This is a genomic window from Thermodesulfatator indicus DSM 15286 (assembly GCF_000217795.1).
Taxonomy (GTDB): domain Bacteria; phylum Desulfobacterota; class Thermodesulfobacteria; order Thermodesulfobacteriales; family Thermodesulfatatoraceae; genus Thermodesulfatator; species Thermodesulfatator indicus.
Map to the genome: position 1 here is coordinate 517,301 of NC_015681.1, position 56,648 is coordinate 573,948.

Sequence of the window (56,648 nt, forward strand, 5' to 3'; positions counted from 1 at the left end):
ATCCTGAATCATAAACTGCTGTTTCTCAGGAATGTGTTCCTTTTCCATTTCAGCGTAACCACCAACGGCAATTCTTGTGCCCGCATCCATCTGAGAGACCCCGCATTTTTTAAGTACCTCCTGCCGCAGGGATGCAGGCTCTCTCGCCGTAAGGATAGACCCGGTATAAGGACACATCAGTCTTATAATGGCTACGATTTTCTTAAAATCTTCATCACTCACAAGATATGAAGACTTAGTGGTTATCGGGGTATTAACCGCCGGTTCAAGTCTCGGATAAGAAATGGTGTGTGTGCCCACGCCAAATTCCTTTTCTAAAGAATAAGCATGATAAAGCAGACCCAGGAGCTCAAAGCGCCAGTCATAAAGGCCTAAAAGCACACCGATGGCTACGTCGTCTATATCCGCCTCAAGGGCCCGGTGCAAGGCAAAAAGCCGCCACTTGTATTCTCCCTTTAGCGTTCCTTTAGGATGCATACGACGATAGGTCTCGTGATGATACGTTTCCTGAAATACTTGGTAAGTACCAATACCAACGGTTTTTATTTCTTCATATTCTTCTTTAAAAAGGGGTGGGGCGTTTACATTGACTCGCCTTATCTCACCTTTGCCAAACTTTAAGCTATAAATCTTTTCTATGGTTTCACACATGAATTTGACATCACTTACCGGGTGTTCTCCGTAAACCACGATAAGACGCTTCTGCCCCATGCCAGTGAGCACTCTTATTTCGTCTTCAAGTTCTTCCATGGTGAGAGTCTTTTTCTTAACCGCCTCGTTACTTTGGCGAAAGCCACAATAAGCACAGTTGTTCACGCAAGGACTTGAAATGTAAAGTGGGGAAAAAAGCACTATACGACTTCCATAGACTGTATTTTTAATCCAGGTAGCGGCCTCAAAGATGGCTTCCCAGAGATCAGGGTCTTTGGTGTTGGCCAGAGCGGCTACTTCTTCTGGAGCAAGCATAGCCCCAGTATAAGCATTTTCTTTGGCCTTCTCTATGATTTCAAGAATTTCTTGTCTTTCGGGCTCTTTTTTGGCCTCAATAATGCTCCAGATCTTTTCATCGTCTATAAAGTCTTCGTAAGGGCAGTTTTCTTCCCACTTTAATATTTGGTTAAGCCTAACCTCCCGCCAAGCCTTCTCTTCTTTAGTTAACATGTTGTTTACACCTCCTAGCTATTTGTTATTGGCTTTTTACTAGTAAACTTTTCAAGTTAATAATTGGTGATAAAAACACCGTTAGGTCTTACTTGGTCACTAAAAGTGATTTCACTTCAACCGCAGGTATGGCTCCCAGCTTGCCGGTAAAAGCACCGATTTCATCTGTGGTAGCCTCAACTATTACCGAGATAATGTTAATTCCTCTTTCTTTATACGGCAGTCCTATGCGCCCTATGATAAGATCACCGTATTCACTTAAGATTTCATTTACCTTTTGACTGGCGCTTTTACGGTCTTTAACCAGGATAGCCACCACTCCAATACGCTTTTCCATATCTTTCCTCCCAATAAAAAAGCCCGGCCAAAAGCCGGGCTCTAAGGACTCTAAAATTATAAAAATTTCTAGTTATCCTTAGAGCCCTAAGGTTCAGGCGGCAAACCCTCCCCGCAGGCCCTGTATTTATGATCGGTTAATTATAACCTATTTAGTACGATCAACATAATGCGTATGCAATAAATTGTGAGCCAGGTGACTCATCGGATGCCCTAAAAATTCAGCGTAAAGCTGTTTAATTTCTGGATTCTCGTGAGACTTCCTTATAGGGAGTTCGTGATCATGCTTGTTAAGGGCTGCAAGCCTGGCCTGAAGCGTCTCAATGTTGGTTGGCTCAGGCTGACCACCTCCACCAATACACCCTCCAGGACAGGCCATAAACTCAATAAAAGTATAGCTGGCAAATTCACCACCGTTTTTAACATCTTCACAAATCTTGCGGGCATTACTCAACCCGTGGGCCACTGCCACTTTAATTTCCTTGCCGTTTAAATTAATAGAAGCCACTTTTATTCCTTCAAGAGTGGCCAGATCTTCAAATTCAAGCTTGGGCAAGGTCTTCCCCGTGATGATTTCGTAAGCTGTTCTGAGAGCAGCTTCCATAACACCACCAGTTCTACCAAAGATAGTAGCCGCTCCCGTATATTGGCCGATCAATGGGTCAGGGCCTTCGTCAGGTAGCTCGGCTAGATTGATACCAAACATTTTAAAAAGTTTAGCCGCTTCGCGAGTGGTAATTACGTAGTCAACGTCGTAAAATTTCTCGTTTTCGCTGACTTTACCTTTTTCTTTCCAGTAATTAAAAGCATCACACATTTCTTCACGCTTACTTTCAAACTTCTTGGCTGTACACGGCATGATAGAGACTACTACCATCTTGCGCGGATCAATTCCGAGTTTTTCTGCAGCAAAGGTCTTGGCTATGGCACCAAACATTTGTTGAGGTGATTTAGCTGAAGAAACATAAGGTATAAGCTCAGGGTAGAAAGTTTCAAGATACTTAATCCAGCCAGGGCTACAGGAAGTAAACTGGGGAAGGGCTTTGTTTACCTGTTCAAGGGCGTGTTCGTCAACTTCTAGAGATAAATCTTTTAAGTCAATGACACCGGCCTTCACCAGCCTTAAAACTAACTCTGTTCCCTCTTCCATGATAGTTAAGTCAGCCGCGAAGTTAGTATCCCATATCCGGTCAAAACCGATTTTACGTAAAGCCGCGTAAAGTTTGCCTACGGCAATAGTTCCGTAAGGAAGACCAAACTCTTCACCAATGCTTACCCTTAAAGCCGGAGCAAACTCTACTACTACAAACTTTTCAGGGTCTCTCAGGGCCTCAACAACTTCATTTAAATTGGGAATTTCTGAAAGAGCCCCAATGGGTTTGCTATACGCACACAGCTCACAACCAAAATTTTTCTTGAAAGTGGTAACAAGCCCTGCTTCTTTAGCCATGGGACAGGTGTGAATACACTGGCCGCATCTGGTACACTTGACGTCATCTGCAAGTATTATTCCCTTCTCTTCATCAAAGGTTAAGGCCTCAACCGCCTGAACATCACGACAGGTCTCTATACAGCCTTTACACCTTATACAAATTTTGGGATTATGCCTGATAGAAGGTAAGGACTCCCAGGGTTCGATTTCCCATTTGGCTCGTTCTTCAAGTGTAATAAAACCGGCATTTTCTCCTTCTACCGCTACTATCTCTTGTAGCTCCCGAATCAAATAGCATTCATCGTTTTCTTTAAGCCAGTTAAGCCTTTCGGTAAGTTTTTCTTTTACCAGATCAGACTGAGTATTTATTTTCATGCCTTCTTTTACTGTAAGGCCCTTGAGCATCTTTGCTGGCACTATACGGCCATCCACTTCAACGATCTTTAGCGCAGGACATTCTGGATGATGGATAAACTCAAGTTGAGGAATTTCAAAAGGGAGCCAAAAATCTTTTCCTTCTTTTTTGATAAGCTCATAAACTGTGGTGCCTTCTTCTACCGATAAAGAAGCTCCGTCAAGGTTTACCTGAATCATAAGTTAAATCCTCCTACAAAATTATTACCCATATGTGAAGCATTAGTCTTCTTTGGGCTCTACCTTCATTAAGTCCTTTTCGTACCACTTTGGATTATGATGTTTAGCCCATTCAACAGATACAGTTCCGCTTCCAGGACGCCACATAGCCAGAAGATCTTCAGTGTTGACTATGGAAAGAGGGATATGCCCACAGGTGGCCACCGCTGTAGCCAAAATAGAACCCCACACATGTACATAAAACATGAGTTCAAAAAGAGTTTTGCCCATGGAGTGTTTGGCGTAGTAAAGAGACCAACCCGTTACTATCAAAGCAATAATCACAAAAACAAAGAAAAGATAAGTAAGCTTTTGCCCGGCATTGACTTTTCCCTGAGGTGCTACTTCTTCAGGACCAAATGGAATCTTGAAAAAACGCCTGGGATAACCACCAAAGTTCTTAAACCAGGCCAAAGAATCTTTATCCCATTCAAGAAAGTTTTTCATCATTATGTAAAAGCGATGGGGGGAAAGAAAAACAAACGCCAGGAAATTAAAAGTAAAAATTACCGCTACCCAAATATGAATCTGCATTAAAAAGGCTTTGGTCTCTGGGGACGCCCAATCAAAATAAACAATTACACCTGTCAAAGCTAATATGTACCAAGTTACAGCGTTTACATTGTGAAAAATCTTTTCTGAAAATGAAAATTTAAGCACTCTATCCATGACGGACCTCCTGGGCTCCTAATTGCCACCTTACGTAATAGTGATGAGTGTGTAGCAATTGATGGGCAGTTTCACTTAAAGGATGACCAGCAAATTCTTCGTAAAACTTTTTAACCCCAGGATTCATATATGAGGCAGGAAGTTTATGCTGCTGACGTCTTTTATCGTCAAAATAAAGGCCCTTCTGCCTCATGGTTATGTACTTGTTGCGCTTTTTAACAAGATTAGTGATAGCAAAGCCGCCTATAGCTATGTAAGCAGTGATAACACCTGTAACCTTAAAAAAGGTTCTCCTGGTAATCAAAATAGAGGCTGGCTTTTCCTCGTATTGGTAAGGCAAATTTTCTTTACTCATAATTACCTCCTAAAAAGCTAAGCCTTAAGCGGTAATGGTAATAACGGATCTATCCATGAAGTGCCCATAGGATTTACCGGTTGCCCACCTCCGTTTATACAACCACCTGGACAATTCATTACCTCTATAAAGTGATACGGACAGTTACCAGCCACCACCTGCTTGAGAACTTTGTCCAAATGATTAATAGCCCCGTTTACCACACATATTTTCAGATGGAATTCTTTACCCCCTAAAGCTTTTAGCGGTATAGGAATCACTGCTTCCCTTATACCAGTGGTATAACCGCGCACCGCAAAAAAATCCCAGGCAGGAGGCTCCTTTCCAGAAAGTACGTAATAGGCTGTTCGAAGGGCTGCTTCGGTCACTCCACCACTGGTTCCAAAAATAGTGGCACCGCCACTGTAAATCTCAGTAATTTCAATATTTTCTTCTTTTTCCGAAAGCTTCAAAGGATTGACTCCAAATCTTTTCAGTAGAGTAGCAGCATCTCTGGTAGTGAGTACCGCATCAACATCCGGAAATGGAGGTGTATCTTCAGGCAAATATCCATTTTCTTTAAGCCACTGCCAGGCTGACTTAAATTCTGGCCGACTGGCTTCAAAAATTTTGCCAGTGCAAGGCATAATGCCCACAGTGTAAACCTTACGAGGATCAACATTCCAGACATCTAAGGCTGCCCAAGTCTTGGCTGAAGCCCCGGCCATCTGTTGGGGGGATTTGGCTCCCGATATGTGAGGTAAAACTTTAGCGTAATAAAGCTCAGCGTAGCGAATCCAAGCCGGACAACAGCTGGTAAAGTGCGGAAGAGGATGGTGAGCAAATTTCTCAAGCTCAGGGCCTCTTTCTCCAAGTACCCAATATCTCACCTTGGCAATGAACTCGTAAGCCTCTTCCATGATGGTCTGATCAGCGGCAAAGTTATTTTCGTATATTTTGAAACCTATTTTTTTAAAGGCATTGTGCATACGCCCTACCGTGAGCGTCCCCGAAGGCGAGCCAAATTCTTCCGCTAAGGCGACCCTTACTGCAGGAGCAATAATGGCCACCACCGTCCATTCAGGATCTCTCAGTTTTTCCTCTACCTCATCGACAAAAGACATTTGCTCGATAGCCCCAAAAGGGCAGTTCACCAGACATTGACCACAATTAATACAACGGTCAGTATCAATAGAATGGGCTACTCCAATAGAACCACGAATAGCATGGGCCACGCAAAATTGCTTACAGGTATCACAGCCTACACATTTGTTTTGATTAATACGAATAATGCCTCTAAGTTCCCCGGGAAGATAAGTCCCTCCACCGGTACGGGCCTCTGGCGTAGGCCTAAATGTAGAAACTTTTTCAGTAGCACTCATAAGCACTCTCCCCTTAGACAGTTTGTTAATAATAACACAAGTCAATAGTAAAAAATCAAAATTTATGCAATATGAATTTATCTTTTTTGAATTGTTGTTAATTTTATTTAAATATTTAAGCAGTTTCAATAACAAATAAAATTTTTTTGTTTTTAAAGAAGGAGCAAATTATTGGTAGAAATCTTGGCAAGATTCAAAAAGTATAGATTGATCGCCACGGCGACTACGTCGCCTCACGAAAGAGTTGCTTCGGTTGCTTGGTGTAGCCGAAGCAATAACTCTCTCCTGTTGTCACTGTGAACATCTAAGATTCCCGCTTAAGCGGGAAGTTTCATTAGTTATCCTCTAGTATCATTTTGGCATAAGGGAAAGGCTCAATGGTACGATGCAATACTCCCTGCAGGAAAGAAATGGCTACACCGTAGTTAGTTATGGGTACTCCTTGGCGAGTGGCCTTATAAAGCCGGCTTAACATCTCGCGCCGATTAAGCATACATCCACCACAATGAATAACCAGCTTGTAATCAGCTAGATTTTCAGGAAAGGCCCGCCCGGGACATACGTCTATTTCTAGCTTTCCGCCTACATATTGTCTAAGCCAGCGAGGAATCTTTACCCGGCCAATGTCGTCAGCAATGGGATGATGAGTACAGGCCTCAGCAATAAGAACTTTGTCTCCAGGCTCGAGTTTCTCAATAGCCTTAACTCCTTTCACCAAGGTAGGCAGATCTCCTTTAAATCTCGCCATAATTATAGAAAATGTAGTTACCTGAATATTGGGTGGCGTGTCAGCCACTACTTTTAAAACGCACTGGGAATCACATATTACAAGTTTAGGCGGACGTTTCAGGCGTTCTAAAGCATCTCTTAGCTCTCTTTCTTTCACCACCATGCAGTAGGCATCGCTATCAAGGATATCTCTTATAGTTTGCACCTGAGGAAGGATAAGTCTGCCCTTGGGTGCCTCAAGGTCAATGGGTACTACAAGGACGGCCAACTCTCCAGCAGGCAAAAGGTCTCCCACCAGAGTAGGCGGGTTAAACCACTCAGCTGGTGCTATTTTAAGAAGTAATTCTTTAAGTTCTTCAATATTTTGTCGCTTTTCCGCTGAAACAGCAATATAAGGAATTTTCTCTTCCTCAAGGCGCTTAATTATCTCTTCGTCAGGAGAGATGATATCTATTTTGTTCAGCACCACTACAAAGGGAATTTTTTGCTCTTTAAGAATATTTTTGAGGCGCTCTTCGAACTCTCCCCATTGATTGGCCTCAGTCACAATGAGGCCTAAATCTGTGCGCTCAAAAACCTCCATGGTCTTTTTTATGCGCATCTCTCCTAAAGCGCCGATATCGTCAATACCCGCCGTATCAATAAAAACCACCGGGCCTAAAGGCAAAAGCTCCATGGTCTTTTCCACCGGGTCAGTGGTAGTACCTGGCGTATCAGAAACAATAGCTATAGGCTGTTCTGTTAAAGCGTTTAGAAGAGATGATTTACCTACATTTCGGCGGCCAAAAATTCCAATGTGAAGCCTTAAAGCTTTGGGTGTGTTCTGCATCTTAAGGAGCCTCCTATATCCTGGCCGATTTTACGGCCAGCTTTTTTTATCAATTCTTTCGCCCGCGAAAAAGTTACCTTGGTTTTGCCATCATAAATTTTATAATTTCTGGAGAACTCTTCCGGCGTAAAATTAGGCATAATTACGTTTGCTCCACCTCTTAGAGCCTTTAGCTGGGCATCTTCTCCACCCAAAGTAGCAAGCGCCGTGGTAGCAGGAAGATGAGGCGTTTTGGCCACTATCCTAACCAAGGCCAAAACCCGCAGAGTTAGCTCTACACTGCCAGACGGCTTATCGGCAAGGGGCGTATTTTCCTGGGGAATAAACGGCCCAATGCCCGCCATATCTGCTTCTATTTCTTTGATAAAAAGGATGTCGCCTGCCAGGTCTTCAAAACTCTGGCCAGGTAGCCCCACAATATTTCCAACTCCTATCTCATAACCCAGTTCTTTGAGAAATACTATGTGCCTTAGTCTCCCTTCAAAGGTTTTACCAGGATGTAGCTGGGCATACAGCTCGGGATTTACAGTCTCATGTTTCATCAAGTATCTGTCAGCCCCGGCTTGGCGCCAGGTTTCGTAATCAGAAAAAGGCCTCTCTCCCAGAGAAAGGGTAATAGCCACTTCTCCTTCTTGTTTAATAGCCTTTACTATCTCAGTGATATCATCTCTTTTATAAGCCAGATCATCTCCAGATTGAAGAACTATAGTCTTTACCCCTTGTTTTATCAGGTTTCGGGCAAGATTTATTATTTCTTGCGGCTTCATGCGGTAGCGCTTAAGACGATGATTGTCTCTCCTTAAACCACAATACAAGCAGTTGTTGACGCAGTAGTTAGAAAACTCAATAATCCCGCGCAGGTGGACTTCCTCGCCTACATACTCTCGCCTGATTTTGTCTGCCCTCTTTAGAAGCTCTTCTAAAGGATCTTCTTTTAAAGATTTTATAATTTCATCGTAAGTCATACGCACTTTAAGATTCTCAATAAAAAATAATTTTGCAACTCGAGGATAAAAAACTTATCTCAATTTTTTCGTTGACAAGTAGCACAAAATAAAATAAAGTGCTATTATGCTTTTAGTTGATTTAGAGCTAAAAGTCATCGCTGAAAAGCACGGTCATTTGTGCCCTTATCTGGCTTTAGGCTGGCGAGTGGGCTTATTTTTCAAAAATTTTCTCCTCAAAAAAGAATTTACCAGCTTTGAAAATTTTTTTGTATTGGCCTATGCTCATAGTTGTGCCCTAAGTGCTTTAGAATTAATGAATTTTAAGATAAGCTGTGAAAACATTGGTGAACACGTATATGTTTTACAAACTATTACAGGAGATGCTCTTTCTATGATAGCGGTAAACGCGGAAATTATTATACCTCCCCGTGAGCTAGAAGAGTTAACCTGGAAAATAAAATCAGATACCGCTCTTTACTACGAAAAGGCCCACTACAGTTATCTTTTTGACAACTGGATAGTAGATATCCTTAACGCCAGTGAAGAAGAACTTTTCGTCTTTCCCCACGAAAGAGTATGAAAAAATTCCTGCTCTGTCTGCTAATCTTCTTTTTCTTCCCTTTAAATAGCTTTTCAAAAACACTTACTATAAAAGACGCCCTAAATCGCACCGTAAAAATAAATGCTCCGGTTAAGAAAGCAATTTTTCTGGTAGGTTACGAAATTATCCCTTTTCTTGACCTCTGGCACCAAACGGTGGGTATTAGCCTTTGGGCCAAATATGAAAACGACCTATTAGGGAAAAAGGCCAAAGATTTCGTAAATGTGGGCACGGCTTCCAATCCCAACATAGAAACTATTGTTTCTTTAAAGCCAGACCTGGTGATTACCTGGCCTTACAATCAAAGGGTAATTCAAACCTTTGAAAGCCTTGGTATTCCAACTTACACCATATCTCCCAATAGTCTTTATGATTTGTTTAACTTAATAAACGACTTCGCTCTCATTTTTGGCAAAGAAGAAAGGGGAAATAGGCTTATTAACTTAATGAGAGGAACTCTAAATGAGTTGAACAGCCTGGTAGCTAATGCTTATAAGCCGGGAGTTGTTTTTACCTGGGGAAGACCTACCCGTATTTCCGGAAAACAGGGAGTTGTTCCTGATCTTATCCGTATTGCTGGCGGAAAAAACCTTGGCGATAAATTTGATCGCCCTTATATTGATATCCCTCTTGAAAGACTCGTTATCTTAAATCCTGAAGTTATTTTCATCTGGGGAAACGCACGCTACAATGCTTCTGACTTATTAAAAGACGAAAGGCTCTCTTCCGTGAGTGCGGTAAAAAACAAAAAGGTTTATAAAACTCCTGAATGGTCCACCTGGTCCCCAAGGGCAGTTTTAATCGCCCTATGGATGGGCACCAAACTCCATCCTGAACTGGTAACTCCTGCCTTTTTTAAACAAAAGAAGGCCCAGCTCGAAAGTTTTATAACTAATCCATGAAACAACTTTTGCTTTTTCTCTTTTGTTTATTTGTGTGCTTAGGAGCCCTTTTAATTGGCCCTACGGGCTTTTTGTGGCCTTCTAAATTCAGCCACCTAATAATCTGGGAAATAAGGGCGCCGCGAATTCTTCTTGCGGCTATTTGCGGAGCGGCTCTGGCCAGCTCAGGTACAGCTTTACAAGCTATATGTAAAAATCCACTAGTTGACCCTTATCTCATAGGCCTTTCTGCTGGAGGCGCTCTAGGTTGTGCTCTGGCCGTGGCCTTTTTTCCGTTTTTGCCTGTCCCTTTAGCTGCTTTTCTGGGTGCTCTGCTGGCGGCCTTCTTGACTTATACCCTGGCTTATGTTCAGGGTGGAGAAAGCCGTCTTAAACTCATTCTTGCCGGAGTGGTAGTCTCGGCCTTTCTTATGGCCATTGTGTCTCTAATCAAGTTTTTACTAGATCCCCATCGTCTGAGTGAAATAGTCTTCTGGATGATGGGAACCTTCGCCTTAACCCGATGGGAAACCGTAAAACAAACCGTACCTTTTATGTTATCTGGAATAATCATCCTTTTTCTCCTGCGGCATCGGCTAAATGTTCTTTCTCTTCCTGAAGAAGAAGTGCGCACCCTTGGGGTTTCGGTGGCTAAGGAAAGAGGACTCATTATCTTGGCCGTAGCTTTAACCGTAGGGGCCACTGTAGCGGCAGCCGGCATAATCGGCTGGGTAGGGCTAATGGTGCCGCATATTGTGCGCATGCTCCTTGGGCCAGAAAACGAAAAAGTCCTTCCAGGTAGCCTCTGGCTGGGAGCAGCCATAATGGTCTCTGCTGATACGCTGGCTCGCAGCATAACCACTATGGACCTTCCTGTAGGAATACTTACGGCCCTAGTTGGGGCACCCTTTTTTGTTTACCTATTGGGGAAAACTTCAAGGGATTGGTCTTGATGCTCGAAGTAAAAAATCTTTATTACAAACACATTCTTAAGGATATAAGCTTTGCCGTTAAAAAGGGAGAGATCCTTGTAGTTCTCGGCCCAAACGGAGCCGGGAAAACCACACTTTTTCGCTGTCTAGCAAGGTTAATTAAACCAGACAAAGGTGAAATTTTACTTTTGGGGAAACCATTAGAAGATTATTGCACGAAAAAACTATATCGTTTGATAGCCCTTTGCCCCCAGCATTTCAGGCCGGAATTTAGTTATCGGGTCCGCACTTTTGTGCTCATGGGGCGCACACCTTATCTTTCTCCTCTGGCTCAACCCCGCAAAAAAGATTTTGAAGCTGCCCAAAAAGCTTTAAAAATCCTGGGATTAACAGACCTAGCCGAGCGTCCTTTTTCAGAACTTTCTGGAGGGCAGCAGCGTTTAGTATCAGTGGCCCGAGCCCTTACTCAGGAAGCACAGCTTATTTTCCTTGACGAACCTACGGCTTTTCTTGATCTTCGCCATCAATTTTTGGTAATGGAAAAAATTTGTCAGCTTGCCCGTAAAAATAATCTTTCTTTAGTATTAAATTTACACGACCCCAATCTTGCCCTTCTCTTTGCTGACCGCATACTAACCATTAAAAACGGCCAATTAATGGGGGAACTCCCCAAAAACCCAGACCAGGCCAAAATAGCCCTTAAAGAATTATACGAAATCCCCTTTGTAAGTTTCTCTTATCAGGAAAGAATATTTGTTTTTCCCGTAGGGAACTTTACAGACTAATAAGGGAAGTCACATCAGGGGGTACCCCTAAGCTCTGATACCCCGTCCTTTAACCCAATGGGTAAAAATATATTACGCTTTCAAGCTCATAGAAAATCGCTTTAAAGTACCTTAAATCTCGCTTAAACGTAATAATAAACTTAGAAATGCCCTAAAAACAAAAAAGGCCTGGTTGAGAATTACTCAACCAGGCCTTCTATCTATCTAAAATTTAACCCGGGCGCCGACCTACTCTCCCACCGGGGTAACCCAGCAGTACCATCGGCCCTGGAGGGCTTAACGACCGTGTTCGGAATGGGAACGGGTGTGGCCCCTCCGGTATGGGCACCCGGGAATTTTCTCTATTTGTCTTCTTCTAATAAAGATTTTAACTCTTCCAAAGAATAAATTTCTTCTCTCTCTCTTTTCTCTTCTGCTTCTAACAATAACTGTAGATCTTCCCAGTCTTCAAGAAAAATTTGAATATTTTCTATATCTTTCTTAATTTTTTCTATCTTCTGAATTTCAAACATTGTCATAATATCTATCGGCTCCTTGCCGATGAACTATTTTATATACAACTAATAAATCATCTTCCTCTTTAAATAAAATACGATAACATCCAACTCGCAAGCGGTATCTCTTGGGTGCTAACTTCTTTATATCACCTTTTCCTTTTTCTAACTTCCTTAATGCATCTAATATTTTAACTTGATATTTCTTCGGAATATCTAGCAGTTCTTTATAAACGCCCTTCTTTATTGCTACCTTCTTTTTCAAAGATCAGCCTTCTTTTTCCTACATTATCACTAATTTATAACAAAAATTGCTGACAAGTGATATAGGGTACCGCTCCGGTATCCACGAGCCACCCACAGTATTCACTATCTAAGCCAATACTGTGGCCAAGCCGCTCGGGCGATTAGTACCGGTCAGCTCCACCCATTGCTGGGCTTCCACCTCCGGCCTATCTACCAGGTAGTCTCCCTGGGCCCTTCTGGGACAGGGTCTCCCCTGTCTCGGGAGGCCTCATCTTGAGGAGGGCTTCCCGCTTAGATGCTTTCAGCGGTTATCCCTTCCGCACATGGCTACCCGGCTGTGCGGCAGGCCAGCCACAACCGGTCCACCAGCGGTGCGTCCACCCCGGTCCTCTCGTACTAGGGGCAGCTCCTCTCAAGCCTCCTACGCCCACGGTGGATAGGGACCGAACTGTCTCACGACGTTCTGAACCCAGCTCACGTACCCCTTTAACGGGCGAACAGCCCGACCCTTGGGACCTTCTCCAGCCCCAGGATGGGATGAGCCGACATCGAGGTGCCAAACCGCTCCGTCGATGTGAACTCTTGGGAGCGATCAGCCTGTTATCCCCGGAGTAACTTTTATCCGTTGAGCGACGGCCCTTCCACTCGGCACCGCCGGATCACTAGGCCCGACTTTCGTCCCTGCTCGGCCCGTCGGCCTCGCAGTCAAGCACCCTTCTGCCCTTGCACTCAACGGCGGGTTTCCAATCCGCCTGAGGGTACCTTTGGACGCCTCCGTTACCTTTCAGGAGGCGACCGCCCCAGTCAAACTGCCCACCAGGCACTGTCCCTGAGGAGGCTTACCCCTCCAGGTTAGCACCCCGATGCAGGAAGGGTGGTATCTCAAGGACGGCTCCACCCGAGCTGGCGCCCGGGCTTCTCAGCCTCCCACCTATCCTGCACATCCTGCACCGAAGTGCAATGCCAAGCTGCAGTAAAGCTTCACGGGGTCTTTCCGTCCCACCGCGGGTACCCGGCATCTTCACCGAGACTACAGTTTCGCTGGGACCCTGGCCGAGACAGTGCGGCAGTCGTTACGCCATTCATGCAGGTCGGAACTTACCCGACAAGGAATTTCGCTACCTTAGGACCGTTATAGTTACGGCCGCCGTTTACCGGGGCTTCAAGTCCGAGCTTCGGAGGCCTACGCCCCCTAACCCGGACCCTTCACCTTCCGGCACCGGGCAGGCGTCAGACCCTATACGTCGTCTTACGACTTCGCAGAGTCCTGTGTTTTTGGTAAACAGTCGCCACCGCCGATTCCCTGCAACCCACGCCAGCTCCAGCCGCTAAGGGCCTTCACCAGCGTGGGCACCCCTTCTCCCGAAGTTACGGGGCCATTTTGCCGAGTTCCTTAGCCAGGGTTACCCCACGCGCCTGAGCATTCTCTGCCCGCCCACCTGTGTCGGTTTGCGGTACGGTCACCTGAGCTTCTTCAGCCACGAGGCTATTTCTCGGCAGTGTGGTCCGAGCGCCTTCCCGGGAACTCTCGCTCCCGGTTACTTACTCCCCCTCACCCTCGGGGGCGGGATTTGCCTCGCCCCGTCACCGGGCTACAGGTTTGGAGGGCCTGCCATTCACGGCCCCGGCGCCCTTCCCTCCTGCGTCACCCCTTGGCCTCCACTCAGGTGGCGGGGGATTGTTGACCCCTCTTCCCATCGGCTACGCCTTCCGGCCTCGCCTTAGGGTCCGGCTAACCCTGGGCGGACGACCCTTCCCCAGGAAACCTTGGGCTTACGGCGAGAGGGATTCTCACCCTCTTTATCGCTACTCGTGCCCGGATTCTCTCCTCCGACCACTCCAGGTGCCCTCACGGATCACCCTTCTACGCAGTCAGAGTGCTCCCCTACCACTCATGCCTCTCAGCATGAGTCCGCAGCTTCGGCGACTGGCTTAAGCCCCGTGGTATTTTCGGCGCAGCCCCGCTCGACCAGTGAGCTGTTACGCACTCTTTAAATGATGGCTGCTTCTAAGCCAACATCCTGGTTGTCTAAGCAGGGCCACCTCCTTTACCACTTAGCCAGTACTTCGGGACCTTAGCTGGCGGTCTGGGTTGTTCCCCTCTCGTCGCTGGACTTTATCACCCAGCGGCTCACTCCCAGGGTCCTTCTGACGGTATTCGGAGTTTGCCGGGGTTCGGTAGGCCGGTAAGCCCCCTAGCCCCAACAGTGCTCTACCCCCGTCAGATATCCCCTGAGGCTGTACCTCAATACATTTCGGGGAGAACCAGCTATCACGGGACTCGATTAGCTTTTCACTCCTACCCACAGCTCATCCGAGGAGTTTTCACCCTCCACCGGTTCGGGCCTCCAGCGGGTGTTACCCCGCCTTCACCCTGGCCATGGGTAGCTCGTCCCGCTTCGGGTCTGCCGCCAGCGACTTAACGCCCTTTCAGACTCGCTTTCGCTTCGGCTCCGCCTATCCGGCTTAGCCTCGCCACTGACGACAACTCCCGGGCTCATTATGCAAAAGGCACGCCGTCACCCACGCTCCCGCGCAGGCTCCGACTGCTTGTAGGCCAGCGGTTTCAGGCTCTATTTCACTCCCCTCCCGGGGTTCTTTTCACCTTTCCCTCACGGTACTTATGCTCTATCGGTGCGCAGGGAGTATTTAGCCTTGGAGGGTGGTCCCCCCTGATTCACACGGGATTCCTCGTGCCCCGTGCTACTTGGGTAGCACACCCAGGGAGTCCACTCAGCTTTCGCCTACGGGGCTCTCACCCTCTACGGCGGACCATTCCAGGTGCCTTCGGCTAGCCAAGCGGTTTTCTTACTCCCCGAGGAGTCCCTAGCCTCCTCCAGTGTGCCCCCTCTACCCCGGATGAGCAACGCCTAGGGGCTTCTACACTCATCCGGTTTGGGCTCCTCCCCTTTCGCTCGCCGCTACTCAGGGAATCTCGTTTGATTTCTTCTCCTCCGGGTACTGAGATGTTTCACTTCCCCGGGTTCGCCTCCGCCAGGCTCTTAACCTAGCGGATGACCAGGTATTACCCTGGCCGGGTTCCCCCATTCGGGCATCCACGGATCAACGCCTGCTTGCGGCTCCCCGTGGCTTTTCGCAGCTTGCCACGCCCTTCCTCGCCTCCTGCGCCCGAGGCATCCACCGCTGGCCCTTAGTAGCTTGGCCACTAAACTCTTCTTTATAAAAATTCCACAAAAAATACTCGTATCCTTGCTCTCGGCTCGTGGATACCGGGCGATACCCTATTCACTTGTCAAAGATCTGTGCCTACTAAGTGGCTTTGCTGAACTACCCCCCCTACCTTCTCCAACAGGGCAGCTCCCCAAAACCACCTACTCTGGTGGAGGTGAACGGACTCGAACCGTTGACCCCCGGCTTGCAAAGCCGGTGCTCTCCCAACTGAGCTACACCCCCATATATCTATATGGTGGGCCTAGGTGGACTCGAACCACCGACCTCACGCTTATCAGGCGTGCGCTCTGACCTAAACTGAGCTATAGGCCCAACCCTATTAGGCCTATCTACCCTTCACCTTCCACCTTCTATCTCTCTCTTTAAAAGAACAAATCAGCCTCTCAGCCAATCCCTCAAAACTGAATAGCGGCTAGCGGACAAGCACCTGTCTCTTTACCTACTCTCCATAACTCTTCCAAAACTAGAAAAGCTAGTTACTTGAGTCCGTACACTCAGACTCCTTAGAAAGGAGGTGATCCATCCCCACCTTCCGGTAGGGATACCTTGTTACGACTTCACCCCAGTCACCAGCCCTGCCGTCGGCGCCTCCCTCCCCCTTCCGGGGGTTGGGATAGCGACTTCGGGCAGAGCCAGCTCCCGTGGTGTGACGGGCGGTGTGTACAAGGCCCGGGAACGTATTCACGGCGGCATGCTGATCCGCCGTTACTAGCGATTCCGGCTTCACGGGGTCGAGTTGCAGACCCCGATCCGTACTGAGAGCGGCTTTCTGGGATTTGCTCCCCCTTACGGGTTCGCTTCCCTCTGTACCGCCCATTGTAGCACGTGTGTAGCCCTGGGCATAAGGGCCATGATGACTTGACGTCATCCCCCCCTTCCTCCGGGTTGTCCCCGGCAGTCCCCCTAGAGTGCCCGGCTCTACCCGCTGGCAACTAAGGGCAAGGGTTGCGCTCGTTGCGGGACTTAACCCAACATCTCACGACACGAGCTGACGACAGCCATGCAGCACCTGTGCTAGGGCTCCCAGGCAAAGCCCGGGCACCCCCTCATCTCTGAGGGGTCCCCTAGCATGTCAAACCCAGGTAAGGTTCTTCGCTTTGCATCGAATTAAACCACGTGCTCCACCGCTTGTGCGGGCCCCCGTCAATTCCTTTGAGTTTCAGCCTTGCGGCCGTACTCCCCAGGCGGGGTGCTTATTGCGTTAGCTTCGGCACGGAAGGTTTAACCCCCCACACCTAGCACCCATCGTTTACGGCGTGGACTACCCGGGTATCTAATCCGGTTTGCTCCCCACGCTTTCGGGCCTCAGCGTCAGGTGCCGTCCAGCCGGCCGCCTTCGCCACCGGTGTTCCTCCCGATATCTACGGATTTCACCCCTACACCGGGAATTCCGCCGGCCTCTCCGGACCTCAAGCCAGACAGTATCGAACGCAATTCCGGGGTTGAGCCCCGGGCTTTCACGTCCGACTCGTCCGGCCGCCTACGCCCCCTTTACGCCCAGTGATTCCGGGCAACGCTCGCCACCTCCGTATTACCGCGGCTGCTGGCACGGAGTTAGCCGTGGCTTCCTCCAGGAGTACCGTCAACCCCTACCAGCTCTTAACCAGTAAGGGCTTCTTCCTCCTTGACAGGGGTTTACGACCCGAAGGCCTTCTTCCCCCACGCGGCGTCGCTGGGTCAGCCTTTCGGCCATTGCCCAAGATTCCCCACTGCTGCCTCCCGTAGGAGTCTGGCCCGTGTCTCAGTGCCAGTGTGGCCGACCACCCTCTCAGGCCGGCTACCCGTCGTTGCCTTGGTGAGCCGTTACCTCACCAACTAGCTGATGGGACGCGGGCCCCTCTTAGGGCAGGTGCTTGCTATGCAGTGGCACCCTTTCTTCCCTCGGCTCGCGCCTCAGGAACGTATCCGGTATTAGCCACCCTTTCGGGTGGTTATCCCAGACCCCAAGGTAGGTTACCCACGCGTTACTCACCCGTCTGCCGGTGTACTCGGGTAGCCGAAGCTACCCTTTCCCCCTCGACTTGCATGTGTTAGGCGCGCCGCCAGCGTTCGCCCTGAGCCAGGATCAAACCCTCACGTTAAACCATAACGCAAAGGCTCTTTGGCTCCCTTAAAACTCAAAAGCCGACAAGCCTCTCAAAGGCGCTTGCCCGCTACCGCTATTCAGTTTCAAAGATCAGCCTCAATCAGGCAAACCTAAATTTAAACACACATAAAACCACTTGTCAAGCTCACCCCGACAAGTGGCTTAACTTAAACTCAAAGATCAAATATCCTCGGCAACTCTATATGTTATACATCCGACATATTTCTGTCAAGATCTCGTAACTTACTTCCTCGCTTCCAAAGATCAACGCTCTCTCACTAAGGCCCTGCTAATTTAACCACCTAACTAAAACTGTCAATACCTAATCTGAAAAAATTTCAAATCCCTAAATCCACTTAAGTGGAAATCTAGGTCCAATTAATAACCCCTATCGGTGGATTAGCTTTTTCGTAAATAAAAGAGATTTGTTTCACCCTTCTCAAGGGCCTTTTCCCCTCGTTTTAAGGCCCCAAAAAGACTTTTAGAAGTGACGTTTAGTTTAAAAATCTCTAAATAGGGCGATTCTTTTTCCTCTATCTTCTTTCCAGATAAAATGGATCTTATTTTTTCTTTAGTGCTTTCTATATTTTTTGTTTCAAGATCAAGTTCCACCGCAGGGAGACTTACTGTCCCCAATTTTTGGTAGTCTGGACAGAAGTCAATAAATGTTTCTACCAAGTCCGGCTGGTCAGATACTATATTAACTGTAGGCAGTTCATCAAACATGCTAATAAGGTGGGCAAAGGCAAGCATTCGTTCTTGAATGTTAGGAAGTTCTAGCGAAATTTCTTTACCTTCAATAACCCAGTCTGGGAAACGACGAAGGGTGGGGTCCTGTCCAACAATAAATTCAGAGAGTTTTTCGGCATGGGCTTTTAGGTCTTGATATTCAAAGTCAAGTTCTTCAAGACGCCTGTCTAAATTTTGAGCCAATTGCAAGAGAATGCGTGCTTGGAGATCGGGGTCAACCTTAGGTTTATCTTCACCAAGGATTTGGGCCTTGATCTCTGAAACCGTTTCCTCCAGAACTTCTGGCCGTGACTTGAACATGGCTACATTTTCTGGCCAGCGCATCATCTGACCCCATTCTTCGTAAGAGGCAATTAGTCGTTTAAACCATACAAGTTTTTCTTCACCTAAAGGCTTAGGCGTTATCGTCTCTACCAAGCCTTTGGCCACAAGCTCGGTAAAAGGCCCCTCAGGAACAGCCTCAGTTGGCTGAAGTAAAATAATTTTGTCAAAAGCAGCCAGTAAAAGGGCCGCTAGATCTAGCCTTAAATGAGTTTGGGGCGCTAAAAGGGCCTTTAGTTCAGCCTTTTCTTCCATGGGTTCTCCTTCTATTTTTAGCTCTTCCAATTTAACCTGATTGTGTAAAAATACTCTTTTGATGAGAAAGCTTATTTTAATTGTCATATTTTGTCTATGGGGAGCTTTAGCGCAAGCCCAGGATTATGGAGACGCCCTGGTCATAGGTTCCATCGGGGACGCAAGCATTCTCATTCCTATGCTGGCCACTGATGCCGCCAGCCACGAAGTGGCCGGCCTTATTTTTAACGGTCTGGTCAAGTATGACAAAAATTTAAATCTGGTAGGGGATCTGGCCGAAAGATACGAAATCTCTGATGACGGTAAAACAATAACCTTTTATTTAAGAAAAGGGGTCAAATGGCAAGATGGCGTAGAGTTTACCGCTGAAGATGTTCTCTTTGGCTTTAAACTCATCACCAACCCTAAAATCCCTTCAGCGTATGCCGGAGATTTTCTGGAAGTAGACAAGGCCGAAGTTCTTGATAAATATACTTTTCGCGTACATTATAAAAAGCCTTTTGCCCCGGCCCTTGGCTCTTGGGGAAATCTTGTAGTCCTACCCAAACACCTGCTTGAAGGTAAAGACATAACTAAAATAGACTTTGGAAGACATCCCATAGGGACCGGTCCCTTTAAATTCAAAGAATGGAAAACCCAGGAAAAAATAGTCCTAAAAGCCTATAATGATTACTTCAAAGGCCGCCCGTATCTCAACTACATTATTTTCAGAGTAATTCCTGACCCTACCACTATGTTCATGGAGTTAAAGGCTGAAGGAATAGACTGGATGGGACTAACCCCCTTACAATACGCCAGAAAAACTAATTCACCCTCTTTTTTGGCCAAATTTCGCAAGTACAAATATCTCTCTTTTTCTTATACTTATCTTGGCTACAATCTGCGTTGTCCCCTTTTTAAAGACAAACGCGTAAGGCAAGCTATTTCTTACGCCATTGACAAAAAAGAAATAATAAAGGGCGTACTTTACGGCCTGGGAGTAGTAGCTACAGGGCCATATAAGCCAGACACCTGGTTTTACAATCCCCATGTTAAACGTTATCCATACAACCCCAAGAAAGCCCTTGAGCTGTTACACGAAGCGGGGTGGTATGACACCGATGGTGATGGCATTCTTGATAAAGATGGCCGCCCCTTTGAATTTACCGTGTTAACCAATCAAGGTAATACTTCGCGTCTTTTAACCGCCGAGATTATACAGTATCGCTTGGCTCAAATCGGCATAAAAATGCATATAAGAACCGTAGAATGGACGGCCTTTATCAAAGAATTTATAGACAAGCGTCGCTTTGAAGCGGTAATTCTTGGCTGGACTACTTCTCCTGAGCCGGACCTTTACGATATCTGGCACTCAAGCAAAATAAAACCGCCTGGACTAAATTTTATCGGCTACAAAAATCCAGAGGTTGACCGTCTGCTAGAAGAAGGCCGCCGTACTTTTGATAAAGAAAAACGCAAGAAAATCTATTATCGCTTTCAGGAAATCCTGGCGGAAGACCAGCCCTATACTTTTCTCTATATTCCTATGGCTCTACCCTGCATTCACAAACGTTTTCATGGTATAAAACCCGCGCCGATTGGCATTTCTTATAACCTTGAACGCTGGTGGGTGCCCAAAAGCCAACAAAAATATCTTATGCCTTAGCTTCAGCCTTGAGTTTGCAGACAAAACAGGGAGAAGAAACCGCTGGCTCACCACAGAATTCACATTGGGTCAAAGGCCGGTCTAAAAAGTCCTCAACCTGTTTATTAAAAATAGGATAAACTTTACGCAGATAATCCATATAAAATCTTATCTTAGTGCCAGGCATCTTTTCTTCTAGTTCGTCCATCAGTTCAGCGTAAACAAGACGCGTAGCCTCAGGAGAAAGGGGACAGCGTTCCGTTAAATATTCAATTTTTTGTAAGCGAGCATATTCTTTGATTTCAAAGGCCGTAAAACGGCAAAGAGGCTTGGCCTTGCGTACAAAACCGTTTCCTTCAGGAAGCACTGGATATTTGCGAGCCAGATACTTTAACTGCCAGTTAATAGTATTACTTAAAAGAGAAGAGGCTTCGTCATCAAGATTATGCCCGGTAACCAACACGTCGAAGTTGTTTTGCCTGGCAAAACGATTGAAAAAGTATCTCTTTATACTACCACACAGGGAACAATACTTTTTCGTACGAGACTTAAGATCAGGAATGGTTAGACCTATTTCTTTAGCGATAGAAACTACGTGGAGTGGGCGGTCTAGTTCTTCGGCAAAATTTTCAGCAACCCGCCGCGAAATAAGAGAAAAATCTTCTATGCCTAAATCTACAAAGAGGCCTTCGGTATGATAACCAAGATTATTCAAAGCCTTCCAGAGGACCAAACTGTCTTTGCCTCCAGATATGGCTACAAGGATTTTGGCTTTGGGCGAAAACATTTTAAATTTTTTGACGGTACGAGCCAGGTATTCTTCAAACCACTCTAAAAAATGCTCTTCACAAAGAGGTAGGCGATGGTGAGGGATAAAGACATCAGCTTTTTTCCGCCGGCACTTGCGACAACGAGCCATTAATTTCCTCCTTAGCTTGGAAGTAGAGTTCTTTTAAGGTTTTACTTTGCCAGAGTGCTTTTTCTTCAAGCAGAAATTCATAAGCTACTTTAAGCAAGGAATCTTCAGGTGGTATATCAGGGAGATTACCTTCTACGGCACTTTGTATTTCGCTCAGAAAAATCTTTTCAGCATCTCTAGATAAGAGATAGCCCCCATTTAGTTTATATACTAAGCCGTGTTTTTTTAAAAGAAGAATAATTTTTTCTAGCCTGAATGGTGAGGCCTTAAGAGCATAAGAAAGATTTATTAGCCCAGGAGCTTTATATCCGTGATAAGCGTGATGAAAAATATTTAGCAAAACACCTAAGGCTAACAACAAAGAAGAGTAACTATTATGATAACGATAATGAGCCAATATTTTTTCTCGGTAATGGAAGACCGAAGCTATTTCTGCCCCTAACAAGACTACCGTCCAGTTAAGCCATAACCATAGTAAAAACAAGGGAATAGCTGCCAAAGAACCGTAAAGCTTTGAATACGCTACCGCCTTAGTTGTATAAACAGCATATATTGAAGCTACCAGGATCCACAATACAGCGGCTACTGTAGCTCCTAAAAAAGCGGCCTTAACGCTTATTTTTTTTACTGGGAGATACATATAAACTCCGACAAAAAGCAATACAAGCGTGGGAATTATCCAGAATTTACTAAAAAAAGAAACAAGCCCTAAACCTTTAAAACCTAGATGAGTTAAATAAATGGTAGCTCCTAAAGGAAGGGTGACTAAAATGGGTCCAAGTGTTAGGCCCATCCAATAAATAGCCAATTTCTGGAAAAAAGTCCTTTTGGCCTTTACTCTAAAGATATGATTTATCACCTCTTCAAATTGCATTAAAAGCCCGATTACCATAGTCAAGAAAATAATCATACTAGCAGCCCCTAACGGAGCGTGCTGAGCCTCTTGAACTAAGTTCAAAATAGTTTCTTGAGCCTTACTCAAAGCTCCTGGATTTAAAAACTGAGAAAGGGCCTGATTAATGCGGAAAATGATCTCTTCCTTTCCGATAAAAACTTGGACCATAGAGAGAGCAAACGCAAGGAGAGGTACAAAAGCAAAGACTGTGTTATAAGTGAGGGCCTGAGCACTCATCAGGCAATTATCTTTCCAGAAACGACGGAAGACCTCTTTACTTAAAATAATAAAAGCGGACATGCCCTAATGTTAAAGGTATGTCCGCTCTTTGGCAATTAAATTTGATTAATAGTCTACATCTGCAACTGCCGAGCTCACTACTTTGGCCGTTATAAAAATGAGAAGCTCTTGGTCTTCCTGGGTCTTTTGACTATTTTTAAAAAGATTCCCTGCCCCTGGAATTTTGGAGAGCCCAGGAACACGGTCATAGGCTTCTTGTTTTTTAGATATTTTAAGCCCTCCTATAACTACGGTCCCGTTGTTGGGAACCCTCACATAAGTTTGTACTTGACGGGTCATAATAGCCGGTACGCTGTTGACCTGGCGGGCCCAATCAGGCTCACTCTTATCAATATTGATTTCGAGTCTTATTTCGTTATTAGGTAATATGTGCGGAGTAACTTTTAAAGTCAAATCAGCATTTATAAACTTAGTGGTAGCGGTACCGTCACTAGTAAGTTCCAAATAAGGAATCTGATAGCCTTGCTTAATGACAGCTTCGCCATTGTCCCTAGTAATTACCACCGGAGCCGAAACTATTTTCCCCAATCCTTGTTGCTCCAGAGCAGATAACCTGAGGTCCAACAAAGTAGCAGAAGTTTTGGTAATATGGCCTAATAAAATACCGAGATTCCCCAAAGATCCGCCTACAAAACCAGGATCTACAATCGGACCTAATAAATCGACATCAGGACCAGCAGGAGAGGTTTCTACATTGGTTGTTGATGGTGAAAGATTAAAAGAAGTTTCTTGATTAGTGCTATAAAACCCTCCATACCACCGAACACCAAGATTTCTTGCAAAGTTACTAGATACTTCTACTATTCTAGCTTCAATCAATACTTGTTTTGTTGGTACGTCTATTTTCTTTATCAATGACTTCAGAGATTTAATAGCTTCTTCCGTATCTTTAACAATTAAAATATTGGTCCTGCTATCACAAGTTATAGTTCCTCTTTGAGTTAGAAGAGATTTAATAGATACAGCTTGTTGTGAATTTAAAAGATCACACGCATTAACATAATTAACATTAATATATTCTGTTTTTACAGGCCCAAGCTCCTGAGTTTCAGCCAAAGAACTTTTTAGACTTTTAATTTCTTGGACTTGTTTTTGAAGCTTATTAATAGGTGCAATATATAAAATACCATTTATTTCTGCCTTACCTAATCCAAACTTAGCCAAAACTATATCAAGAACCTGATCCCAGGGAACATCTTTTAATTTCAAAGTAATAGTTCCCTTAATATCTTCACCCAAAACAATGTTAACACCGCCTATTTCACTTAACATTCTAAAAACAGTCCTGACATCTGCATCTTGTAGATCAAGAGAAATTTTTTTACCAGTATACTGTTTCTTTTCAAAAGGAATTTCTATATTTTTGGGTTCTGGAGGAAGGCTATAAGCAAAATTGTCACTATTTTTCTTAGACGAGTTAGTCAACTTAAGAACAAAATAGTGACCAGAAATATAACTATTAATGACTTTTAAATCTGTCTCTAAAACGACATAAAGATCATTGTTATCAATTTCAAAAGACATTTTCTTAATCTCATTAGGCAATTTATATTGAGATTCCAATAATTTTACATTAGAAAATTTTAAGATGATTTTATTGTCTTGAGAATCAATGTCAGCTTTAACAACATTTTTATCAAACTCAAATAAAATATTCAAATTATCGTTTTTTTTATCAAAAACAATATCAACAATTTTGCCAGAATAAGCGTATAAAGATTGTGAAAAAAACAAACATATAGCGATTATACATAAAAAGACTCTTTTTATTCTAAACATCGTCCATCCTCCGATGATAATTTCATGATATAAGGCTTAGGAGATTCAATGATATTGCCTTGCTGATCTATAAACTTTTGAGATATATAGACGGCACATTTAGTTATTCTGATAATTTTACCAGCTTGACTACCTATGTAATCCCCTATCTTCAAAAAGAAACCTTTACCACTAGGATCTTCAATAATAGCAATTTTTTGGTCTCCAGTATCTATTATCCCCACTAATTTTAAATCACTCAAATCATAATTCTTTAAAAAGATTGTAATATTTTGAGGAACTGGTAAAGATTTCAATTGAACAATTATAGACCTAAATGGATCAAAGGAAACAGGACTATATTTGTATGACTGTCTCAGCTTCATTGCTTTTTGCCATTTTAAAAAGATATCTGTCTCTTTTTCTTTAGTTTTTGCTGAGCAGACATTGAAGTTAAGAAAAAGCGAGAAACAAATAACTAAAATTATCATCTTGAATAGTTCTTTTATTTTCTCCAAAAATATGATCTGAATACCACTTTTATCAATAAACATTAAATTTTTCGTCATTATTACCTTCTCTTCTTTTTCTTATTTTGATTTAATTTTTTTATTTCTTCCTCAGTTAATGTTCTAAAAGTCAGTAAAGTACAATCAGCTCTAAGGTAACCTTTATCTTTAGTTAATCTGATTTGAGTAGGAGTAATGATTTTATCTTTTAGCCTCAAACTATCAATAAAAAGCATAATATTATTAAAATTTCCTTCTAGTTTGAGGGCCAAAGGTATCTTTTTATATATCTCTTTATTTTCTTCTTTAAGTACTTTAATCTCAGAAACAGAAACATTAAACTTTTCACTTTCTCTATCAATATTTTCTAAAAAAGAAGCAATTTCTGCTTTTGTTGGCAAAAGCTTCTCTGCTTCTTTAGAAAGAATTTTTACTTTATTATATTCTTCTCTGATTTTTTTAATTTTTATAGCAGCAATTTGTAATCTTTTAAGTTCTTGTTCTTTTTGGACTTTTTCTTTAAATAAATGATCGATATTCTCTTTTAAAGGTAGAGCTATAAGCTTAGCATATAAAGCCAGGGGAACAATTATCAATAAGCACAAAACAATAATTCTATCCCTCTGGCTAAGAGCATCCCATTGTGACTTTATTTTTTCAAGTTCTGCTTTTATTTTAGGATTCATTTTTAAACTTTACCCTAAGATTAAAGTTTATTAACTTATTATTCTTATCTCGTTTGGTATTTGCCAAGTAAACTTTATTTATATACTCTTGCTGTTCAAGCCGTTGAATAAAACTGGCAATATCCTTCAACGTCATTCCTTGGCCTACAATATTAATATTATCTTTTTTGACTTCAACTTTAATTAATGATACTTTACCAACAGGTATTTGGTGGACAATTAAATCAATATTTTTGATAACTTTTGGATTATCTTTTATTAACGAAATAATGATATCTATTCGCTTTTCTATTTTTTTCGTTTCTTTTTTAATTTTATTTAATTCTTTTTCTATTTTTTTATACTTTTTCACTTTTTGATTAATTTGAGCAACCTGTGCATGAGCCCTAGCTTCTTTCTTTTTTAAATAAAAATAGCTTGCGCCTATCAACACATAAGAAAATATCATTAAAACAACTAAGACAGCGATCTTATAATCTTTTGCGGCTTTCTTTTCTTTTTTAGGAATTAAGTTAATTTTTATCATTTTGATATCTCTGTTATAGCAAGTCCTATAGCTGTTTTTCCAGTTAAATTAATATAATTTTCTGCTTTTAAACTTACTTTATTAATATCAAACTTTCCCAAATATGACAAAAAGTTCACCTCTTTTTGGGTCACATCTTTTATTTTTTTCACCAGGCTTTTACTTAAACATCCTCCCCCGCACAGATAAATATCTTTTACTGAAATATTATATTCACCTTCAAAAAAGGTTAATGTTTCATTAATATATGTTACAATTCTATCTTCATTAATTGACTTATTATCGCTTGACTGCTGAACTCCTATACTTAAATCTCTATAAAACCACAAACCACCTTCTTTCCAAAGCATTACAGACGTTTTAGAAAAGCCCAGATCTACCAAAACAAAATCTTTTTCTGGGCTATAAACAAACTCAAACAAATTAGAAAGAGCTACAATATCTATTGTTAAAGCTATAGGATCAAGCTTTAGACTAGCCAAAAAATCAACAATATTATCAACTAAATCTTTTCTAGCTGCCGCTATAACACAATCTATTTGATTAGCTTCGGAATTTAAAATGTCGTAATTAAAATAAACTTCTTCTAAATCAAAAGGAATATGGGCTTCGGCTTCTTCCCTAATAACTTCGTCAAGATCATCTTCATTAGATAATTCTAACGATAATCTTTTTAGAATAGACGTATAACTAGAAATAGAAACAACGCATTTTTTATGTTTAACTTTTAAATTTTTCAACAAAGAACTTATTTTTTGAGCAAGATCACTCAGTTTTTCTTCATCAGCTGACCAAAGCCCTCCTTCAGGCAATTTTACCTGACCATAAGAACGCAAAACCGGAGGAGAGCCGCTTTCCACTTCCGCTACTTTGATAGAATAGCTCCCGAGATCAATCCCGAGAATACCTTTCTTGCCAAAAGAAAATTTACCTAAATTAATAGCCATTAGCTTTTAAAACCCCTCAAGTGCTAAACTTGTCAACTAAAATATTAGTTATTAATCTTTAGCAGATATTTTATCCAGCTTTAATCTTTTTCGGCATTTTTTTGAAAAGCATTAAATTTTTTCGCTGCAAAATTTTAAAAGAAAAAAAGGACGTATGAAAAAGTTTCCGCAAGAAAAAATAAGGAATTTTAGCATAATCGCCCATGTGGACCACGGAAAGTCCACTTTGGCCGATCGTCTGCTTGAAAAAACCGGTATGGTCTCTGAGCGCGAAATGCGCGAACAATTTTTAGATAGGCTTGACCTTGAACGTGAAAGAGGAATAACCATAAAAGCCCAAGCTGTAAGACTCCTTTATAAGGCCAAAGACGGCGAAACTTACCAGTTAAACCTGATAGATACTCCAGGCCACGTAGATTTTTCTTACGAAGTTTCTCGTAGCTTAGCCGCCTGTGAAGGGGCTTTATTGGTAGTAGATGCCTCGCAGGGCGTTGAAGCCCAAACTTTGGCCAACGTTTATCTGGCTCTAGAAAATAATCTGGAAATTATTCCGGTGCTAAACAAAATAGACTTACCCCAGGCTGACCCGGAAAGGGTAAAAAAAGAAATAGAAGAAATTATTGGCCTTGATGCCTCAGATGCCATTTTAGCCAGCGCTAAAAAAGGCATAGGCACTGAAGAAATTCTTGAAGCCATTGTAAATCGTATTCCCCCACCAAAAGGAGACCGTAATGCCCCCCTTAAAGCTCTAATTTTTGACTCGTGGTATGACCCTTATCTAGGGGTAGTAGTCTTAATTCGTATGGTTGATGGTTGCCTTTACCCTGGCCAAAAAATAAAACTCATGTCCACGGGAAAGGAGTTTGAAATAACTAAGGTAGGCGTATTTTCTCCCAATCCTACTTCGGTAGATATGCTGGTAGCTGGTGAAGTGGGCTTCTTTGCTGCAGGGATTAAAGAAGTGCGTGATACTAAAATAGGTGATACGGTGACTGAAGCCGAAAACCCCGCTCGCGAGCCACTACCTGGATTTCGAGAAGTAAAACCTATGGTGTTCTGTGGTTTATTCCCTATAGAAAGCGAACAATATGATGAGTTGCGTGAGGCCGTAGAAAAGCTATGGCTAAATGATCCGGCTTTCTCTTACGAACCTGAAAACTCAGCCGCCCTGGGCTTTGGTTTCCGTTGTGGCTTTCAGGGGCTTCTTCACATGGAAATAGTCCAGGAACGCCTGGAACGTGAATTTGGCTTAAAACTAATAAGTACTGCCCCTTCCGTACGCTATCGTGTAGAGTTAGTGGATGGGGAAATCGTAGAAGTAGAAAACCCAGCCCACTGGCCACCTAGGGAAAAGATTGCCCGTGTCCTTGAACCCTACATTCGGGCCGAAATTTACACCCCTAAAGAATACGTTGGCGCTATTATGCGTCTTTGCGAAGAGAAGAGGGGGGTCCAGAAAGATTTGCGTTATCTTACTCCTCAGCGAGTACAGCTAATATATGATTTGCCCTTTAGCGAGGTAGTTCTTGACTTCTTTGATAAGCTTAAATCTTATTCCCGCGGCTACGCCTCCATGGATTACAGTTTTCTTGATTACCGTCCTTCAGAACTCGTAAAATTAGACATTTATATAAACAAACAGCCTGTTGATGCCCTTTCCCTCATCGTCCATAAAGACAAGGCCTATTATCGTGGACGGGAACTGGTATCTAAATTAAGAGAAGTTATTCCCCGGCAACTATTTGAAGTAGTAATTCAGGCCGCTATCGGCTCAAAGGTAATCGCCCGAGAGCGCATCCCTCCCATGCGCAAAGACGTTCTGGCCAAGTGTTATGGCGGCGACGTCACACGTAAGAGAAAGCTTCTCGAAAAACAAAAAGAAGGCAAAAAACGCATGAAAAGCCTTGGTCAAGTAGAAATTCCCCAAGAAGCCTTCCTTGCCATTTTGCGCATTTAGCAATTTTCTACCTTGCTTTTTTTTTAAATCGTAATAAAGCTCTAGACATTATGGTTGAAAGAGACTCTTTTGCAGATAAAGAAACTTTAGCAGCCAAAGTCTGGGATTGGGTTAAAACTATAGTTTTAGCCTTACTCTTAGCCCTCTTCATCCGCACTTTTTTTGTACAGGCCTTTAAAATCCCCTCTGGTTCTATGATTCCTACTTTACTCATAGGAGACCATATTTTGGTTAATAAGTTTGTATATGGAGTACGAAATCCTATTACTAGAAAAGTCTGGATTAAAGGCCGTATGCCTAAAAGAAAAGAAGTAATAGTTTTTATTTTTCCAGAAAACCGCAAACTCGACTTTATAAAAAGAGTTATAGGGCTACCTGGAGACATTGTAGAAATACGCAATAAGGTAGTATATATAAACGGAAAACCTTTAGATGAACCTTACGTTCAACATACTGATCCTAGAATATTACCTAGAGAAGTAAGCCCTCGAGACAACTTTGGACCGGTGAAAGTCCCCCCTGGGCATCTTTTTATGATGGGAGATAATCGTGACGAAAGTTACGATAGCCGCTTCTGGGGATTTGTACCTATAAAAGACGTAAAAGGTAAGGCCTTCATCATATATTTTTCTTGGGATAGTAAACATTTCCGTATCCGCTGGAACCGTATCGGTAAACTAATCCATTGATACCTTTACGAAAAACAGAACACATAGGTTAAGATTGCCTCGGCTGCTAGGGCAATCGAGAGCTTCGCTCGCAATAACAGGCGAGAAGTTAAAAGTAAGAAGTGATTAGCTATTTGCCATCTGCCATTAATTAGCTATATGCTATTCTGTCACTGCGAGCGGAGCGTCGCAGCGTCTTAAACATTTTGTTTTTCCTGCCGAAAATAATTAGTAAGACCGCGGCTTTACGGGAGAAAATATGACCTCTCTCTTTTCTGTTGGTAGTGAAGATTGGTGGAGGCTCAGGCGCTTAAAATTAAGCGGAGTTTCAGATTTATTAGTTAATCCTAACGGCTTTAAAGTTATAGAAACTTCTGAACCTCTTGAAAGCAAACCTCTCTTGCAATTTATTAAAGAGAGATACCTAGAATTAGGGATAATTGATAAAAACTGGCAACTTCCTCCTTTAAAAGGTCGTTTTTTTGCTGTATATCATCCAGAAAGTCCCTATCCTGGAGCCGTAGCTCTATTAGTTGAAAAAGATTTACCAGCTAAAAAAATTTACTCCAAGGAACTAAAAAAAATTCAAGGATGGAGAAAACGCTTAGCGGAAATAACATTGCTCGCCACTCATCCCAAACTGAAGGCCAAAAATGCTATTTTTATAGTATTTAAAAACATCTATCGTTACAGTCTGCGTAAAGGAATAACTGACCTGATAGTTTGTATTAACCCTAAGCATACAGATTTTTACGAAAAAATTTTACTTTTTGAACGTAAAGGAGCAAGAAAACCCCATTCCTTTATTCCAGGCTTACCGGTTATTTTAGAACACTTAGACCTTAAAAAGGCCAAAGAAAAATATTTGAAAATTTACTCGTCTTTTCCCGAGGAACTAAATCTATACCATTTTTTTGAAGGCTAATTTCCGCGGCGGTCAATAAAGTAATTGCTCCCCTCGCGGGCCTTAACAATCTTTTTTATCTCGGAAGCAATGGCCGAAACCTCTCCGTAGTGTTTAAAGCGACTTTCTCGCAAAGGCACAACGGCTATAGACAAGGACGGGAAAGGGATCTTTTCTATCTTCCCCTGGCGATTTTTGGCTACAAAATAACCTCGCTCTAAATCTTCTGGATCGATAAAATTGGGTAAAATTTTTTCGTATTCTTTGATTATTTCTTGACAAACTTCTTCGGCTATATTTTCTGGGCAAATAAAAACAAAGTCATCTCCACCAATATGACCTACAAAACCTTCTTCACGGCACTTAATCTCCAAAACATTTGATAAAATACGCGCTAATACCCGTAAAATTTCGTCACCTCTCGCAAAGCCATAGCGATCGTTGAAAGGCTTAAATTGGTCAATATCCACATAGGCTACCGCTACCCTTTCTCCTCTATCTATCTTCTCCTGAATGGTGCGCAAAATTGAAGTATTTCCTGGAAGACCTGTGAGAGGATTAGCATCTGCTGAACATTTAACTCTGACTAAGGCCAACTTCAAACGACTTTTGACTTCTTGAGGGTTTGCCTCATCAAGGACAAAATCGTCAACAGGTAAGCTTTCCCAGTTTTTATCTAAGGACTCCTCAGAAACAATGAGCAAAATAGGCAAAAAAGTTAAGTGCAAATCCTTTTTAAAAGCCCGCACCAAATTTTTAGTCATTTCAGGAGCCAGAGCCTCTTCAATCAACAGAAGCTCAGGAGGGCTGTTAAAAACTTTTTCTATAGCCCTTTCTGGAACATCAGTAAATTCAATAAGAAAATCCTCTTCCAAAAAAGAAGCAAGCTTTTGAAGCAACTTACTCTGAGCCAGAACAAAAAGCTTATTTCGCCATTTCATTTTGCATTTCTAAAGTAAAAAGCCTAAGTTCAATCAACTTTTCGTCAAAAATAGGAATTAACTCGGCAAGATCATTGTCAGTTAAGCGTAAAAGTTTCCAGGCCTTATCATTTAAAGGAGGAACCCACGGATCTCCACCTGAACCGTAACCCACAGCCCTGACCATAATGTCAGCAAAGTGGACAATAGCTGTTTCTTTTTTAAATTTACGAGCCTTTTCCACCTCGTGATGATAGGCAATAGGCTCAACTAATCTTTCAGGTAAATTCCATTGGTTGGCCAAAAGACGCCCAATTTCTCCGTGATCTATGCCAATCACTTCCTGCTCGGCTTCTCTAAAATAAATTCCTTTTTCCTGAACAGTCTTTTCTATCTGATTAAGAATCTCAGGGAACTCGGTACGCAAAACCACTTTACCTATGTCGTGTAATAGGCCAGCAGTGGTAACCTCTTCTGGATTTTTAAGCTCAAGTTTCCCGGCCAGAAGCCCAGCAGCGGCCGCGGTGCCAAGAGAGTGCTCCCAGAGGCTTAAGTCCTGGGCCTGCATAGTCTCAAAAATAGAAGCTGTAATAACAAGGGTTCTAACTACGTTAAACCCAAGGAGCACAATGGCGTTTGAAACCGTAGAGATACGCCTTGGGAAACCATAAAAGGCCGAGTTTACCATTTTAAGTACTTTGCTAGTAAGAACCTGATCTCTTTCAATGAGAGCGGCCACCTGTTGAGCGGTGCTTCGCTCATCAGCAATAAGTCTAGTAAGCTGGCCCACAATCGGCGGAAGGGTAGGAAGGGACTGGAGATTTTTAATTCTCTTTTTTATTTGCTTTTTGAGATCACTCATTAGCTCTCTTTGTTTTTGAGATAGTCTGCTATCAACGCCTTTAGGGCCATAAGCCGTTTGTCATCAACCACTTTGCCAAACCGCTCTTCAAGTTCTTTAAGTTCTTCTTCAAGGGGCTTTTCCCAGGGAAGATCAACCGGATGACCTTTCACCGTGACAAACTTGATGCCCATAGAAGAAAATTTCTCTATCAACCCCTGGGAAAGCTCTGTTTCCGGGCCACAAAGGACACGACCTTTGTCGTCCGCTACCTCTTCGGCCAGGACCATACCGGGCTTAGCATATGAAAGGGGTATTTTTTGTTTCATGACTCAGGATACTTTTCGGTAAATCCTGTCTTTTCCTCAAATTTGTGGCCAAGAGCCAGCACTTTACTTTCACTAAAATGTGGCCCCATTATCTGGAGCCCTACAGGTAGCCCTTTATCGGTAAAACCACAAGGGATAGTAAGACCTACGATACCGGCCAGATTAACAGAAATGGTATAAATATCAGAAAGATACATGGCCAGCGGGTCACTAACTCTTTCTCCAATCTTAAAAGCAGGGGTAGGACTGGCCGGGCCTATAATAAAATCAACTTCTTTAAAGGCCTCGGCAAAATCTCTGGCAATCAGAGTACGCACCTGAGAGGCCTTTTTGTAGTATGCATCATAGTAACCGGCTGAAAGGGCATAGGTGCCAATCATGATACGCCTTTTTACTTCTGGGCCAAAGCCCTGAGAGCGTGTCTTTTTGTACATGTCTATCAGGTCCTTCCCTTCTACACGCAGGCCGTATTTAACACCGTCATAACGGGCCAAGTTTGAACTAGCTTCCGCGGGAGCAATTATGTAATAAGCCGCCACCGCGTAAGGCGTATGCGGAAGTCTTATTTTTTTCACCTTTAGGCCCATTTCTTCAAATATTTTTACCGCTTCTTCTATTCTGGTTTTCACTTCTTCTGATAGACCTTCGCTAAAATATTCTTCAGGAAGGCCGATAGTAGCCCCTGAAATATCCATATCCAGGTCTTTTAAGTAGTCAGGCACCTCTTCGGGGACTGAAGTTGAGTCTTTTTCGTCTTTTCCGGCTATTACCTGCAAAATAAGGGCAGCGTCTTTTACCGAACGAGTAAGCGGGCCGATCTGGTCAAGCGAAGAGGCAAAAGCTACCAACCCGTAACGGGAAACGCGACCATAAGTGGGTTTTAGCCCTACTACCCCGCAAAAAGAAGCTGGCTGCCTAATAGAGCCGCCGGTATCTGAGCCAAGGGCCGCCGCGCAAAAACCAGCTGCCACTGCGGCCGCCGAGCCTCCCGAAGAACCGCCTGGCACCCGCTCAAGATCCCACGGGTTGTGGGTGGGGAAAAAGGCCGAGTTTTCCGTAGAAGAACCCATAGCAAATTCATCAAGGTTAGTCTTTCCCAGGATTACCGCCCCGGCTTCCTTAAGCTTGGTTATTACCGTAGCGTCAAAGGGTGGCACAAAATTTTCAAGCATCTTTGAGGCACAGGTGGTAGTAATACCGCGGGTACAAATGTTGTCTTTAATGGCGATAGGCACGCCTAAAAGAGGTTTATCCTCTCCCTTTTGGCGGAGCTTGTCCGCCTCTTGGGCCTGAGAAAGCGCTTCTTCCCGGGTGATTTTTAAAAAGGCCTTAACCTGCGGGTCCTTCTTTTCAATATAATCAAGCAAGGCCTTGGTTAACTCTACACTTGAGACCTTGCCCTGGCGCAAATTCTCTAGCTGCTCATTAAGAGAAAGTTTATGCCATTCCATTTTCAAACCTCCTATTTGATAACCTTTGGCACCACAAAAAAGCCGTTTTCACGCTCAGGGGCGTTTTTCAAAATCTCATCCGTAGGAAATGACTCTTTGACTTCGTCTTCCCTAAAGACGTTGGTCAGCTTCAAAGCATGATAAGTAGGTTCAACGTCTTTGGTATCAAGCTCGTTTAATTTAGCTACGTAATTAAGAATATCAGCCAGCTGCTCAGAAAAGGTTTCAAGTTCTTCTTCAGAAAACTCAAGTCTAGCCAGATGGGCCACGTGTTTTACTTCTTCTTTGGTAATGGCCATTTTGCCGCCTCCTTACAAAAGTTTTAACGCCTTATTTACTACTTCTAGAGGGGTTTTGCCGAGGATTCTTATCATGGGTTCTTTACCAACCTCGCCACGATCAGCAATAAAGTCTGGCACAAAACCCAAATCTTTACAAACTTTAGTTACCCCCCAGGCAAGAGTAGAGCCTTCTTTGGCTTTTACATCTTGTGGCTCTTCTGCCCGCGAAAATTCTCCCAAGGAAAAACCAAGCTCTTTCGCCTTTCTTAAAAGCTCTTCACTAAAGCGAATATTCATGGCGGCGCGCCTTTGAGGGTCAAACTGCATAGCCGCAAGAACCACGTTGGCAATATGCCGTGAAGCCCCAAACTTAGGACAACCCACCGGCCTTGCCCCGGCACCCAAACCCACAATACGGCCTGGGAAGGCAGCCACTTCCTCGTGAGTCTTAGCTAGAGGTAAAGCAAAGGCCAGATTTGACTGGACCTCCGGGATCAAAGGCCTGACTTCATGGCTACAAAAAAACTCGGCCGCTTCTTCTAATTCTCTTAAAATTTTTGGAGCTTCAACCAAGCGGTCATAATGAACTAGATGATCAAGCGGTGAGATCCCTTTACCTAAAGGAGCAAGGCGGGCGGCCTCTAATCCGAGAGTTACAAAGTCTTTGGCTATCTTGGTGGCCTCAGGCAAAGATAAGTCTTTAGCCAGACCTACGGTTATAGCCGCTGAAAAAGTACAGCCAGTTCCGTGGCCTATTTTTCCTTCTATTCGCCTAGCTGAAAAAGTGAAAATATCCCGGCCATCATAAAGGTAGTCAGTGGCTTTTTCATCTTTTCGGTGACCGCCTTTTATGATAACGGCCTTTGGGCCAAGTTTTTTAAGCTTCTCCAGGGCTTCTCGAACATCAGTAATTTTTTCTTTGAGAATAAACTCGGCCTCAGGCAAATTGGGGGTAATTACCGTGGCCAGAGGAAAAAGTTCCGAGATTAGGGCTGAAACTGCTTCTTCTTCAAGCAAGGGGTCACCGCTTTTGGCCAACATCACCGGGTCAATCACCAAGGGCACTAAGTGATCGCGTAGGACTTCAGCTATGGCCTTGATGATAGACGCATTGGCCAGCATCCCAGTTTTAATGGCCATAGGCGGCAAATCTTCAAATAGGGCTTCAAGCTGGGCTTTGACCATGTCAGCAGGCACGGCCATCCAGTCTTTTACACCGAGAGAGTTTTGCACGGTAAGGGCCGTGATAACTGTTTGGCCAAAGGCTCCCAGTAAAGTAAAAACTCGCAGGTCTGTTTGAAGGCCCGCTCCACCGCTCGGGTCTGAACCGGCTATAGTGGCACAAATTACGCGTCTCATGCTGAGAAAAATTAATCCCATTTGCGCAAAAAACAAAGACTTTTATTCAACTTTGGGGAGTTAAAAGAGAATAGCTTTGACAGCTAGAGCCTTGCAGGCGTTTTAATTTTTACATTTAAGACTTGCTCTTACAAAAACTCTAATGCGAAAATTAAATAAAAATCCTAGGAGGCTTATATGCCCGGTTATCGCGATTCGTTGGGCTTTAAATTTTTACAAGCCACTAAACACGACCGTTTAGAACTTTTTCGGAGAGAAAGAGAGAATATAGCTCCAGCCCCCTGGTTCAAGGTTTATCCTGAAGCCCCTAAAGTGCCTTTGCCTAAGCCCTCGTTCGGTGCCGAGAATTTCTGGAAGGCTTTAATAGAACGTCGCTCTATAAGAAAATACACGCGCCAGGCCCTAAGCCTTGATGAAATATCACTCCTTTGCTTTGCGGCCCAGGGGATTACCGCGCAGGCTGAACGGTACCTCTTGCGTACGGCCCCCTCGGCAGGTGCCCTTTATCCCGTAGAAACTTATCTTTTTGTCAATCGAGCACTGGATCTTACCCCTGGTATTTATCACCTTGAAGTCCAGGATTTCGTTTTAGAAGAGCTAGCCCAGGGTGAGTTTGGTCAAGCTTTAGCTGAGGCCTCTCTTTCGCAATACATGTGCGCCAAAGCCCCTTTGGTTTTCGTCTGGTCGGTAATTCCTCGCCGTACCATGAGCAAGTACGGTTCAAGAGGGGTTCGCTACATTTTTATGGACGTGGCCCATATTTGCCAAAACGTGCTTCTAGCGGCCACAGCCATGGGCCTTGGTGCCTGTCCTATTGGGGCCTTTTTTGATGACGAAGTTAATCAGATCCTGGAACTAGACGGAGAAGAAGAAACCGTAGTTTATATGGCCTCAGTCGGCTATCCAGCGGAATAATGATTGCCTTATGGCATGAAGGCGCCTTAGGCGATTTACTAATAGCGCGACTGGCCATAAAAGCCCTAAAAAAGAAATATACCGGTCAAAAGCTGGTATTGTTCGCACGGCATGAGGTACGCCTACTTTTCAAGGAAGCTGGCCTGGTAGATGAAGCCTGGCCAACAAGCCTTTCTCTTCTTGAAAAAACCAAAAGACAACTAAGTAAAGCTTACGTTTTCACCCACCAAAAAGAATTGGGAAAGCTTTTGACAAGCTTAACAGGTATTTCCTGGCAGGAAATCCCAACGCGGCCACCAGGGCCAGAAATTCACCTGGCCTTGGCCCAATGGCAAAAGGTAAGTTCTTCTCGTTTTTCGGAAAAAGACTTATTTCTTGAAGATAGGCCCCCTAAAGACCGCTTCGTTTTTATCCATCCAGGCAGTGGTGGTTATTTCAAGTGTGCTCCACTTGGATTTTGGCAAGATGTATATGCTTTTTTGAAAGGCCTTGGTTTGAAACCTATTTTCCTTTTGGGACCAGTAGAAACCAGTCTAAAACAAACTCTACCGAAAGAATCTTATTTCGTTTTAGAAAATATAAAAGCAGCTAGAGAAAAATTAAAAGAAGGGTTTGCCTTTCTAGGGCATGACTCCGGGCTTTCTCATCTGGCCGGAGCTTTGGGGCTTTACACCTTGGCTCTTTTTGGCCCTACCAGGTGGCAAAATTGGGCGCCTTTTGGCCGGGTATTGGTAGCCAAAGCTAATTGTGAATGCCTAAAAAATAACAGAGACCCCCGAGATTGCGGAGGCCTCTGTTTAAAAAATATTTCTTTTGAAGCCTTTAGGCCAATAGTTCAAAAGTTTTTTAATACCATTCCCAGGTCTTCCCCTGCTCACCGGAAGGTTGAGGCTTTACCGTCTCACCTTCTTTGCCAGGAGGTGAAGAAGGGGATTGTGGAGCTTGGGATTGCGGTGGAGGCGGTGGCGGAAGAGAAACACTACCCTTAGGTGGAGCAGCTACTTCTTCTTTGTCCTTACCAAACCAGTTCCAGGGCAAAAGCTTTGACCAAAAACTCTTTTTCTTTTCCGGCTGTGGTGGCGGAGCGACTGGAGGGTTAAGAATTTCTGGTGGAAAAGTCTCGTTACTAGGAACCTCAGATATCTGTGCTTTTTCTCGAGGGCTCGCTTCTTGGATGTTGTTTTTATAGATTCTTTCGGGATGGACCTTTGAAGGTTCTTGTAAAAAAGCCTGACCTTCATTTTTTTGAGAAAGTGCAGGCGCAGACGAATTCGTAGTAGGCGTACCCAACTGCCTTAAACTAGCTAGCGGTTCTCCCTCTACGTAAGCTAGACCTTTACGGGCGAATTCATCTAATTTGGGAATAATGTCGTCAAGAGCGGTGACATAAGTCGAAAGAACTAAAGGGGGTTTATTTTCTTTTACAGAGATTATTTCGGCATCAATACTGACTTTTTGGCCAAAAAAAGAAACACTTCCCAGTACTACATAATCAACTTTCAATTTCTCCCCTATTTTTTTGGCTACTTCCGTATTAAACGGCTCTTTTTCCTTGGCAAGAACTTTATCAACTTCATTCTCATCAATCACCATCACCTTGGGGGGATCACATAAGCGTGTGCTTAACATATCTTTAATGCCTTCTCGCACGTAGGAAAGGTCTTCTTTAGCATTTATTTTGAATGGCAAAATGGCAATTTTTATCTGCTCCGCTAAAACGGGGTTTACTAACAAAAATAGCCAAATAAAAAAGCACAAAATTCGTTTCATCTTTAAATGCCCCCTTTTCAATTCTTCATCTAGTCAACCAAACATTTCCGAACTTATCTACCCAAGCTCGCCAGAAAGGCTCTATCCAAACCGTAGCATAAGCGCCTACAATTAGGGCAGGGCCTTTTATTTCACTCTCAGGAGGGAGATTGTCCCATCTAAAAATAGAAACATCTACCTTTTTGCCGTGAGAAAGTATAACCTTGCCCTTCCCCTCACTCATTAGTTTTTTCCCTGAAATCAAAGGTAATTCAAACTCAGGAGGATCAGCTGAAAGGTTCAGGCGAATAGCAGTAACTTCTAAAGGAGCAAAGGGCATACTATAACCATAAAGCTGCTGATGAAGGACATGAAACCTGTCTTTAAAATCGTAGGTAAAGGGTACGGTAAGCTCATAAGACTGCCCCTGATAACGTATGTCTATTTCGGCCTCGGCTCGCAGGTCTTCTTTGCGGTAGCCGTAACGAGCTAGTTCTTTTAAGGCTTTGGCCGCAAGCTCTTCCATAAGAGGCAATAAATATTCAAAGGCCACTTCTTCGTTTCTTAAAAATATCGATCTGGAAAAATCAAAGGCAGGCCGTGCCAGAAGTAACCCAAGTGCCGAAAGAACTCCTGAAAACCGTGGCACTAAAACTTCTTTTATGCGCAGTCTCTCTGCCAAAGAAATGGCGTGAAGCCCGCCAGCACCACCAAAACAAACAAGCGTAAAATCTTGAGGATCAAGCCCCTTTTCTACAGAAACCTTTTTTATGGCCTGCTCCATATTGGTATTTACAATTTCTAAGGCTCCCAAAGCTAATTCTTCAGAATCAAACCCATATTTTTTAGCTACTTTGGCAAAGGCCTTTTGGGCGAGATCTTTGGAAAGCCTAAGACGCCCGCCAAGAAAGTGTTCTGTAGGAAGTCTTCCGAGCAAAAGATTAGCATCAGTGACTGTAGGCTCTGTGCCTCCGCGCTGGTAACAAGCAGGCCCAGGGTTTGCTCCTGCACTTTCAGGACCAACTTTTAAAGCCCCGGCCTTATCAAAGTAGATTAAAGAACCACCTCCAGCACCAATAGTATGTATGTCTATCTTTTTAAGGTGGACGGGATAACCTTCTAGAGCATATTGGCGGGTAAAGGTAGGGCTACTATTACACAAAGAAACGTCTGTTGATGTACCACCCATATCAAAAGTAATTATTTTCTCCCGCCCTAACCTCCTGGCCAAAGAAAACGCGCCGTAAACCCCCGCTGCTGGCCCAGAGAGCAAAGTAGCCGCTGCCCGCTTACCCACAGCCTCTGCGGGCATAAGGCCACCGCTTGATTGCATCAAAAACACCTGGGTATTTGGTAATTCCCGGGTTAATTTGCCTACATAGGCCGCCATAACCGGAGCTAAATAAGCATTGATAAGCGTAGTTGAAGTCCGCTCAAACTCCCGAAATTCGGGTAGTATTTCCGAAGAAAGCGAAATCGGGAGCCCGGTAAACTGTAAAGCTTCTTTTACCTTTTGTTCATGCACGGGATTTATATAAGAGTGCAAAAAACTTACGGCTATTGATTGAAATTTTCTCTTTTCCACAAAGCGCTTTAAAAGCTCAAGTTCCTCACTGGAAAGGCCTTTTATGATTTCGCCCCTAGCATCTATGCGCTCGGCAATCCCTAAAACTTGGGAAGATCGCAAAAGTGGCTCAGGTTTATCCACAAAAAAATCATAAAGGCTAGGCCGATTTTGCCTGCCTATAAAAATAATATCCTCAAAACCTTTAGTAGTTATGAGAAGAACTTTGGCACCACGGCGGGTAAGGAAAGCATTAGTCCCTACCGTGGTACCGTGAAGTAAAACCTGCGGGTTATCTAAGCCAAGCTCAGATAATCCTTTTAAAACCGCTTGTGAAGGGTCTTGAGGTGTAGAAGACACCTTGTGGGTCAGAAGTTTACCATCAACCTCAGCCACAAAATCTGTAAAGGTGCCTCCTGTATCAACAGCTACCCTCATCAAAGGTCACCTTTTCTACTTTCTTGCTAACGGTATCAAAAAGAATCATAGTCGGAGGGCCATCTTTTCCTAAAATTTCGCCAGGATTTAAAAGTAAAGTTTCGCCTACTTTTTGCTCTTCATATTCATGAGAGTGCCCGTAAAACACTACGTCATATTTCCCTGTAGCCGCAAGCCCTTCTGCCGTAGCAGGAAAATGTACCACCGCTATATTGAGCCCATCTATATTCAAAAAAGCATGTTGACCGTGACAATTGATTTTAGGAAAGTCTTTTAATCTATTCATAAGTAGCCAGACATCCCCGGGATTATTACCCAGGATAAAATGCACCTCTCCTTTAAACTTGGACAGTTCCAGAAGCATAAAGGGCGAAATTAAATCGCCACAATGGATAAGAACTTCAGCCTCTTTCTCATTAGCCAGGGAGACAGCCTTCCTAAGATTGGGAATAGCGTCATGACTATCACTCACCACCGCCAGTAACATGATCCCCTCCTTTGAAAATTTAAGCCCATAATAAAATAACTAAGCTTTGACGCAAAGCCTAAAAGTCAACCCCTTGCCTGGGTTAAAGCCGTGTTTATTTTCTTTGATAGCTAGAGAAAAATCTAAAAAGGAGGTGGCAAACGATGCCTATCGGTTGGGGTTTAGATTTTTTCGATCCTTTCAGGGAATTTGAAAGGTTACAGGAAGAAGTTGACCGTTTGCTGGAATTAACCAGCCCCTTTGTGCCTATGCGCACAGTGGCCAGAGGTACCTTCCCGGTAATTAATATCGGCGAAACCAATGACGCGGTCTATGTTTATCTCTTTGCCCCTGGTATTGAAATTGACAAAATAGATCTCTCTATCGAAGGGAACATACTTTCCATAAGTGGTGAACGTGATGCCTCTAAGGCTCTAAAAGTGGAAAAAGTTGACCCGGCGCGTTATTACCGGCAGGAACGATTCAGTGGCCGTTTTACCAGGGCGGTTTCCTTACCCGAATCTATTGATCCATCTCAAGTAGAGGCCACTTATCAGAATGGCATTATCAAGGTGCGTATTGGTAAACGGGAAGAAAAGAAGGCCAAAAAAATAGAAGTAAAAACCAGCTAAAATTCAACAGAAAGGAGGGATAGCTATGAATGAAAAGGAAACCAAAGAATTGGCTACCCGTGAAGAACAGGCCCCGGCGGTACGCCGCGAAAGGCCGATGATTCCGCCGGTTGATATATATGAAACTGAAGACGGGCTTATTTTGGTAGCAGATATGCCCGGAGTAACCAAAGAAAGTGTGGAAGTAAAAATTGAAGAAAATGTGTTGCAAATGAAGGGAGAAATTGTCGATTTGCCCGCTGAAGACGTCCAACCTCTTTATGCCGAGTTACGTGGCAACGAGTATTTCAGAGCCTTTACCATTGGCCCTGAGTTTGACCTTGACAAAGTAGAAGCGTCTATGGATGCCGGTGTGTTGCGCATATTCCTCCCTAAAGTAGAAACCCAGAAACCCAAAAAGATTGAAATCAAAGTAGCCTAAAGAATCTTTATAGAGGGTACCTAGTTTGTTAGGTGCCCTCTTTTGCTAAGTTTGCCTGTCCCCACTTTATTTCCTACTAAGTTACTTCCTTTTTTCTGACCACCCGGTAAACTTAGAAAAAACACCGCCTTGAGTTTATTGTAAGGGTAAAAGGTGTATAATAAGGCCACTTTTGGGAGGAAATATTCATGAAGCGTAAGTTTTTAGCCCCTTCGCCTAAAATGGTAGCCGATAAAACCACTCCACCTGAAGAAACTATATCTCGGGTAGAAAAAACCCTTAGGGCATTTGGTACGGGAATATTTTCTGAGCTAAAGCGTATAGATAAAGGTCGTTTAGGAATTCCTGTTTACCTGAGTCTTTACGGCACCACGGGAATTAACATCACTGGAAACATAAAACAAATGGGCAAGGGCTCTACAGAGGCCCTGGCCAAGGCCAGTGCTCTTATGGAGCTCGTAGAACGTTTTTCACTTTTTTCCACCATAAAGAGTGAAGCCTTTCCTGTGAAAACTTTGAGTGAAGAAAATACTATTTCTCTAGAAGTTTTACTTTCTTCGGTTATTGACCCAGATGAAGACGTAAAAGCCCAGGAAATATGCCGCAAGTTTTTACCCATAGTTCCCTTTCACTTAGCCGAAGCCTTTGAAGTATCAAATGAAAAAAACGTCAAGCTTCCTATTTATTGGTTCTGGTTACTTTACGAGTACAACGGCTCTGCCGCTGGTAACACCTACGCTGAAGCCGCCGTACAGGCTACCTGTGAACTTATAGAACGTCACACTTCAGCCCTTGCCAGTGAGCCTGAAGCGCCTTTTCCCGAGGTAATTCCTGAAAAAATCGGCGAAGAGGCTCAATATCTGCTAGCGTGTTTTGAACGCTTAGGGGTTAAACTTTTTCTGCGAGATATTACTTTTGATATGCCAGCTCCCACAGTGGCCGCCCTTGCTTATGACCCGCAGACATTCCCTCACCGTTCAGAAATTGTTTATACCGCGGGCACAGCCACCAGCCCTGAAAGGGCCTTAATTAGGGCCTTAACCGAGGTAGCTCAGCTTGCGGGTGATTTTGACACCGACGGGAAATACCTAGAAAGTGGGCTTCCCAAATATCAGACCCTTGAAGAAGCCTCTTTAATACTTACCTCAAGTGGCCGTATTCCCCTATCGGAGCTGCCTGATATATCTTCCCATGACCATGCCGAAGAATTAAAAGCCCTGGCCAAAGGTCTAGAAGAGAAAGGATTTAAACTCTATCTGGTGGACATAACTAAGAAAGAATTAGACATTCCAGCGGTTTACGCCATTATCCCTGGAATCCATTTTCGTAAGAGGATCTTTCTCAATCCTCTTTATCAGCTGGTAAGAACCATAGCCCTTTTCTCTCTCCCTGAAGAAGCCCTTTTCCTCTTAAAAGCCATTGACCAGGAGATAGAAAGATACTACGTAGCCGCCCATCTCGGTCAAGTCCTGGCTAATCTGGGCTACTATCAAGAAGCCTCTCTTGCCTTTGAAAAGGCCTTAAAGCTTAACCCCAAATTTGACGACCTGGCAGCTATATACTGCCACTTGGCCTATGCTTATTTACAAAGCGGCGATTTTGTTAAAGCCGAAAATACCGCAGAAAAAGGGCTTTCCTACGCCAGACTCCCTGAGCTCTTAAACATCCTGGGAACAGCTCGCTTCAAACAGAAAAGGCCAAGTGAAGCCCTTGAGGCCTTCTGGCAGGCCGTGGCCTTAAACCCACAGGTAGCCGTTGACTACGCTAACATTGGCGCCTGTCTAGCTTCTATGGGACTAAAGGAAGAAGCCCTCAATTATTTCGAAAAGGCTCAAACTCTTGACCCATCTTTTGATATAACCCCTTACAGGGCTTATCTCGAAGGAGGAAAGACTAATGTATAAACGAATTCTAGTCTTACGTTTTCCAACAAACGTGGTGGATCAACCTATTGTTTGTCGTTTAGCCAAAGAATTTGATTTGTCCTTCAATATTCTTAAGGCTACTATTTTGCCAGGCAAAGAAGGATTGATGGTTATTGAATTAGAGGGGCATCCCAGCCAGTTTGATAAAGGGCTTGCTTTTTTGCGTGAACTCGGCGTTGAGATAAAGACTATTAGCCAGGAAATCCGCAAAAACGAGGAAAAATGTATTCACTGTGGTTTTTGCACGGCGGTCTGTCCTACCAATGCCCTTTATGTGGACCGTGATACCATGGAAGTAAAGTTTGACCCTGAACGCTGCACCGGTTGTGAGTTGTGTATGCCAGCCTGCATTGTGCGTGCTATGGAAGCCCATTTTCACAAGGAGCTTGCCGAAGTAGGATAAATGATAGCCGTAGCCATGAGCGGCGGGGTGGATAGCACCTTTGCCGCTCATCTTTTAAAAAAACAAGGAAAAAATATATTTGGTCTCTTTGCCCTCTTCTCTCCCAAAGACCCGGAAAAAGAAATTGTCAGGGTCAAACGCCTAACTGACGCCCTAAAAATAGACCTAAAGATAGTGGATTTAACCGGCCCTTTTAAAGAAAAAATCATCAGCTATTTCTTAAAAAGCTATCGCCAGGGCCTAACTCCGAACCCTTGCGTAGTATGTAATAGAAAAATCAAATTCGGCCTGCTTTTAGAAGAAGCCCAAAAATTGGGGGCCCAAAAAATAGCCACCGGCCATTATGCCCGTGTAATTTTTAATGAAGAAAACCAGTGTTTTGAACTTTTTAAAGGTAAAGACCCTGGCAAAGAACAATCTTATTTTCTGGCCTTACTTAATCAAAAACAGCTTTCAAGAGCCTTATTCCCTCTTGGAGAATGGAAAAAAGAAGACGTTATAAAAGAAATAGTAAAACTTGGTCTTTTTAATCTTACTTCACCAGAAAGCCAGGAAGTTTGCTTTATAAGAGGCGATTATCGCGAACTTTTCTCTGAAGAAGATTTTCCTCCAGGAGAAATGATAACCGTTGACGGACGGGTGGTAGGAAAGCACCAGGGTATTTACGCCTATACCATAGGTCAGCGCCGCGGGCTTGGCGTACGCCTGGGAAGGCCTTACTACGTAGTGGCTATTAATGCTCAAAAAAATCAGGTAATCATTGGCCCTAAAAAATATCTCCGCTGTGAGCGTTTTCTAGTAAAAAATTTTCATCTAATATGTGATGCCTATCGCCAGGAAGAAATAAAAGCCAACGTAAGGATTCGCTATCGCCATAAAGAAGCTCCGGCCACTATCAAGTTTTTCTCTGAAAAAGACGCTGAAGTTGTTTTTGAAAAACCTCAGCAGGCAGTTACCCCTGGACAATTTGCCGTAGCTTACCAGGAAGATAAGGTGTTAGGCGGGGGCGAAATCCATCTAAAAGAAAATTTTATTTTTGCCGATTAGCAAGACATGGTTAAATGGAATCGCGAAAAATTGCTACAAGAACTTGACCAGGAAGAACTTAAAGAACTACTTGAAGTATTTCTGTTTTCATCTAAACAATTGCTAGACGAAATGGAAAAAGCCCTCTCATCGGGAGAGATAAACACCGTTAGAGAAAAGGCCCACTCTTTAAAAGGGGCGTGTGCGACGATTTTCCTTGAAGAAGCGCGTGATTTGGCTTTTAATTTAGAGAAGGCCATTAACATAGACGAGGCCCAAAATTTATTTGAAAAGCTTAAAAAAGAATTAACGGCCTTTTGGCAAATGATTGAAAAACAGGAGTATAGATAATGATAAACAAAGAAGGTCTTCCCTGGGTAGTAACGCCTGGACTTTTAGGTGCTGTTTTAGGACATCTCACCAAAAGGAAGGATTTGCTTTATGGAGGAGCGCTAGCTTCTTTAGCTTTGGCCTGGTTCTTTCGCGATCCAGACCGCTATCCACCTTTTGACAGAGAAATCATTGTTTCTCCAGCAGACGGCCGCATTGTGGCCATCAAAAAAGTAAAAGAAGATAAGTTTTTAAACACCGAGGCCTACCAGATAGGCATCTTTATGAACGTCTGTGACGTTCACGTTAATCGGGCCCCGGCCACCTGCCGGGTAGTGGATATCTGGCATGAGCCGGGCGAGTATCTACCGGCCGATAAAGAAGAAGCCTTTGAAAAAAACGAAAAACGTTATTATGCTCTAGAGCGTTTAGACGGCGTGCCTCTTTTGCTGGTACAGGTAGCCGGGCTCCTTGCCAGGCGCACAGTACCTTTTGTCAAGAAAGGAGACGAACTGCTGGCCAGTGAAAGAATTGGCATGATAAAATTCGGGTCAAGAGTGGAACTTTTTGTCCCGGTAGACAAAGCTAAAATACTGGTAAACATGGGGCATAAAGTTAGAGCCGGAGAATCACCATTGATATTTTATCCATGGGAAGCTAATGGGCAAGAAAAAACGGAAGAATAAAAACCGTATTTATCTTTTGCCAAATCTTTTTACTACGGGCAATTTGTTCTGTGGTTTTTACGGCCTGGTGTCCGCCATTCAGGGAGACTTTTTTAAAGCCGCAGTGGCTATTCTGGTGGCCATGATTTTTGACATTTTAGACGGTCGCGTGGCCCGTTATACCGGAAGCACCAGTCGGTTTGGCATTGAGTATGACTCTCTTTGTGACCTGGTCTCTTTTGGCGTAGCACCGGCTATTTTGGTTTACACCTTTGCCCTTCAGACCTATGGCCGCTACGGTTGGCTGGCGGCTTTTCTTTACGTGGCCTGTGCCGCTTTGCGCCTGGCCAAATTCAATGTCCAGGCTGTTAAAGAAAGCAGCTATTTTACCGGGCTCCCTAGCCCTGGAGCAGCCGGCCTTATGGCTTCAACCGTACTTTTTTCCCTCTGGTTTGGCCTTGAACAACCGGTAAAACATATCGCCATCTTAATAATGGTGTATATCATTTCTTATCTAATGGTTAGCAACGCTCCTTATTTTTCCTTCAAAAAATTTAGTTTTGCGGAAAAGCATCCCTTTTACGCCCTAGTATTTTTTGTCTTAATTTTAACAGTCATGGCGGCCGAACCACCGCTAACCTTATTTATAGGTTTTTTGCTCTACACTCTCTCCGGCCCTCTACTTCTTGCCCTCCGCGCCAGGCGGGGGGAAAGTGTCCAGGTCTCATCTGAAATCCAATAAATTTTTACTTGACTAATTGCCCTTGGTTAATTCCGTCGTTAATCTTGCAAACAAAAAAGGAGGCATTTATGACTTCACGTGTATATATTTTCGACACTACTTTAAGGGACGGAGAACAATCTCCAGGCGTGTCTCTCACTGTTGAAGAGAAAAAAGAAATAGCCAGAGCCCTTGAAAGGCTTAAGGTTGATATAATTGAAGCCGGGTTTCCGGTAGCTTCTCCCGGGGACTTTGAAGGGGTAAAAGCTATTGCGGAAACAGTGAAAGATGTACAGGTAGCCGCTCTTGCCCGGGCCAACCAAAAAGATATAGACACGGCCTGGGAGGCGATAAAAACGGCCACAGCCCCTCGTATCCATACTTTTATCGCCACCTCTGACATTCACCTGCAATACAAGTTACGTAAAAGCCGCGAAGAAGTTCTGGAACTGGCGGTAGAAGCCGTCAAATACGCCAAGAAATATACTCCTCTGGTAGAGTTTTCCGCTGAAGACGCCACCCGGAGTGACTGGGATTACCTGGCTCAAGTAGTAGTTGAAGTAATTAAGGCCGGAGCGGTTACCGTAAATATCCCTGATACCGTAGGTTATACCGTTCCCCAAGAATACTACGAATTGATTAGCCACCTGGTAGAGGCTTTAAAAAAGGCGGATCTTTACGATCTTTTTGCCGAGGGCAAGGTATGTTTTAGCGTGCATTGCCATAACGACCTAGGGCTAGCTGTAGCTAATTCTCTTTCGGCTCTTTTGGCTGGAGCAAGACAGGTAGAATGCACTGTAAACGGCATTGGCGAGAGGGCCGGAAACGCCGCCTTAGAAGAAATTGTCATGGCCCTTAAAACCAGACAGGACTATTTTGAAAAGACCCTGGGTTATCCTCTTGAAACCCGTATTGACACCACCCAGATTGTGCCTACCAGCCAGCTCGTCTCAAAGCTAACGGGCATGATGATTCAACCCAACAAAGCCATCGTAGGGGCCAACGCCTTTGCCCATGAATCAGGTATTCATCAGCACGGAGTCATCATGCATCGCGGCACCTACGAAATTATGGACCCTCAAGAAATAGGCTGGACAGGAAGCGCCATTGTTCTTGGCAAGCACTCTGGGCGACACGCGGTAAAATTCAAACTGGAAAGCCGGGGCTGGAAACTTTCACCTGAGGACCTGGCCAAAGTCTTTGAACGTTTCCGTCAGGAAGTAAAAGATGTTTTACGCACCGTTCACGATGAGTATCTGGAAGGGGTCTTACTGGACGAGTTTTTAGAAGATGAATACCGCTATCAGGTACAGGCTGCTTATGTGTCCAGTCTTTACGGGGCACCTTTGAAACCTTTGGCCCAGGTAGAGATCTTAGATAACAAGAAGGACAAACGCGTAGCCTTTGATGTAGGCGTAGGTTCCATAGACGCGGCTTTTAAGGCCGTGGCTAAAGCCTTGGGTTATAATTTCATGGGAACAGCGGAAAAGGATTTCTCTTCCGAAAAAGATTTGCGTTTGGTTGACTTTCATATAGACGCCGTAGGAAAAGGCACCGAGTCCCTAGGAGTATGCGGAGTAGTAATTGAAGATTTCCATGGCAAAAGAGTAGCTGGGCTTGGAAAAGACTACGACATTGTAGCCGCGGGTTTAAAGGCGCTGGTTAACGCTTTAAATAGGCTTGAGGCCTATCGCAGCAAAGGCGAAGAATTAAAAAGAACGCTTGCGCAAAAAACAAATGGGTAAAAAAAACATTTTAATAATCGAAGACGAAGAACCAATAGCCGAAATACTTAAAGAATACTTTGAGATTATGGCTCCAGATTATCGACTTACTTTTGCCAGAACTCTAAAAGAGGCTGAAGAGATATTAGCTCAAAAAAACTTTGACTTTCACGTGGTAGATTACCGGCTACCTGATGGAACGGCTTATGATCTATTTTCTAAAAAACTTATTCAAGGGCCAGCTATTATAGCTACCGGTTATGCTGACAAAGAGGAACTAGCTGAGGTCCTAGAGGAAAATAACTTTGAAATTTTACACAAGCCTTATTTACCTCAAGACCTGTTAAGAAAGATAAAGGAGCTTCTTAAATAAATGCCGCGCTACGTAGTAGGCATAGACCTTGGTACTACTAATTGCGCCCTGGCTTACGCTGACCTGAAAGAAACCGGGCCTGAACTCAACGTAAAGGTTTTCCAAATTCCCCAGCTAGTAGGGGCTGGGCGTCTTGGCAAAAGGGAAACGCTTCCTTCATTTCTTTATTTGCCCGGGGAGCTTGAGGCTCAGGAAGACCTTGGGCTTCCCTGGGATAACTCACGCCGCTTTGCCGTGGGCACGTACGCCAGGGATCATGGAGCTCTTGTTCCGTCGCGCCTAGTGTCTTCAGCCAAAAGCTGGCTTTGCCACGGAGGAGTTGACCGTACGGCTAAAATTCTTCCCTGGGGATCGGGAGATGACGTAGAAAAAGTTTCTCCTGTTGAGGCCTCAGCGCGCTATCTAGAACATTTAAAAGAGGCCTGGAACTACGAAATAGCCAGCGATGACCCTGAAAAGCGTCTGGAAAACCAGCTTGTAATTCTTACGGTGCCGGCCTCATTTGATGAGGTTGCCCGGGAGCTTACCCTTCAAGCCGCCCAAATGGCAGGCCTGGAAGTGATTTTATTAGAAGAACCAACAGCCGCGCTCTACGCCTGGCTATCTCAGAATGAGAAAAACTGGTACGAAAAGCTAAATCCAGGAGAACACGTGCTCATTTGCGATATAGGTGGTGGTACCAGTGACTTCACCGTCGTAGAGGTGCGCGAAGGGCAAGAAGGCCCTTACCTTGAACGCATTGCCGTGGGAGACCACATACTGCTTGGTGGAGACAACATTGACCTGGCTCTGGCTAAGTTAGCCGAAAAGAAACTCCCTACCAAACGGCTTGATTTTGCAAGATTCCAGACCCTTACTTTTCTCTGTCGCGAACTGAAAGAACGGCTTCTTTCTCCTGACGGCCCTGAAGAAGACGCGGTAAGGCTTACCGGCCGCGGCCGAGCCCTCATCGCCGACACCTTAGTGGCCAGGATCACCCGAGACGAAGTGCTTTCTTTGATACTCAAAGACTTTTTCCCTGAAGTCACCTTCAATCAAGCTCTGGCTAGAGTGGAATCTGTGCCAAGGGGTATGCGTGACTGGGGGCTTCCTTACGCTCGCGAGCAAGCCATTACCAGGCATCTTGGAGCCTTTCTCTATAAAAATAAAATAGAAAAGGTTGAAGTAATCCTTTTTAACGGCGGAGCTTTAAAACCACCAATTTTTAGAGAGCGCCTTAAAGAAGAAGTTGCTCGCTGGTTTAATCTCAACTCTTTAAAAGTCTTAGAGACCACGTCCTTAGACCTGGCCGTGGCCATAGGCGCAGCCTACTACGGCCTGGTCAAACAAGGGCTTGGCATAAGGGTAGGAGGAGGACTACCCAGAGCCTATTATCTGGGAGTTGAAGAAGGAGATAAAGCCAAAGCCGTTTGCCTGGCCCCGAAAGGCTTAAAAGAAGGAGAAAAGCTTTCCCTGCCTAAAACTTTTAAGGTTTTAACCAATCGCCCGGTAAAATTTCCACTTTACACGTCTTCTACCAGAAACGACTCTCTGGGAGACGTGGTTGAACTTGACGAAAACTTTGCCGAACTCCCCCCTCTTTCCACCACCCTTAAGTTCGGACGCAAAAGTGGTCTCAAAGAAATCCCCGTACGCATTGAGGTTTTGCTCTCAGAAGTGGGCGTCCTTGAAACCTATTGTTGCTCACTTGAAACACCACACCGCTGGCGGCTCCAGTTCAACCTGAGAATACAGGAGAAAAAAATCGCTGATGAACCAGAAGGCGTAATTGTGGCTAAAGATAAGACGGAAAGCGAGCCTTCACCCATAGAAAAAGAAAAAATTGAACAAGCCCGAAACACCATAAAAACAGCCTTTGAGAAAAACGTCCAAAAACTCCCTCAAATAACGAATCTCTTAGAAAAGACCTTTGAAATGGAGCGTGACCGCTGGCCAACCGCTCTGATAAGAGAACTAGCTGATCTTCTGATTGAAAATAAAGGCTGGCGCACTAAATCAGCAGCGCATGAGGCCCGCTGGTTTAATCTTTTAGGCTTCTTTTTAAGGCCGGGCTACGGTGATATTTCTGATCCTTTCCGCGTGGGAAAAATCTGGGGGCTTTATTTTGAAGGGGTAACTCACAAAAGAGATAAGGCGGTTCAACTTGAATGGTGGATTTTTTGGCGCAGAGTGGCTGGAGGCTTAAGCCGTGGCAAGCAAGAACAACTATTTGCCAAAATCAAACCATACGTATTACCCGGCCAGGGGAAAAAAGTCCCTAAGGTTTCTCCTCAAGAAAGGCGAGAAATCTGGCTATGCGTGGCCAACCTTGAAAGGCTTTCCCCAGAAGTAAAGTATGAGCTAGCGCGAAAAGTGCTACCTCAGGCCTTAAAAAAGAACGACAGACTTTTCATATTTGTCCTTTCAAGGCTTCTTGCGCGGGTCCTCCTTTACGGCCCAGCCGATGCCGTTGTTCCACCTAAAAAAGTTAAGCCTCTGATAGAAGAAATGATATCTCATCTTAAAAAGCAAAAAATTCCAGAAAAAATTGCCCGCCTTTGGGCAGAGGCCTTAATCAACATTGGACGCTTAAGCGGAGATAGGGCCCTTGACTTACCTGAAGAAATAAGACTGGCCATCAAAGAACTGCTTGTGTCCTGGAATATACCTGCAGAAAATTATCAACCTTTAGAAAAAGTAGTAGAGCTGGAAGAGGCTCAACGCACCAGATTATTTGGGGAAACGCTTCCCTTAGGGCTTAAGATTCATGACTAAACAGGAACTAACAAGGCTTCTTTCGGAAAGGCTCCGTATAAGCAAACGTGAAGCTTCTATTTGGGTGGAAGCCTTTTTTGAATCCCTGAAAGATGAGCTTGAAAATGACGGCAAGGTAGTTTTTCAGGGATTCGGAAGTTTTAAAGTTTATACCACCAAAGCCAAAAGTCTCTACAATCCAAGATTTAAAAAGAAGATCAATATAACCCCTCGAAAAAAAGTTCGTTTTCATCCAAGCCGCAAGTTACTAGAGAAACTGAATAAGTAGGGCCGTTAAATCCAGTTACTTTTCATTCTCACTTTCTTATGCTATATGGAGATAAACAAAAATTTAAGGAGGTATTTATGAAAAAAATCCTTTTTTGGTCCGTAATGTTAGTTTTTCTGTCAGTTTTTATGACCACGGCTCTAATTAAGCCTGCTAAAGCGGAAAATACTCTGGAAAAGATTAAAAAACGGGGTTACATGATTGTAGGCGTCAAATATGATTTCAAACCCTTTGGTTTTGTAAATGAAAAGGGAGAAGTGGTAGGTTTTGATATAGATCTAGTAAATTACATCGCCAAAAAACTAGGCGTAAAAGTTAAGTTAGTACAGGTTACTTCAAAGACGAGAATTCCAATGCTTGAAAGCGGCTCAGTTGACCTGGTAGCTGCTTCTATGACTCACAAACGTAAAAGAGATCTTCCTATTGATTTTACTATTAGTTATTACTTTGATGGACAAGCGATTTTGGCCAGAAGTGATTGCCAAGCCAAAAGCTACAAAGACTTCGCTGGTAAAAAAGTAGCAGCTATTCAGGGGGCAACAAGTGGACCTAACTTTAAAAAAGTTCAGCCCAAAGCCGAAATAGTATATTTCCAAGAATATCCACAGGCCTTAATGGCCTTAATGAAAGGCAAAGTCGATGCTATCACCACTGATTACACCTGGTGTGCCACTCAGGCCAAAGATTCCCACGGAAAACTTAAAGTAATTGGAGAACCCTTCACCTATGAACCTTACGGTATGGGTGTAAGAGAAAACGACAGCGATTTTAGAGACGCCATTAATTTTGCCATCCAAGACGCTGTTATAGATGGAACTTATACGAAAATTTTTGAAAAGTGGTTTGGCAAAAAACCAACAAGGCTTCCTGAAGTCTGGCCTAAGTAATTAAAGGGGGCGATATAGCCCCCTTCTCTGAATTTTTATATCTACCAGCTTTTTGAGTCTTTAAGAAGTATTTAAGTAAGATAACTTCTATTCTTCTGCAAAAATTTTGAGGAGGATGTATTGCTCATAGATTTGCTTGTTGAATATAAAGGCCTTATATGGCAAGGTCTAACTACTACTATAAAATTATCTGTTATAGGAATACTTCTATCTACAATTTGGGGTTTTATTATAGGTTTTTTCAGAAACTCTAAGTCTGAATGGCTTAAAATTTTTGGATACTACTACGTAGAACTTTTTAGAAATATTCCCCTTATAGTTCAAATATTTTTTATTTATTTTTCTTTTAACATTGCCGATGTTTTTCCTTTTCTCAAAGAATTTGCTAGAATACTCAAGGTAGAAGATGCAAATGCTTTTTTCTCCGCTTTATTGGCACTAGTTCTTTATACTTCAGCCTATATATCAGAAGTTGTAAAATCGGGCCTCAATGCTATTCCGCGTTCACAAATAGAAGCAGCCGCTAGCCTTGGATTTACTAAATTGCAAATGATATTTTACATTATAATTCCTCAACTTTTTCTAATTATTATACCAGCATTAACTAATCAGTATTTAAACTTAATAAAGAATTCTTCTCTAGCGATGACGATAGGAGTAGCAGAATTGACTTTTGTTACTCAACAAATAGATGCAGAAACATTTAGAGGATTCGAAGCTGCAACAATAGTTACAATTCTATATATTATTTTAACCCTAACAACTTCATTCATAATGTCTTTAATAAACAAATGGGTATCGAAAAATGGCAGACGCACCTTTGAATAAAAACAAAGAACATTTAATTCACCTTAGTTCAGGTATTATATTAAGCATATTAATGTTTTTTTATTTTAAACATTTGAACTTAAAACCTGTACTAACTGAAGATAATATTAGATTTCTTCTTTTTGGAATGCCAGGAGAAATAGGCGGCTTAGCTCTCACTCTATTATTAACTCTTATCCTTGTCCCTATTACCCTTATTTTTGGTGCTTTTTTGGCCATATTAAGAAGCTCTAAAGGCATTCTCAAATGGATAGCCAGTTTTTACATAGAAGTAGTAAGAGCTACTCCTCTTATAATGGTAATCTTTTGGGTATATTTTGCTATTCCAATATTCATAAAAAACGTCACTAACAAAGACATTTCTGTTCAACCAGTAATAGCCGCTCTTATCGCTTTTTCTATATTTACTTCTGCATATATTGCTGAAATTCTACGTAGTGGCTTGAATTCTATATCAAAAGGAACAAAAGAAGCAGCATTAAGTTTAGGGCTTACAAAATTCCAAATGTATGCCTATATCATCATTCCCTTAGTAATAAAAAGAATGCTGCCTTCACTCCTGGCTCAATATGTAGCCATGTTTAAAGACACTTCACTTGCCTATATTATTGGAGTTATAGAATTTTTCAGAGCTGCTACTATTCTAAATAACAGGCTTTTTTTGAGTATGGAAATATTTACTATTGTTGCTATAGTTTACTTTATTTTATCTTTTATGATGAGCAGACTAGCCAGAAAACTTGAAATAAGATGGAGGAAACAGTTAAGTGACTAGGACAATAAAAGAAGAAAAAATTATTGAATTTATTAATGTAACCAAATATTTTGGAGCCTTCAAAGTACTAGATAACATTAATTTTCATGTAAAAAAATCAGAAATAATAGTAATATGCGGGCCTAGCGGCAGTGGAAAATCAACTCTTATACGATGTATCAATAAACTAGAAAAAATTCAAGAAGGTAAGATTTTATTTCACGGCCAAAATATAAGAGAAATAAAATCTATAGAAATACGAAAAAAAATAGGAATGGTATTTCAACACTTTAATTTGTTCCCACACTTGACAGTTAGAGAAAATATAACTCTCCCTCTTATAAAAGTCCAAAAGAAACCCAAAAAAGAAGCCGAGATATTAGCGGAAGAAACTTTAGCAAGAGTTAAATTGAGCGATCAAATAAACAAATATCCAAGTGAACTTTCCGGAGGCCAGAAACAACGTGTTGCAATTGCTAGAGTCTTAGCTATGAAACCCGAGGTAATGTTATTTGATGAACCAACTTCTGCGTTAGACCCAGAAATGGTAAATGAAGTTTTAGATGTAATGAAAAGTCTAACTGAAGAAGACATAACCATTCTATGCGTAACTCACGAGATGGGCTTTGCTAGAGAAGTAGCTGATAGGATTATCTTTATGGATGCAGGTAAAATTGTAGAAAATACTGATGTAAATACTTTCTTCTCTCATACAGATAATCCTAGAGTCAAAGAATTTTTGTCAAAGATAATGTAGCTCTTAAAAGACTTGAAATATTTTAGAAAATAGCGTAAAAACAACAATATTTTCGTGCTTTGAGTAAAGTTTTAAAAATCGTCAAACGGGAAGGGGCAGTTTATGGTAATCGTAGGTGTAGATACAGGAGGAACTTTTACTGATTTTATATACAAAAAGGGGAACAAATGGGGTGTATATAAAATTTTATCCACCCCTTCCAATCCCGCCCAGGCAGTTCTAGAAGGTTTAAAAGTCATTCTCGATGGGCAACCAGGCAACATTACCCATGGCTCTACAGTAGCAACTAATGCTATTCTAGAAAGAAAAGGTGCTATAACTGCTCTTATTACTAATAAAGGATTTGAAGATATAATCGAAATAGGTCGTCAAAACAGAAGAAATTTATACGATCTTTTTTATAAGAAAAACAAGCCATTAGTTCCTTCTAATTTAAGATTTGGCATTAAATGTAGAATCAACCCAAAAGGTGAAGAAGTTGAAAAAATTAATAAAGAAGAAATCATAAAATTAATTAAAAAATTAAAAACTAAAGGAATAGAATCTGTAGCTGTTTGTTTTTTATTTTCTTTTTTAAATAACTCTCACGAAAAAGAATTAGAAAAATATTTAAAAGAGGAAAATATTTACTATTGTTTATCTAGTGAAATTTTACCTGAGTTCAGAGAATATGAAAGAACTTCCACCACAGTAATTAATGCTTATGTATCTCCTAAAATGAGTCAATATATAAGTTTCATAAGAAAAAACCTTTCTCAAGAAAGCAAGTTACGCATAATGCAATCAAACGGAGGAATTATTTCTTATGATATTGCTATGAAAGAATCTGTAAGGACTATTCTTTCTGGACCGGCTGGAGGGGTGGTAGGAGCCTTTGAAATCGCTAAAATGGCAGGCTTTGATAAGCTTATCACCTTTGACATGGGGGGCACCTCTACTGATGTAGCTTTAATTGATCAGAAAATTCCTTTAACCGTAGAATCTGAAATAGAAGGCTTTCCAGTAAAAGTTCCGATGATAGATATTCATACTGTTGGAGCAGGCGGAGGTTCTATTGCCCATATTGATGCTGGCGGGGCCCTAAAAGTTGGACCTGTAAGTGCAGGCGCTGATCCTGGGCCTATATGCTACGGAAAAGGTAATCAGATTACCGTAACAGACGCCAATCTTTATTTAGGT

53 protein-coding genes, 2 tRNA genes and 3 rRNA genes (2 of these 58 running past the window's edge) are annotated in these 56,648 nt (G+C 43.1%); 27 read left to right on the top strand and 31 right to left on the bottom strand.

The window, feature by feature from the left end:
* The 8 genes from hydG to hydE all read right to left on the bottom strand — a co-directional run.
* Window positions 1-1,161, bottom strand: the 5' portion of a protein-coding gene (gene hydG / locus THEIN_RS02465) for a [FeFe] hydrogenase H-cluster radical SAM maturase HydG (protein ID WP_013907120.1). Its footprint begins 333 nt before the window's first position; only the first 1,161 of its 1,494 coding nucleotides appear in the window; the start codon lies at window positions 1,159-1,161; its stop codon lies beyond the left edge, outside the window.
* A gap of 88 nt (window positions 1,162-1,249) precedes the next feature.
* Complete coding sequence (locus THEIN_RS02470) at window positions 1,250-1,498, bottom strand: TM1266 family iron-only hydrogenase system putative regulator (protein WP_013907121.1); 249 nt, start codon at window positions 1,496-1,498, stop codon at window positions 1,250-1,252.
* Between the two features lie 147 nt (window positions 1,499-1,645).
* Complete coding sequence (locus THEIN_RS02475; protein WP_013907122.1) at window positions 1,646-3,523, bottom strand: [FeFe] hydrogenase, group A; 1,878 nt, start codon at window positions 3,521-3,523, stop codon at window positions 1,646-1,648.
* Window positions 3,524-3,565: 42 nt separating this feature from the next.
* Window positions 3,566-4,231 (bottom strand): cytochrome b/b6 domain-containing protein, encoded by a 666-nt coding sequence (locus THEIN_RS02480; protein WP_013907123.1) that lies wholly within the window; start codon window positions 4,229-4,231, stop codon window positions 3,566-3,568.
* Window positions 4,224-4,586: an iron hydrogenase small subunit gene (locus THEIN_RS02485; protein ID WP_013907124.1), complete on the bottom strand. Its 363-nt coding sequence runs from the start codon at window positions 4,584-4,586 to the stop codon at window positions 4,224-4,226. The genes THEIN_RS02480 and THEIN_RS02485 overlap by 8 nt, the downstream gene beginning before the upstream one ends.
* Before the next feature lie 17 nt (window positions 4,587-4,603).
* Window positions 4,604-5,947 carry a [Fe-Fe] hydrogenase large subunit C-terminal domain-containing protein gene (locus THEIN_RS02490; RefSeq protein ID WP_013907125.1) on the bottom strand — a complete coding sequence of 448 codons (1,344 nt, stop codon included), beginning with the start codon at window positions 5,945-5,947 and terminating at the stop codon, window positions 4,604-4,606.
* 334 nt (window positions 5,948-6,281) lie between these two features.
* Window positions 6,282-7,505 (bottom strand): [FeFe] hydrogenase H-cluster maturation GTPase HydF, encoded by a 1,224-nt coding sequence (gene hydF, locus THEIN_RS02495; protein ID WP_013907126.1) that lies wholly within the window; start codon window positions 7,503-7,505, stop codon window positions 6,282-6,284.
* A complete protein-coding gene (gene hydE / locus THEIN_RS02500) occupies window positions 7,481-8,470 on the bottom strand; it encodes a [FeFe] hydrogenase H-cluster radical SAM maturase HydE (protein ID WP_052299027.1) in 990 nt (329 codons plus the stop codon). The genes hydF and hydE overlap by 25 nt, the downstream gene beginning before the upstream one ends.
* Before the next feature lie 106 nt (window positions 8,471-8,576).
* Between hydE and THEIN_RS02505 the strand changes: the two genes are divergently transcribed.
* The 4 genes from THEIN_RS02505 to THEIN_RS02520 are packed head-to-tail and all read left to right on the top strand — an operon-like array spanning window position 8,577 to window position 11,651.
* Complete coding sequence (locus THEIN_RS02505; RefSeq protein ID WP_013907128.1) at window positions 8,577-9,032, top strand: formylmethanofuran dehydrogenase subunit E family protein; 456 nt, start codon at window positions 8,577-8,579, stop codon at window positions 9,030-9,032.
* Window positions 9,029-9,955, top strand: a complete 927-nt coding sequence (locus THEIN_RS02510; RefSeq protein WP_013907129.1) for an ABC transporter substrate-binding protein — start codon at window positions 9,029-9,031, stop codon at window positions 9,953-9,955. Before THEIN_RS02505 ends, THEIN_RS02510 begins: the two co-directional genes overlap by 4 nt.
* Window positions 9,952-10,887 carry a FecCD family ABC transporter permease gene (locus THEIN_RS02515; RefSeq protein WP_013907130.1) on the top strand — a complete coding sequence of 312 codons (936 nt, stop codon included), beginning with the start codon at window positions 9,952-9,954 and terminating at the stop codon, window positions 10,885-10,887. Before THEIN_RS02510 ends, THEIN_RS02515 begins: the two co-directional genes overlap by 4 nt.
* Window positions 10,887-11,651: an ABC transporter ATP-binding protein gene (locus THEIN_RS02520; RefSeq protein ID WP_013907131.1), complete on the top strand. Its 765-nt coding sequence runs from the start codon at window positions 10,887-10,889 to the stop codon at window positions 11,649-11,651. Before THEIN_RS02515 ends, THEIN_RS02520 begins: the two co-directional genes overlap by 1 nt.
* A 215-nt stretch (window positions 11,652-11,866) precedes the next feature.
* Here THEIN_RS02520 and rrf read toward each other — a convergent pair.
* The 8 genes from rrf to THEIN_RS02555 all read right to left on the bottom strand — a co-directional run bounded on the left by rrf (window position 11,867) and on the right by THEIN_RS02555 (window position 19,082).
* Window positions 11,867-11,983 (bottom strand): 5S ribosomal RNA (gene rrf, locus THEIN_RS02525).
* Window positions 11,984-11,992: 9 nt separating this feature from the next.
* Window positions 11,993-12,169 carry a hypothetical protein gene (locus tag THEIN_RS12190; protein ID WP_013907132.1) on the bottom strand — a complete coding sequence of 59 codons (177 nt, stop codon included), beginning with the start codon at window positions 12,167-12,169 and terminating at the stop codon, window positions 11,993-11,995.
* Window positions 12,156-12,410 carry a type II toxin-antitoxin system RelE family toxin gene (locus tag THEIN_RS02530; protein WP_013907133.1) on the bottom strand — a complete coding sequence of 85 codons (255 nt, stop codon included), beginning with the start codon at window positions 12,408-12,410 and terminating at the stop codon, window positions 12,156-12,158. The genes THEIN_RS12190 and THEIN_RS02530 overlap by 14 nt, the downstream gene beginning before the upstream one ends.
* A gap of 121 nt (window positions 12,411-12,531) precedes the next feature.
* A 23S ribosomal RNA gene (locus THEIN_RS02535) occupies window positions 12,532-15,556 on the bottom strand.
* A 173-nt stretch (window positions 15,557-15,729) separates the two neighbouring features.
* Window positions 15,730-15,805: transfer RNA gene (locus THEIN_RS02540), tRNA-Ala, on the bottom strand.
* An 11-nt stretch (window positions 15,806-15,816) separates the two neighbouring features.
* A tRNA-Ile gene (locus THEIN_RS02545) sits at window positions 15,817-15,895 on the bottom strand.
* A gap of 195 nt (window positions 15,896-16,090) precedes the next feature.
* Window positions 16,091-17,664, bottom strand: a 16S ribosomal RNA gene (locus tag THEIN_RS02550).
* The 16S, 23S and 5S rRNA genes sit together here with 2 tRNA genes alongside, the layout of an rRNA operon.
* A gap of 404 nt (window positions 17,665-18,068) precedes the next feature.
* A complete protein-coding gene (locus tag THEIN_RS02555; protein WP_041434463.1) occupies window positions 18,069-19,082 on the bottom strand; it encodes a hypothetical protein in 1,014 nt (337 codons plus the stop codon).
* On the opposite strand from THEIN_RS02555, the gene THEIN_RS02560 reads away from it, so the two are divergent.
* The gene (locus THEIN_RS02560) at window positions 19,057-20,640 is read left to right on the top strand and encodes a peptide-binding protein (protein ID WP_013907135.1); all 1,584 of its coding nucleotides are present in this window, start codon (window positions 19,057-19,059) and stop codon (window positions 20,638-20,640) included. The two genes, THEIN_RS02555 and THEIN_RS02560, sit on opposite strands and share 26 nt — an antisense overlap.
* Here THEIN_RS02560 and THEIN_RS02565 read toward each other — a convergent pair.
* The 7 genes from THEIN_RS02565 to pilM are packed head-to-tail and all read right to left on the bottom strand — an operon-like array spanning window position 20,630 to window position 27,159.
* The gene (locus tag THEIN_RS02565) at window positions 20,630-21,538 is read right to left on the bottom strand and encodes a PP-loop family protein (RefSeq protein ID WP_013907136.1); all 909 of its coding nucleotides are present in this window, start codon (window positions 21,536-21,538) and stop codon (window positions 20,630-20,632) included. The genes THEIN_RS02560 and THEIN_RS02565 overlap by 11 nt on opposite strands.
* Window positions 21,501-22,733 carry a YhjD/YihY/BrkB family envelope integrity protein gene (locus tag THEIN_RS02570; protein WP_013907137.1) on the bottom strand — a complete coding sequence of 411 codons (1,233 nt, stop codon included), beginning with the start codon at window positions 22,731-22,733 and terminating at the stop codon, window positions 21,501-21,503. The genes THEIN_RS02565 and THEIN_RS02570 overlap by 38 nt, the downstream gene beginning before the upstream one ends.
* Window positions 22,734-22,778: 45 nt before the next feature.
* Window positions 22,779-24,512 (bottom strand): type IV pilus secretin PilQ, encoded by a 1,734-nt coding sequence (locus tag THEIN_RS02575; protein ID WP_013907138.1) that lies wholly within the window; start codon window positions 24,510-24,512, stop codon window positions 22,779-22,781.
* On the bottom strand, window positions 24,500-25,060 hold the full coding sequence (locus THEIN_RS11495; protein ID WP_013907139.1) for a pilus assembly protein PilP: 561 nt from the start codon (window positions 25,058-25,060) through the stop codon (window positions 24,500-24,502). The genes THEIN_RS02575 and THEIN_RS11495 overlap by 13 nt, the downstream gene beginning before the upstream one ends.
* A 2-nt stretch (window positions 25,061-25,062) precedes the next feature.
* The gene (locus THEIN_RS02585) at window positions 25,063-25,686 is read right to left on the bottom strand and encodes a type IV pilus inner membrane component PilO (RefSeq protein ID WP_013907140.1); all 624 of its coding nucleotides are present in this window, start codon (window positions 25,684-25,686) and stop codon (window positions 25,063-25,065) included.
* A complete protein-coding gene (locus THEIN_RS02590) occupies window positions 25,676-26,212 on the bottom strand; it encodes a PilN domain-containing protein (RefSeq protein ID WP_013907141.1) in 537 nt (178 codons plus the stop codon). Before THEIN_RS02590 ends, THEIN_RS02585 begins: the two co-directional genes overlap by 11 nt.
* Entirely contained in the window at window positions 26,209-27,159 is a 951-nt protein-coding gene (gene pilM / locus THEIN_RS02595; RefSeq protein ID WP_013907142.1) for a type IV pilus biogenesis protein PilM, read from the bottom strand. The genes THEIN_RS02590 and pilM overlap by 4 nt, the downstream gene beginning before the upstream one ends.
* Window positions 27,160-27,313: 154 nt before the next feature.
* Here pilM and lepA point away from each other — a divergent pair, with 154 nt between their 5' ends.
* From lepA to THEIN_RS02610, 3 genes are all read left to right on the top strand, one after another.
* On the top strand, window positions 27,314-29,116 hold the full coding sequence (gene lepA / locus THEIN_RS02600) for a translation elongation factor 4 (RefSeq protein ID WP_013907143.1): 1,803 nt from the start codon (window positions 27,314-27,316) through the stop codon (window positions 29,114-29,116).
* A gap of 50 nt (window positions 29,117-29,166) precedes the next feature.
* The gene (lepB, locus tag THEIN_RS02605; RefSeq protein ID WP_013907144.1) at window positions 29,167-29,805 is read left to right on the top strand and encodes a signal peptidase I; all 639 of its coding nucleotides are present in this window, start codon (window positions 29,167-29,169) and stop codon (window positions 29,803-29,805) included.
* Between the two features lie 238 nt (window positions 29,806-30,043).
* On the top strand, window positions 30,044-30,709 hold the full coding sequence (locus THEIN_RS02610) for an N-acyl amino acid synthase FeeM domain-containing protein (RefSeq protein ID WP_013907145.1): 666 nt from the start codon (window positions 30,044-30,046) through the stop codon (window positions 30,707-30,709).
* Here THEIN_RS02610 and THEIN_RS02615 read toward each other — a convergent pair.
* Genes THEIN_RS02615 through thiD form a run of 6 tightly spaced genes read right to left on the bottom strand, consistent with a single transcriptional unit; the run spans window position 30,706 to window position 35,869 of the window.
* Window positions 30,706-31,629: a GGDEF domain-containing protein gene (locus THEIN_RS02615; protein ID WP_013907146.1), complete on the bottom strand. Its 924-nt coding sequence runs from the start codon at window positions 31,627-31,629 to the stop codon at window positions 30,706-30,708. The two genes, THEIN_RS02610 and THEIN_RS02615, sit on opposite strands and share 4 nt — an antisense overlap.
* Window positions 31,613-32,470 carry an HDOD domain-containing protein gene (locus tag THEIN_RS02620; RefSeq protein WP_013907147.1) on the bottom strand — a complete coding sequence of 286 codons (858 nt, stop codon included), beginning with the start codon at window positions 32,468-32,470 and terminating at the stop codon, window positions 31,613-31,615. Before THEIN_RS02620 ends, THEIN_RS02615 begins: the two co-directional genes overlap by 17 nt.
* Entirely contained in the window at window positions 32,470-32,778 is a 309-nt protein-coding gene (locus THEIN_RS02625) for a hypothetical protein (RefSeq protein WP_013907148.1), read from the bottom strand. The genes THEIN_RS02620 and THEIN_RS02625 overlap by 1 nt, the downstream gene beginning before the upstream one ends.
* Complete coding sequence (gene gatA / locus THEIN_RS02630) at window positions 32,775-34,229, bottom strand: Asp-tRNA(Asn)/Glu-tRNA(Gln) amidotransferase subunit GatA (protein ID WP_013907149.1); 1,455 nt, start codon at window positions 34,227-34,229, stop codon at window positions 32,775-32,777. The genes THEIN_RS02625 and gatA overlap by 4 nt, the downstream gene beginning before the upstream one ends.
* An 11-nt stretch (window positions 34,230-34,240) precedes the next feature.
* Window positions 34,241-34,528 (bottom strand): Asp-tRNA(Asn)/Glu-tRNA(Gln) amidotransferase subunit GatC, encoded by a 288-nt coding sequence (gatC, locus tag THEIN_RS02635; protein WP_013907150.1) that lies wholly within the window; start codon window positions 34,526-34,528, stop codon window positions 34,241-34,243.
* Window positions 34,529-34,540: 12 nt separating this feature from the next.
* Entirely contained in the window at window positions 34,541-35,869 is a 1,329-nt protein-coding gene (thiD, locus tag THEIN_RS02640) for a bifunctional hydroxymethylpyrimidine kinase/phosphomethylpyrimidine kinase (protein ID WP_041434924.1), read from the bottom strand.
* Window positions 35,870-36,046: 177 nt separating this feature from the next.
* On the opposite strand from thiD, the gene THEIN_RS02645 reads away from it, so the two are divergent.
* Complete coding sequence (locus tag THEIN_RS02645; protein WP_013907152.1) at window positions 36,047-36,784, top strand: SagB/ThcOx family dehydrogenase; 738 nt, start codon at window positions 36,047-36,049, stop codon at window positions 36,782-36,784.
* On the top strand, window positions 36,784-37,773 hold the full coding sequence (locus THEIN_RS02650) for a glycosyltransferase family 9 protein (RefSeq protein WP_013907153.1): 990 nt from the start codon (window positions 36,784-36,786) through the stop codon (window positions 37,771-37,773). The genes THEIN_RS02645 and THEIN_RS02650 overlap by 1 nt, the downstream gene beginning before the upstream one ends.
* 806 nt (window positions 37,774-38,579) lie before the next feature.
* Here the strand turns inward: THEIN_RS02650 and THEIN_RS02655 are convergent.
* Both THEIN_RS02655 and THEIN_RS02660 read right to left on the bottom strand, forming a co-directional pair.
* Entirely contained in the window at window positions 38,580-40,535 is a 1,956-nt protein-coding gene (locus tag THEIN_RS02655) for a hydantoinase/oxoprolinase family protein (RefSeq protein WP_013907155.1), read from the bottom strand.
* Entirely contained in the window at window positions 40,519-41,022 is a 504-nt protein-coding gene (locus THEIN_RS02660; RefSeq protein WP_013907156.1) for a metallophosphoesterase, read from the bottom strand. Before THEIN_RS02660 ends, THEIN_RS02655 begins: the two co-directional genes overlap by 17 nt.
* Before the next feature lie 143 nt (window positions 41,023-41,165).
* Between THEIN_RS02660 and THEIN_RS02665 the strand changes: the two genes are divergently transcribed.
* The 17 genes from THEIN_RS02665 to THEIN_RS02745 all read left to right on the top strand — a co-directional run.
* Window positions 41,166-41,633, top strand: a complete 468-nt coding sequence (locus tag THEIN_RS02665) for an Hsp20/alpha crystallin family protein (protein ID WP_013907157.1) — start codon at window positions 41,166-41,168, stop codon at window positions 41,631-41,633.
* A gap of 25 nt (window positions 41,634-41,658) precedes the next feature.
* Window positions 41,659-42,054, top strand: coding sequence for an Hsp20/alpha crystallin family protein (locus tag THEIN_RS02670; protein ID WP_013907158.1), 396 nt, complete (start codon window positions 41,659-41,661; stop codon window positions 42,052-42,054).
* Window positions 42,055-42,242: 188 nt separating this feature from the next.
* The gene (locus THEIN_RS02675) at window positions 42,243-43,958 is read left to right on the top strand and encodes a YcaO-like family protein (RefSeq protein ID WP_013907159.1); all 1,716 of its coding nucleotides are present in this window, start codon (window positions 42,243-42,245) and stop codon (window positions 43,956-43,958) included.
* Window positions 43,951-44,382, top strand: a complete 432-nt coding sequence (locus THEIN_RS02680) for an NIL domain-containing protein (RefSeq protein ID WP_013907160.1) — start codon at window positions 43,951-43,953, stop codon at window positions 44,380-44,382. The genes THEIN_RS02675 and THEIN_RS02680 overlap by 8 nt, the downstream gene beginning before the upstream one ends.
* The gene (gene mnmA / locus THEIN_RS02685) at window positions 44,383-45,429 is read left to right on the top strand and encodes a tRNA 2-thiouridine(34) synthase MnmA (RefSeq protein ID WP_013907161.1); all 1,047 of its coding nucleotides are present in this window, start codon (window positions 44,383-44,385) and stop codon (window positions 45,427-45,429) included.
* Between the two features lie 6 nt (window positions 45,430-45,435).
* Complete coding sequence (locus THEIN_RS02690; protein WP_041434467.1) at window positions 45,436-45,759, top strand: Hpt domain-containing protein; 324 nt, start codon at window positions 45,436-45,438, stop codon at window positions 45,757-45,759.
* Window positions 45,759-46,424: a phosphatidylserine decarboxylase gene (locus THEIN_RS02695; RefSeq protein ID WP_013907162.1), complete on the top strand. Its 666-nt coding sequence runs from the start codon at window positions 45,759-45,761 to the stop codon at window positions 46,422-46,424. The genes THEIN_RS02690 and THEIN_RS02695 overlap by 1 nt, the downstream gene beginning before the upstream one ends.
* Window positions 46,399-47,145 (top strand): CDP-diacylglycerol--serine O-phosphatidyltransferase, encoded by a 747-nt coding sequence (gene pssA, locus THEIN_RS02700; protein WP_013907163.1) that lies wholly within the window; start codon window positions 46,399-46,401, stop codon window positions 47,143-47,145. Before THEIN_RS02695 ends, pssA begins: the two co-directional genes overlap by 26 nt.
* Before the next feature lie 68 nt (window positions 47,146-47,213).
* A complete protein-coding gene (locus tag THEIN_RS02705) occupies window positions 47,214-48,869 on the top strand; it encodes a 2-isopropylmalate synthase (protein WP_013907164.1) in 1,656 nt (551 codons plus the stop codon).
* Entirely contained in the window at window positions 48,862-49,221 is a 360-nt protein-coding gene (locus tag THEIN_RS02710) for a response regulator (RefSeq protein ID WP_013907165.1), read from the top strand. The genes THEIN_RS02705 and THEIN_RS02710 overlap by 8 nt, the downstream gene beginning before the upstream one ends.
* Window positions 49,222-51,975 carry an Hsp70 family protein gene (locus THEIN_RS02715; RefSeq protein ID WP_013907166.1) on the top strand — a complete coding sequence of 918 codons (2,754 nt, stop codon included), beginning with the start codon at window positions 49,222-49,224 and terminating at the stop codon, window positions 51,973-51,975.
* Window positions 51,968-52,243 carry an HU family DNA-binding protein gene (locus tag THEIN_RS02720; protein ID WP_013907167.1) on the top strand — a complete coding sequence of 92 codons (276 nt, stop codon included), beginning with the start codon at window positions 51,968-51,970 and terminating at the stop codon, window positions 52,241-52,243. The genes THEIN_RS02715 and THEIN_RS02720 overlap by 8 nt, the downstream gene beginning before the upstream one ends.
* A 77-nt stretch (window positions 52,244-52,320) precedes the next feature.
* Window positions 52,321-53,130: a transporter substrate-binding domain-containing protein gene (locus THEIN_RS02725; protein WP_013907168.1), complete on the top strand. Its 810-nt coding sequence runs from the start codon at window positions 52,321-52,323 to the stop codon at window positions 53,128-53,130.
* A gap of 120 nt (window positions 53,131-53,250) precedes the next feature.
* Window positions 53,251-53,958, top strand: coding sequence for an amino acid ABC transporter permease (locus tag THEIN_RS02730; protein ID WP_013907169.1), 708 nt, complete (start codon window positions 53,251-53,253; stop codon window positions 53,956-53,958).
* Window positions 53,936-54,733 carry an amino acid ABC transporter permease gene (locus THEIN_RS02735; protein WP_013907170.1) on the top strand — a complete coding sequence of 266 codons (798 nt, stop codon included), beginning with the start codon at window positions 53,936-53,938 and terminating at the stop codon, window positions 54,731-54,733. The genes THEIN_RS02730 and THEIN_RS02735 overlap by 23 nt, the downstream gene beginning before the upstream one ends.
* Window positions 54,726-55,469 carry an amino acid ABC transporter ATP-binding protein gene (locus THEIN_RS02740; RefSeq protein ID WP_013907171.1) on the top strand — a complete coding sequence of 248 codons (744 nt, stop codon included), beginning with the start codon at window positions 54,726-54,728 and terminating at the stop codon, window positions 55,467-55,469. Before THEIN_RS02735 ends, THEIN_RS02740 begins: the two co-directional genes overlap by 8 nt.
* Window positions 55,470-55,571: 102 nt before the next feature.
* A protein-coding gene (locus THEIN_RS02745; protein WP_013907172.1) for a hydantoinase/oxoprolinase family protein crosses the window boundary here: on the top strand, window positions 55,572-56,648 show its 5' portion. The gene runs 891 nt beyond the window's last position; only the first 1,077 of its 1,968 coding nucleotides appear in the window; it begins with the start codon at window positions 55,572-55,574; the stop codon falls past the right edge of the window.

Excerpts from the sequence above, each read along its gene's own strand:
- THEIN_RS02470 (WP_013907121.1), bottom strand. The coding sequence starts at position 1,498 with ATGGAAAAGCGTATTGGAGTGGTGGCTATCCTGGTTAAAGACCGTAAA.
- THEIN_RS02475 (WP_013907122.1), bottom strand. The coding sequence starts at position 3,523 with ATGATTCAGGTAAACCTTGACGGAGCTTCTTTATCGGTAGAAGAAGGC.
- THEIN_RS02480 (WP_013907123.1), bottom strand. The coding sequence starts at position 4,231 with ATGGATAGAGTGCTTAAATTTTCATTTTCAGAAAAGATTTTTCACAAT.
- THEIN_RS02485 (WP_013907124.1), bottom strand. The coding sequence starts at position 4,586 with ATGAGTAAAGAAAATTTGCCTTACCAATACGAGGAAAAGCCAGCCTCT.
- THEIN_RS02490 (WP_013907125.1), bottom strand. The coding sequence starts at position 5,947 with ATGAGTGCTACTGAAAAAGTTTCTACATTTAGGCCTACGCCAGAGGCC.
- hydF (WP_013907126.1), bottom strand. The coding sequence starts at position 7,505 with ATGCAGAACACACCCAAAGCTTTAAGGCTTCACATTGGAATTTTTGGC.
- hydE (WP_052299027.1), bottom strand. The coding sequence starts at position 8,470 with ATGACTTACGATGAAATTATAAAATCTTTAAAAGAAGATCCTTTAGAA.
- THEIN_RS02505 (WP_013907128.1), top strand. The coding sequence starts at position 8,577 with ATGCTTTTAGTTGATTTAGAGCTAAAAGTCATCGCTGAAAAGCACGGT.
- THEIN_RS02510 (WP_013907129.1), top strand. The coding sequence starts at position 9,029 with ATGAAAAAATTCCTGCTCTGTCTGCTAATCTTCTTTTTCTTCCCTTTA.
- THEIN_RS02515 (WP_013907130.1), top strand. The coding sequence starts at position 9,952 with ATGAAACAACTTTTGCTTTTTCTCTTTTGTTTATTTGTGTGCTTAGGA.
- THEIN_RS02520 (WP_013907131.1), top strand. The coding sequence starts at position 10,887 with ATGCTCGAAGTAAAAAATCTTTATTACAAACACATTCTTAAGGATATA.
- THEIN_RS12190 (WP_013907132.1), bottom strand. The coding sequence starts at position 12,169 with ATGACAATGTTTGAAATTCAGAAGATAGAAAAAATTAAGAAAGATATA.
- THEIN_RS02560 (WP_013907135.1), top strand. The coding sequence starts at position 19,057 with ATGAGAAAGCTTATTTTAATTGTCATATTTTGTCTATGGGGAGCTTTA.
- THEIN_RS02555 (WP_041434463.1), bottom strand. The coding sequence starts at position 19,082 with ATGACAATTAAAATAAGCTTTCTCATCAAAAGAGTATTTTTACACAAT.
- THEIN_RS02565 (WP_013907136.1), bottom strand. The coding sequence starts at position 21,538 with ATGGCTCGTTGTCGCAAGTGCCGGCGGAAAAAAGCTGATGTCTTTATC.
- THEIN_RS02570 (WP_013907137.1), bottom strand. The coding sequence starts at position 22,733 with ATGTCCGCTTTTATTATTTTAAGTAAAGAGGTCTTCCGTCGTTTCTGG.
- THEIN_RS02575 (WP_013907138.1), bottom strand. The coding sequence starts at position 24,512 with ATGTTTAGAATAAAAAGAGTCTTTTTATGTATAATCGCTATATGTTTG.
- THEIN_RS11495 (WP_013907139.1), bottom strand. The coding sequence starts at position 25,060 with ATGACGAAAAATTTAATGTTTATTGATAAAAGTGGTATTCAGATCATA.
- THEIN_RS02585 (WP_013907140.1), bottom strand. The coding sequence starts at position 25,686 with ATGAATCCTAAAATAAAAGCAGAACTTGAAAAAATAAAGTCACAATGG.
- THEIN_RS02590 (WP_013907141.1), bottom strand. The coding sequence starts at position 26,212 with ATGATAAAAATTAACTTAATTCCTAAAAAAGAAAAGAAAGCCGCAAAA.
- pilM (WP_013907142.1), bottom strand. The coding sequence starts at position 27,159 with ATGGCTATTAATTTAGGTAAATTTTCTTTTGGCAAGAAAGGTATTCTC.
- lepA (WP_013907143.1), top strand. The coding sequence starts at position 27,314 with ATGAAAAAGTTTCCGCAAGAAAAAATAAGGAATTTTAGCATAATCGCC.
- lepB (WP_013907144.1), top strand. The coding sequence starts at position 29,167 with ATGGTTGAAAGAGACTCTTTTGCAGATAAAGAAACTTTAGCAGCCAAA.
- THEIN_RS02610 (WP_013907145.1), top strand. The coding sequence starts at position 30,044 with ATGACCTCTCTCTTTTCTGTTGGTAGTGAAGATTGGTGGAGGCTCAGG.
- THEIN_RS02615 (WP_013907146.1), bottom strand. The coding sequence starts at position 31,629 with ATGAAATGGCGAAATAAGCTTTTTGTTCTGGCTCAGAGTAAGTTGCTT.
- THEIN_RS02620 (WP_013907147.1), bottom strand. The coding sequence starts at position 32,470 with ATGAGTGATCTCAAAAAGCAAATAAAAAAGAGAATTAAAAATCTCCAG.
- THEIN_RS02625 (WP_013907148.1), bottom strand. The coding sequence starts at position 32,778 with ATGAAACAAAAAATACCCCTTTCATATGCTAAGCCCGGTATGGTCCTG.
- gatA (WP_013907149.1), bottom strand. The coding sequence starts at position 34,229 with ATGGAATGGCATAAACTTTCTCTTAATGAGCAGCTAGAGAATTTGCGC.
- gatC (WP_013907150.1), bottom strand. The coding sequence starts at position 34,528 with ATGGCCATTACCAAAGAAGAAGTAAAACACGTGGCCCATCTGGCTAGA.
- thiD (WP_041434924.1), bottom strand. The coding sequence starts at position 35,869 with ATGAGACGCGTAATTTGTGCCACTATAGCCGGTTCAGACCCGAGCGGT.
- THEIN_RS02645 (WP_013907152.1), top strand. The coding sequence starts at position 36,047 with ATGCCCGGTTATCGCGATTCGTTGGGCTTTAAATTTTTACAAGCCACT.
- THEIN_RS02650 (WP_013907153.1), top strand. The coding sequence starts at position 36,784 with ATGATTGCCTTATGGCATGAAGGCGCCTTAGGCGATTTACTAATAGCG.
- THEIN_RS02655 (WP_013907155.1), bottom strand. The coding sequence starts at position 40,535 with ATGAGGGTAGCTGTTGATACAGGAGGCACCTTTACAGATTTTGTGGCT.
- THEIN_RS02660 (WP_013907156.1), bottom strand. The coding sequence starts at position 41,022 with ATGTTACTGGCGGTGGTGAGTGATAGTCATGACGCTATTCCCAATCTT.
- THEIN_RS02665 (WP_013907157.1), top strand. The coding sequence starts at position 41,166 with ATGCCTATCGGTTGGGGTTTAGATTTTTTCGATCCTTTCAGGGAATTT.
- THEIN_RS02670 (WP_013907158.1), top strand. The coding sequence starts at position 41,659 with ATGAATGAAAAGGAAACCAAAGAATTGGCTACCCGTGAAGAACAGGCC.
- THEIN_RS02675 (WP_013907159.1), top strand. The coding sequence starts at position 42,243 with ATGAAGCGTAAGTTTTTAGCCCCTTCGCCTAAAATGGTAGCCGATAAA.
- THEIN_RS02680 (WP_013907160.1), top strand. The coding sequence starts at position 43,951 with ATGTATAAACGAATTCTAGTCTTACGTTTTCCAACAAACGTGGTGGAT.
- mnmA (WP_013907161.1), top strand. The coding sequence starts at position 44,383 with ATGATAGCCGTAGCCATGAGCGGCGGGGTGGATAGCACCTTTGCCGCT.
- THEIN_RS02690 (WP_041434467.1), top strand. The coding sequence starts at position 45,436 with ATGGTTAAATGGAATCGCGAAAAATTGCTACAAGAACTTGACCAGGAA.
- THEIN_RS02695 (WP_013907162.1), top strand. The coding sequence starts at position 45,759 with ATGATAAACAAAGAAGGTCTTCCCTGGGTAGTAACGCCTGGACTTTTA.
- pssA (WP_013907163.1), top strand. The coding sequence starts at position 46,399 with ATGGGCAAGAAAAAACGGAAGAATAAAAACCGTATTTATCTTTTGCCA.
- THEIN_RS02705 (WP_013907164.1), top strand. The coding sequence starts at position 47,214 with ATGACTTCACGTGTATATATTTTCGACACTACTTTAAGGGACGGAGAA.
- THEIN_RS02710 (WP_013907165.1), top strand. The coding sequence starts at position 48,862 with ATGGGTAAAAAAAACATTTTAATAATCGAAGACGAAGAACCAATAGCC.
- THEIN_RS02715 (WP_013907166.1), top strand. The coding sequence starts at position 49,222 with ATGCCGCGCTACGTAGTAGGCATAGACCTTGGTACTACTAATTGCGCC.
- THEIN_RS02720 (WP_013907167.1), top strand. The coding sequence starts at position 51,968 with ATGACTAAACAGGAACTAACAAGGCTTCTTTCGGAAAGGCTCCGTATA.
- THEIN_RS02725 (WP_013907168.1), top strand. The coding sequence starts at position 52,321 with ATGAAAAAAATCCTTTTTTGGTCCGTAATGTTAGTTTTTCTGTCAGTT.
- THEIN_RS02735 (WP_013907170.1), top strand. The coding sequence starts at position 53,936 with ATGGCAGACGCACCTTTGAATAAAAACAAAGAACATTTAATTCACCTT.